The following is a 55,073-nucleotide window of genomic DNA, read 5'->3' as shown; positions in this document are numbered from 1 at the left end:
TCGGCACGCTCAGGTCGCTTCAAGCCGTGGCGGAATACGGCGCCGTCACCCGCGCGGCCGAGGGGTTGAACATGACGCAAAGCGCGCTCTCCATGCAGATGAAGCGGCTGGAGGATCTGTTCGGCGAGGCGATGCTGCAAAAGCAGGGGCGCGGCGTGGTGCTGACCGATTTCGCGGTGGAACTGCTGATCGAGGCGCGCAAGCTGGTCGCCCTGAACGACGCCATTGTGTCCCGCTTCACCGGCCAGCGCCCCGAGGCGCGGCTGCGCGTGGGCCTGACCAGCGACTGGCTGTTCACCAAGGTGGCGCAGGCGGTGCGCGCCTTCCGCCAGGCCAACCCGCGCATCGAACTGGTCATCAACGACGGCCGCAGCAAGGATCTGCGCCAGCAGATGAAGCGCGGCGAACATGACGTGATCCTGACCACGGAATTTGAAACACCCCCCGGCGCGATCCACCTGTCCAAGGTGGACCTGGCCTGGTTCGGCGCCATCGGCGGCACCGCCTGGGAACAGCGCCCGCTGCCCTTGGCGAACTCGCCGCATTGCGCCTATTACCCGGTCGGGCTGACGGCGCTGGACCGGGCGGGGATCGAATGGGTGCAGGCCGTGGCCGATGGCGGCAGCGACACCTGGCGGGTCAGCGCCGCCGCCGACCTGGGCATCACCATCCTGCCGCGCGGCATCGAACAAGCCGGGCTGGAGCCGGTGGAGCATGGCGGCGCCCTGCCGCCGCTGCCGCCCACCTGGCTGAACGTCTATGTGGCCGACGGCCCGGCCCGGCGCGAGGCGGCCGAGTTCGCGGGCTATCTTCGACGGGCCGTAAGCGAGGTGGCGGCGATGGCCGCGTGACGGAAGATTGACACCCCGCCCCGTCCGCTGCACTTAGGCAGCGGCAGAGCGGAGTGGCAGATGACCCGGATCGACGATACCTTTCAGCGCCTTCAGGCCCAGGGGCGCAAGGCCTTCGTGACCTATATCATGGCCTCGGACCCCGACGACGCCACCACGCTGGAGATCATGCGCGGCCTGCCGGGCGCCGGGGTGGACATCATCGAACTGGGGATGCCCTTCACCGACCCCATGGCCGACGGCCCCACGATCCAGGCCGCGGGCCAGCGGGCGCTGGCCGCAGGCGGCAGCGTCACGCGCACGCTGGAGATCCTGCGCGAATTCCGCAAATCCGACGACACGACTCCGGTCGTGCTGATGGGATACTACAACCCCATCTACGCCCGCGCGGGCGGGGTCGAGCGGTTCCTGTCCGAGGCGAAGGACGCTGGCGTTGACGGGTTGATCGTCGTGGACCTGCCGCCCGAGGAGGACGAGGAGCTGTGCATCCCCGCCGCCCGCGCGGGCCTGAACTTCATCCGCCTCGCCACGCCCACGACCGACGACCGCCGCCTGCCTGCGGTGGTGAAGAACACCTCGGGCTTTGTCTATTACGTCAGCGTGACCGGCATCACCGGCGGCCCCGCCGCCAACGCGGCCGAGGTGGCGCCCGAGGTCGCGCGCATCCGCGCCTCGGCCAGGCTGCCGGTGGTGGTGGGCTTCGGCATCTCGACCGCTGAGGCCGCCCAGCAGATCGCGGGCGTGGCCGACGGCTGCGTGGTGGGCAGCGCCATCGTCAAGAAGATCGGCGAGGGCCGCCCGGTCCCCGAGGTTCTGGATTTCGTCCGCGACCTTGCCGCCGGGGCGCATCGCGGCTGATGATCCGCGACGCCGCCCCCGGTGACGTGCCCGCCATCGCGGCGATCTGGAACCCGATCATCCGCGACACGGTCATCACCTTCTGGCCGACGGAGCGCAGCGAGGCCGAGATCGCCGCGCTGATCCGCGACCGGCAGGCCACGGGCCATCCTTTCCTGGTGGCCCAGGATGCGGACCGGGTGCAGGGCTTTGCGACCTATACCCAGTTCCGCCACGGCGGCGGCTATGCGCGCAGCATGGAACACACGATCTACCTGGCCCCCGATGCGCGCGGCAGCGGCATTGGCCGCCTGCTGCTGGCCGCCCTGGAAGATCATGCCCGCACCCAGGGACACCGGCTTTTGATCGGCGGCATCACCGCGTCCAACGAAGGCTCGTTGCGGTTTCACGCGCGGGCGGGTTACGCCGAATGGGGCCGCATCCCTTGCGCGGGCTGGAAATTCGGCCGGTTCCATGACCTTGTGCTGATGGGCAAGGATCTGGCGGCGGAAACGTAGGGCGCGACATCCCGCCCCTACACTTGCCGCGCGTTACCCGCTAACCTGCCCCCATGGACACGCGCGCGACCGATACCCCCTGCCCCAGCCTGCCAAAGCCCCGCAGCTTCTGGCAGCGCATTGGCGACCGCCTGGCCGCGATGCTGGGCAGCCACCGCGCGGCGATCCCGCCGGAACGGTCCGTCGCCTTCACCATCGCCGTGATCGCGCTTGGCGCGAAGCTGGCGAAATCCGACGGCACCGTTGGCCGGGCCGAGGTCGCGGCCTTCCGCCGTGTCTTCATCATCCCGCGCGCCGAGGAACGGAACGCCGCCCGCGTCTTTGATCTGGCCCGGCAGGACGTGGCGGGGTTTGATGCCTGGGCGCGCCGCATCGCCGCGATGTTTCCCCCGGGCGATCCGGTGCTGGCCGACGTGATCGAGGGGTTGTGCATCATCGCCGTGGCCGATGGCGGGATGCATGAAAACGAGATCATCTTCATCGACGAGGTCGGCCGCATCTTTGGCCTTCCCGCCGAACGCGTGGCCGCGATCCGCCTGCGCCACGACCGCCAGACCGACTGCCCGCCCTGCGACGTGCTGGGCATCCCGCTGGACACCCCCCTGCCCGAGGCGCGCAAGCGGTTCCGCGCCCTGATCCTGGAAGCCCATCCCGACCGCGCCATTGCCCGCGGCCTGCCGCCCGAGGCGGTGCGCCTGGCCGAGGCCCGCACCCGCCGCCTGAACGAGGCTTGGGACAAGTTCCGCCAGATGCGGCGTGGCACCACCGTCCCCGAACCCGCCGAATAGGCCCGGCCCTTGCCGCGCGGGGCCGCAGCGACTAGGTTCGCCATGACCCTGTGACGGACCCCACGATGCCCCAAGACGCAGCACCTGCCTATCAGGTTCTGGCCCGCAAATACCGGCCCGAGACCTTTGCCGACCTGGTCGGCCAGGACGCCATGGTGCGCACGCTGAAGAACGCCTTTGCCGCCGACCGCATCGCGCAGGCCTTCATCATGACGGGCATCCGGGGCACCGGCAAGACCACCACCGCCCGCATCATCGCCAAGGGCATGAACTGCATCGGCCCCGACGGCGGGGGCGGTCCCACGACCGAACCCTGCGGGGTTTGCGAACATTGCGTGGCGATCAGCGAAGGGCGCCATGTCGATGTGCTGGAAATGGACGCCGCGTCCCGCACCGGCGTGGGCGACATCCGCGAGATCATCGAATCGGTGCATTACCGGGCGGCATCCGCGCGCTACAAGATCTACATCATCGACGAAGTCCACATGCTGTCCACCAGCGCCTTCAACGCGCTTCTGAAGACGCTGGAGGAACCGCCCCCGCATGTGAAGTTCATCTTCGCCACCACGGAAATCCGCAAGGTGCCCGTCACGGTCCTCTCGCGCTGCCAGCGTTTCGACCTGCGCCGCATCGAGCCCGAGGTGATGATCGCGCTGCTGCGCCGCATCGCCTCGGCGGAAGGCGCGCAGATCACCGATGACGCCCTGGCCCTGATCACCCGCGCGGCGGAAGGATCGGCCCGGGATGCCACCAGCCTTCTGGACCAGGCGATCAGCCACGGCGCGGGGGAAACCACCGCCGAACAGGTCCGCGCCATGCTGGGCTTGGCCGACCGGGGCCGCGTCATCGACCTGTTCGAGATGATCCTGAGGGGCGACGCCGCGTCCGCCCTGACAGAACTGCAATCGCAATATGCCGACGGCGCCGATCCCGTGGCCGTGCTGCGCGACCTGGCGGAAATCACGCACTGGATTTCCGTCGTGAAGATCACGCCGGATGCGGGCGACGACCCGACCATCGCCCCCGACGAACGGGTGCGCGGACAGGAATTGGCGGGCAAGCTGGCGATGCGCGTGCTGACGCGTCTGTGGCAGATGCTGCTGAAGGCGCTGGAAGAGGTATCCGCCGCGCCGAACGCCATGATGGCGGCGGAAATGGCGGTGATCCGCCTGACCCATGTGGCCGACCTGCCCGACCCCGAGGCGCTGATCCGCCGCGTCCAGCAGGCCCAGGCGGCGGGCGATTTCGCACGGGCGGGCACGCCTTCCATGCCCTCGCAGGCGCCCCGCGCCGCCCGGCCCGCGCCGGTGATCGCGCAACGGTCGGGCGCGGCAACGGCGCTGGCGGTCAGCCCGGACGCTTTCGTGGCTTGGCCCGATTTCGCCTCGGTCCTGGATCTGATTCGGCGGATGGGCGACATGCTGCTGCTGGTGCAGGTGGAACGGCATGTGGGCCTTGTCCGCTACAGCCCCGGCCGGATCGAGTTCGAGCCGCGCGGCAATGCCCCCCGCGACCTGGCGCAGAAGCTGGCGGAACGGTTGCGCGGCTGGACCGGCGGGCAACGCTGGGCCGTCACCGTCACGAACGAGGGCGGCGCGCCCACGATTGCCGAACAGCAGGCCGCCGAACAGCGCGAGCGCGAGGAACGCGCCCTGCAACTGCCCATCGTGCAGCAGGTTCTGGCGACCTTTCCCGGCGCCACGCTGCGTCGCGTGACCCGCGCCGCCCCCGAGGCCGCCGCCGAGGATGTGGCGGAAGGCGCGGCCAACCCGCACGAGCTGACCCAGGGCCCCGTGGCCGAGGTCGAGGAATGGGATCCCTTCGAGGACGAGGACTGAGCGATGATCAAGGGTTTGGGCGGCTTCGGCGACATGGCCAAGATGATGAAGGCCGCGAAGGACATGCAGGACCGGATGCAGCAGATGCAGGCCGATCTCGACACCATCACCGTGACCGGCGAATCCGGCGCGGGGCTTGTGCGCGCGACTGCAACCGCCAAGGGCGAGCTGACCGCGCTGGAGATCGACCCCTCGATCTTCGTGCCGTCCGAAAAGGAGGTGGTCGAGGATCTGATCCTTGCCGCCATCAAGGACGCGCAGCGCAAGGCGCAGGAGAAGATGCAGTCCGAAATGGCCCGCATCACGCAGGAAATGGGCCTGCCTGCCGACATGAAGCTGCCCTTCTGAATGGCCGAGGGCAGCGACGACATCCAGGCGCTGGTCGGGCTGATGGCGCGGCTGCCGGGGCTTGGGCCGCGATCGGCGCGGCGCATCGTGCTGCACCTGATCCGCAAGCGGTCCGGGCAGATGTCGCAGCTTGCGGGCCTGCTGGACCGCGTGGCCGTCAACTCCCGCGAATGCGTGACCTGCGGCAACATCACCGACCGCGACGAATGCGCGATCTGCACCGATCCCGCCCGCGCGACGGGGGAGATCTGCGTAGTTCAGGACGTGGCCGACCTGTGGGCGATGGAGCGCGGCCGCGCCTTCGGCGGTCGCTATCACGTCCTGGGCGGCACGCTGTCGGCCCTGGATGAGGTCGGGCCGGACGATCTGGGCATCCCCGCCCTGATCGACCGGGTGGAGCGCGAGAAGATCCGCGAGGTGATCCTGGCGCTGAACGCCACCGTGGATGGCCAGACGACGGCGCATTACATCGCCGACGCCCTGGCGGATTCCGGCGCGACCGTGACGGGTCTGGCGCAGGGCGTGCCCATCGGCGGGGAACTGGATTACCTCGACGACGGCACGATCAGCGCGGCGCTGCGCGCGCGGCGGAAGCTTTAGCAGACCTGCTGCACTTGGCCGGGCGGGATCAGGAAACGCATGGCGTTTTCCCCGCCCGCTTCCCGACATCGCCACCAGAAACGGATCGAGCCTGTGATCACATGAGGCCGGCGCCCGACCTGGTGGGCGAGAAGCGCCAGCCGAGGGTGAGGAGCGCCCGCCGAGGGTGAGGAGCGCCCGGAAAAAGGTCCGGTGGACCTTTTTCAGCGACGAACGGGCGAAGCCCCGGGAGGGCGGGCGCTGGCCGGGCCTTTGAGGCCCGGCGGTTCCGGTGGTCAGGGATCGCGTGGCGAAGGCGATGGTTTTCGCCAATCAGCAAGACAGGATCGTCAAGCGTCCGCCAGTTCCCCCGCCAGCGCCTTTTCGATCAGGGCGCGCGTCTCATCAATGCCATAGAGGGCGATGAACCCGCCGAAACGCGGCCCCTGGTCCGCCCCCAGCAGCACCTGATACAGCGCCGCGAACCAGTCGCGCAGCGGCTCGAATCCATGATCCTTGCCGATGGCGAAGACCATGGATTGCAGCGCCTCGGGGTCGGCGGGCTGGTCCCAGGCGGCGAGGCGCCCGGCCAAGTCCTCCATGGCGCGGCGTTCGACCTCGGTCGGCGCGCGGAACTGGCGGGTGGGGGCCACGAAATCGGTGAAATAGCGCACCGCAAAGCCCGCCGCCTGGTCCAGGCCCGGATGCGTTTCGGGGCTGGCCTCGGGCGCATAGCGGCGGATGAAGCCCCAGAGACCATCCTTGTCCTTGGCCCCCGCCACGGATGCCAGGTTCAGCAGCATCTGGAACGGCACCACCATGTCGGACGCGGGCACCTCGCCGCCGTGGATATGCCAGACCGGGTTCGCCAGTTGCTGGTCCACCGTCTGGTCGGGATAGGCGCGCAACTGCTGGTGATATTCATCGACGGCCTTGGGGATCACGTCGAAATACATGCGCTTGGCCGTCTTCGGCTTCTGGTACATGAAGTACGACAGGCTTTCCGTCGCCGCATAGGTCAGCCATTCGTCGATGGACAGCCCATTGCCCTTGGACTTGCTGATCTTCTGGCCGTGCTGGTCCAGGAACAGCTCATAGGTGAAATGTTCCGGCTTCCGGCCGCCCAGGATCTCGCAGATGCCGTCATAGATGGGCGTGTTGGTGGAATGGTCCTTGCCATACATCTCGAAGTCGACGTCCAGCGCGGCCCAGCGGGCGCCGAAATCGGGCTTCCATTGCAGCTTCACCTGGCCCCCCGTGACCGGCAGGGTCAGTTCCTGCCCGTCCTCGTCGTCAAAGGTGATGGTGCCGTTCTTCGCATCCACATGCTTGATCGGCACATACAGGACCTTGCCGGTCTTGGGGCTGATCGGCAGGAAGCAGCTATAGGTCTGCTGGCGTTCCTCGCGCAGGGAAGCCAGCATCACCTCCATGATCGCGTCATAGCGTTCCGCCGCCAGTAGCAACGTGTCGTCGAACTGGCCGGACTTGTAGAACTCGGTCGCGCTGATGAATTCGTATTCGAAGCCAAAGGTGTCCAGGAAGCGGCGCAGCATGGCGTTGTTGTGGCCGCCGAAGCTGTCGTATTCGCCGAAGGGATCGGGCACCGTGGTCAGCGGTTCCTGCAAATGCTGGCGCAGCATCTCCTGGTTCGGGACATTCTCGGGCACCTTGCGCATCCCGTCCATGTCGTCGGAAAAGCAGAACAGCCGCGTGGGAATGTCGCTGATGATCTGAAACGCGCGGCGGATCATCGTGGTGCGCGCGACTTCCCCAAAGGTGCCGATATGGGGCAGGCCGGATGGGCCGTAGCCCGTCTCGAACAGGACGTATCCCTTTTCGGGATCCTTCTTCTCATAGCGTTTCAGCACCCGGCGCGCCTCCTCGAACGGCCAGGCCTTCGATTGCATTGCGGCGTCGCGCAGGGTTGTCATCGCATGGTTCTCCTGTTCCAAGGCTTGACGCCTTATTGAACGCGGGCTGAATCGTCAATAATTTGCGCCCGAAACCGATTGCCAAAGGACCAGCCATGACCATCGACCTGCCCTCGTTCTCGCCCTGCGATGCCCTGGTGGCGGTGATGGTGGCGGTGCTGGCGTCGGACCAGACCTATCGCACGTCCGAACTGGTGGCGATCCAGCGCAACGTGGACCACGCCCCGGTCTTTGCGGAATACGACGACGACCGGATCCGGGCCATCAGCCAGACCGTCCTGACCCTGTTCGAGGACGAGGACGGCATCGACGCCCTGTTCGGCCTGGTCCGCGATGCCCTGCCCGAAAAGCTGTATGAAACCGCCTATGCCCTAGCCTGCGACGTGGGCGCGGCGGACGGGCGGCTTTATGAAGGCGAGGTCGCCATGCTGGCCGAGATCCGGCACCAGCTGAACATCCCCCGCCTGCACGCCGCCGCCATCGAGCTGTCGGCCCAGGTCCGCCACCGCGTGTTGTAGTCAGGACCAGATCGCCAGCACGTCGCGCTGAAGCCGCTTGGCGTCGCGGGTCCAGGACAGCACGCCGGATGGCAGTTCCTGCCCCGCCGTCGCCGCCTGCCGCCGCGCATCCGTGCAAAGGATCGCAAAGGCTGATTGCGTCCCGTCCGGGCGTTGCAGATAGCCCGCAAGGTTCGACACGAAGTTGAGCGTCCCGGTCTTGGCGCGGACCTGCGCGGCCTGCGCCGGGTCGCGGCCCAGATCCTCGTCCAGCGGGTCCGTCTTCAGAAGGTCGGGCAGGCCCGCCGCCACACCCGGCCCCGCCAGCAGCCGCGCCATGCCAAGCGCCGTCACACGGCTGTCGGGCGAGAGGCCGGAATGATCGGCCAGCGTGAAGTCCTGCCCCTGCCCTTGTTCCGTCAGCCACGCCGCCATCGCACGGGCCGAGCCTGCCGGATCCGCCGCGCCGCTGGCGTGCAGGCCCACGACCTCGGCCGTCAGGTTGGTCGAGAAATGCAGCATCCCGCGCAGGATCTCCTCCAGCGGCGGGCTGGAATGGCTGACCAGGACTTCGCCCTGCGGCAGGTCGCGGACGACTTCGGGCGCTGGCAGGACCAGTCCCTTGGCGCGGCAGAGGGTCTGGAACACGTCGCCTGCATAAAGCTCGGGTCGACGGACGGGCAGCCAGCGGCTGCCGGGCTGGCGAGTGGCACGGCGAGAGACGGTCCAGCTTTCGCGGGCGCCATCTTCCTGCCACGAAAACAGGTCGTCCCCGTCGCCCGCCACCGCCGTGATGGTATAGGCGCGTGGAGAGTGGCTTGCCGCGCGGGCCTCCAGCGACATCTGCGCGCCGCCCTGCCGCCAGCCCAGATGCACGCGGTTGAAGTTCAGGATCATCCCCGATAGCGCCGGGTTATAGGCCAGGTGGTCGGCCTGCGGGGGCGCGATCTCGTGAACCTGCGGCAGCGCGCCGCCCCAGACGGCAAAGCGCGCGGGCACGGGCTGGCCGGTGGCGGCAAGATCGCCCGCCAGCCGGGCCAGATCGTCGGTGGACAGGACCGGATCGCCGCCGCCCGCCAGGATCAGGGTGTCGCCCGCGCGGATCACGCGGGTCGTAAAGGTGCGGCTGCGCCCCAGTTTCGCCAGCGCGTAAAGCGCCGTCACCGCCTTGAGCGTGCTGGCGGGCATCATCGGCGCGGCGGCCAGCGCGGCATCGGCCAGATTGTCGCCGGGCAGGTCCATGCGCGCATAGGCGACCATGCCCGCCAGCCCCGCCGTGGCGACGACCGGACCGGCGGTGAAGCGCGGCTTTGCGGGCGGACGCGCCCAGGATGCCGCAGGCAGCGCGGCAAGCCCGGCCAGAAGGACGCGCCGGTGCATCATCGCCCCGCCCTCAGCGCGGTCGAGGAGGCGCGCGACATCGGCAGGTTGACCAGCACCCAGGCGGGCGGCTTGCGCCCGGCCAGCGTCCCGGCCTGCGACAGCGGCAGGCGCGCGCGCGCCATGACCTGCGCGGCCTTCGTATGGCGGGCGGCGGTGCGCGATCCGGGCCGGGCCAGGACGCCGATGGGGACGGTGGCCGCGATGTCGCGCCAGCGGTCCCAGCGGTGGAACTGGACCAGGTTGTCCGATCCCATCAGCCAGACGAAGCGCACGCCGGGATAAAGGCGGCGCAGAGCAGCAAGGGTATCCGCAGTCATCCGCGTGCCGAGGCGCTGCTCGATATCCGCCACAATGACGCGCGGGTCGGCCAGAAGCCGCCGGGCATGGGCGATCCGCTGCGCCATGGGCGCAGGCCCCCGCGCCTTCAGCGGATTGCCGGGCGAGACAAGCCACCAGACGCGGTCCAGCCGGAACTGGCGCATGGCGGCCTCGGTGATCGCGACATGGCCTTCATGCGCGGGATCGAAGGACCCGCCCAACAAGCCGACGCGCATCCCCCGCGCGGCCACCGGAAGCCCCGCCCGGATCAAAGCGTGATGGCCGAGATCAGCCTGCCGTAATCGACCTGGCCTTCATGCGTGGCGCGGCGATAGCTGAAGAACCTGTCGGGGTCGGAATAGGTGCAGTGGCCGGACCATTCCGCATCCACCCCGGCTTCGCGCAGGTGCATCAGGCCGAATGACGGCAGGTCGAACATGGGCCGCCCGTTGGGCCCGCCGCTGAAGAAGCGGTCATAACCGGGATCCTCGGCCAGAAAGCTGTCCATGAAGTCAGGCCCGACCTCATAGGCGCGCTGACTGATGGTGGGGCCGATCACGGCGCGGATGTTTGTCGCGCCAAGGGCGCGCATGGCGTCCACCGTCGCCTCGATGATGCCGTCCAGCGCGCCGCGCCAGCCCGCGTGGCAGGCGCCGATCACGCCCGCCTGCGGGTCGGCCAGCAGGATCGGCTGGCAGTCGGCGGTCAGCACCGCCAGGGCCACGCCGCGGCGGGCGGTGACGATTCCGTCAGCCTCGGTATTCGCAACCGTAGGGATGTCGTGGGCATCGGTCAGCGTGACCACATCGGCGGAATGGACCTGCTTCACGGTCGCCAAGGCCTCGGCGGGGACGCCCATGGCGGTGGCGACGCGGGCGCGGTTCAGGGCCACCATCTCGGTCTGGTCGGTCGATCGGCGCCCGCAGTTCAGCCCGGAAAACAGCCCCGAAGACGCGCCGCCCTTGCGGGTGAAGAAGCCGTGCCTGACATCGCGCAGCAGGGGGTGGGTCAGGATCTCAAGCGTGGTCTGCATGAAGCCTCAGCGCGTCAAATCCGGGCACCGGGGGCGCCCCTTTCGGCCAGATGGCCATGGCCTTGAACAGGTGACCCATTTCGTCCGGGTGGGTCAAGCGCCGAAGCGCCGCCGTTGCGGTGGCATCCCCCGCCGCCGCCAGCCGGTCCGCCCGCTGCGCCGCGCCCAGGGACAGCAGCCAGTCGCCCTGGTGGATCGGGCGGGACGCCACGGCCCCTGCCCGGATCGCGGCGGCGGCAAGAGGTGCGAAATCGACATGGGCGGTCAGGTCGGCCTCGCCCGGATGGGCCAGCGGGTCTTCGGGTTGGTGGTTGCGAAGCGCCTGGAAAGTGTCGCCATAGCCGTTCCAGCCGCCGTAATCGACCAGGATCGCCGCCCCGCCATGCGCTGCGATGCGGCGGGCGATGGCCTCGACGATGGCGGGGGCGGCGGGGCATTCCTCGACCACGTCGCCCGGCTTGCCCTGGCGCGGCAGGTCCACCACGGGGCCAAGGCCAAGGCGCAGGCCGCTGTCCGACAGGCCGACCATGCGTTCACACCAACCCTCCGGGGTGCGCTGGTATTGCCGGATCGGCAGGGCATCGAAGAATTCGTTCGCCATCAGGAACAAGGACTTGTGTGGCAGTTCCTCGACGCTGTCGAGATGCGTGACCGCGCCCAGCCGGTCCCGCTGGATCCGGCGCAGGTGCGGGGATGCCTCGATCAGCGCGACCTGGGCCGCCGGGACCATGCCGGGAACCTTGCCGATCGCGCGCAGCATGTCGGCCATCAGGGTGCCGCGTCCCGGTCCCGGCTCGGCCAGGGTGAAGGGCGCGGGGCGGCCCTGGTCCATCCAGGCCTGCGCCAGCGCCAGCCCGCACAACTCTCCGAACATCTGGTGGATTTCCGGCGCGGTGGTGAAATCGCCCTGGACGCCGAAGGGATCGCGCGTGGAATAGTATCCGTATTGCGGATGCAGCAGGCAGATCTCCATATAGTCCGCCAGCGTGATCGGCCCCGTGGCCCGGATGCGCGTCGTGATGATTTCGGCCAGAGGCGTCATGCGGCGGGGCGCCGGATGGCGCGCAGGATCAGGACCAGCCCGATCAGCACCATGGGCAGCGACAAGACCTGCCCCATGGTCAGCCCGATCACCGGCCCGCCGATCACATGGCCTAGGGGGTTGTCCGGCGTGATGAACTGCGCATCGGCCACGCGGAACAGTTCCACGACCATGCGCGCCAGACCGTACCCGGCCAGGAAGACCCCGAAGGCCAGCCCCGGACGGCGCAGGCCGCCCGCGCGGACCAGGGCCAGCAGGATCAGGCCCAGAAGCAGCCCCTCCAACCCCGCCTCGTAAAGCTGGCTGGGATGGCGGGCACAAGGGCCGATGACTCCGGGGCAGGCTTGCGCGGCCTGACCGGGGAAGATCACGCCCCAAGGCAGGTCGGTGGGTCGGCCCCACAGTTCGGCGTTGATGAAGTTGGCGATGCGGCCGAAGAAGATGCCGATGGGCGCGACCACCGCCATGGCATCGGCCAGCCGCAGCGCCGGGATGCCGTTCGCGCGGCAGAAGGCCCAGGTCGCCACGATCACGCCCGCGAAACCGCCGTGAAAGCTCATGCCGCCCTGCCAGACCTTGATGATCTCGGCGGGGTTCGACAGGTAATAGCCCGGCTCGTAGAACAGCACGAAGCCCAGCCGCCCCCCCAGGATCACGCCCAGGATCACCCAGGTCAGCAGGTCGTCCACCCGGTCCGCCCTCATCGGCGCGCGGTCGCCCCACAGGCGGTCGCGGCGCATCATCGCCACGATGATCCGCCAGCCGATCAGCAGCCCCGCCAGATAGGCCAGCGCATACCAGCGCAGCGACAGGGTCAGCCCGCCCAGGTGGATGGTGAAGATCTCGGGGGCGATGTTCGGAAAGGGGATCATGGGGCCTCGGGCTTTTGCGCGGCGCACGCTAGTCGGCGGGGGCGCGGTGTCAACACACCGCCGGGCGGCGTTCCCGCGCATTCGCGGCATCGCCCGCATTGAACCCCGCCGCCGTCCGGCCCATATAGGCGGGCAAGCACGCATCAGGGGCAAAGGCCAAATGACCACGCAAAACAAGTTCTTTGACGACATCTCGAAGCTGATGACCAATGCCATGGGCGTGGCCCACGGCGCCAAGTCCGAGGCCGAAACCGCCATGAAGGGCTGGATCGACCGCTGGCTGGCCGATCGCGACTTCGTGACCCGCGAGGAGTTCGAGGCCGTGCGCGAGATGGCCATCAAGGCCCGGACCGAGAACGCCGAGCTGAAGGCCCGGCTGGACGCGATGGCCGCGGGCCGTCAGGGCTGAACCCGGTCGCGCAGCGCGCCGGAACGGTCATACAGCAGCACCTCGCCCGCGTCGGTGACGACCACGATCCAGTCGCGGGCGAAGGTCACGGCCTGAGGCCCCGCACCGGGGGGCAGCGTGATGGCCTCGGGCAGGTCGGGCAGCACCGGCTGGCCGAGGCGGATCCACAGCAGCGCGACGATGGCGATCATGCCAAGGCCCATCACCAGCGCCAGCCCCGTCACCAGCCAGCGCAGCAGCCGCAGTTCCGGCACCGCTTTCGCCGCCCGCTTCCAGTCGCTATCATCGTGATCCATGTCGAACCTTGTTGTCACCATTCCGCCCAATCCGCCCGACCGGCTTGATAAGGCGCTTGCCCTGGCGGTGCCAGAGGCGGCGGCCCTGTCCCGGTCGCGCCTGTCGCGATTGATCGCCGACGGCGCGGTCAGCGGCCCCGAGGGCGTGATCCGCGACGGCAAGGCCCGCGTGGCCGAGGGGCAGGATTACCGCATCGTCATCCCCGACCCCGAGGCGGTCGAAACCCGCCCCGAGGCGATCCCGCTGGTCATCGCTTATGAAGACGACGACCTGATCGTCATCGACAAGCCTGCCGGCATGGTCGTCCATCCCGCCCCCGGCAGCCCGAACGGCACGCTGGTCAACGCGCTGCTGGCCCATTGCGGCGACACGTTGTCGGGGATCGGCGGCGAAAAGCGGCCCGGCATCGTGCATCGGATCGACAAGGACACCTCGGGCCTGCTGGTGGTGGCGAAATCCGACCGCGCCCATCACGGCCTGGCCGCGCAGTTCGAATCGCATACGGCGCAGCGGAGATACCTGGCGCTGGCCCATGGGGTGATCGACAGCGCCGATCCGCGCCTGCGCGGCACGCCCGGCGTCAGCTTCGAGGACGGGGCGGTGCTGAAGATCACGTCCCGCCTGACGCGCCACGCGACGGACCGGCAGCGGCAGGCGGTCTATTTCGACAAGGGCCGCCATGCGGTGACGCGGGCGCGGATGCTGGAACGCTTTGGCACGCCGCCGGTCGCCATGCTGGTCGAATGCCGGCTGGAAACCGGGCGGACGCATCAGATCCGCGTCCACATGGCCCATGCCGGGTTGGGGCTGATCGGCGATCCGGTCTATGGCGGGGCGCGGCGCGCCTCTGTCAAGGCGCTTGGCGCGGCGGCCGAGGCGGTCACGGCCTTCCCCCGGCAGGCGCTTCACGCGGCGCATCTGGGCTTTGACCACCCCGTGACCGGCCAGCCCCTGGCCTTCGACAGCCCCCTGCCCCCCGACATGCAGGCGCTGCTGGATGCGCTGCGGGCCGCCCCATGACGGGATCGTGAAGACGCCGCGCCTGTCGCGTTCATGATTTCTAAACAGAATGTCACCATTACCCCCGTCAAGGATGCCGGAACCTTGCGCGCGCAGGTTGCGTTCCCCGGGCATATGCGAAAGGCCAGCACCATGGCGAATTATGGAAACCTTCCCGCCCCCAGTCCCGAACAGGGCCTGAACCGCTATCTGCAAGAGATCCGCAAATTCCCGCTGTTGCAGCCGGAAGAGGAATACATGCTGGCCAAGGCCTGGGCCGACCACCAGGATAGCGAGGCCGCGCACAGGCTGGTCACCTCGCACCTGCGGCTAGCCGCCAAGATCGCCATGGGCTATCGCGGCTATGGCCTGCCCCAAGCCGAGGTGATTTCCGAAGCCAACGTGGGCCTGATGCAGGCGGTCAAGCGGTTCGACCCGGAAAAGGGGTTCCGCCTGGCGACCTATGCGATGTGGTGGATCCGCGCATCCATTCAGGAATACATCCTGCGGTCCTGGTCGCTGGTGAAGATGGGCACCACCAGCGCGCAGAAGAAGCTGTTCTTCAATCTGCGCAAGGCCAAGTCCAAGATCGGCGCGCTTGAGGAAGGCGACCTGCGCCCCGAAAACGTCGCCCAGATCGCCATCGACCTGAACGTGACCGAGCAGGAGGTGATCGACATGAACCGCCGCCTGTCGGGCGGCGACGCGTCCCTGAACGCGACGGTCGGCTCGGGCGAGGGCGAATCGACCTCTCAATGGCAGGACTGGCTTGAGGACGAGGACGCCAACCAGGCCGAGGCATTCGCGGAATCCGAGGAACTGGACACTCGCCGCCAGATGCTGATGCAGGCGATGGACGTGCTGAACGACCGGGAAAAGGACATCCTGATCGAACGCCGCCTGCGCGACGATCCCCTGACGCTCGAGGATCTGTCGGCGCGCTATGACGTGTCGCGCGAACGGATCCGCCAGATCGAGGTGCGCGCCTTCGAGAAGTTGCAGGACCGGATGCGGGTGCTGGCGCGCGACAAGGGGATGCGGGTGCCCGAAGGGGCGGCCTGACGGCCTCGGGGTGCAATTGACCTGCCATTGCCGCACGCTATGGTCGGCGAAACGATGGCAGACCGGACCCGATGACCGCGCTTACCAAATTTCAACGGCTCGAAGCCCAGGGGTCGTGGCGCGCGTCCCCCGATGCGCCCTTGCGCGAGGTCATCGTGTCGCTGGGCGAGGCCACACTGGTCCTGTCGGATCCGGCGACCGATCGCCCGCTGTCCCACTGGTCGCTGCCTGCCGTGGTGCAGCTCAATCCGGGCGCCCTGCCCGCGCTCTATGCGCCGGGCGCCGAAGGGGCGGACGAAACGGTCGAGATTGACGATCCCCTGATGATCGAGGCGATTTCCAAGGTCCAGGGGGCGGTTGCCAGCCACCGCGCGCATTCCGGCCGGTTGCGCGGCGTGTTGGTGGTGCTGGCGATCCTTGCGGTGCTGGGCGGCCTGGCCTTCTGGCTGCCGGGGGCGCTGGTCGCCCATGCGGCGCGCATCGCCCCCCCGGCGCAGGCGCGCGACATCGGCATGGCGATCCTGGCCGATCTGGAAACGGGCGCGGGCCGGGTCTGCACGCGCGACTCCGGCCAGGCGGTGCTGGATCACCTGGCGCCGCACCTGCTGGATCCCGGGGCCATCATCCGCGTCGTTCCCGGCCCGCTGGGCGGCGCCCGCCGCCTGCCCGGCGATCTGTATGTCATCGGCAGCGACCTGCTGCGCGCCGCCCCGGGCCCCGAGGCCGCCGCCGCGCATCTGGTGTCAGCCCGGCTGGCAACCGCCGAGCCGGACCTGAAGGCGGCGGCCATGCGCCACGCGGGCCTCGGAGCCTCGCTGCGGCTGATGACGCTGGGCCACCTGCCGCGGGACGCGATGGCGGGCTTTGGCGCCGCGCTGCTGATGCAACCCGCCCCCCGCCCGGCCGACGCCGACCTGCTGGCGGCCCTGGGCGAACGCGGCATCCCGGCCGAGCCCTATGCCCGCTCCATCGACCCCACCGGCCAGACCGTCCTGCCCCTGATCGAGGGCGACCCGTTCCGCACCAACCCGCCTGCCCGTCCGCTGCTGACGGACGAACAATGGCTGGCGTTGCAACAGATCTGCGCGGGCTGACGTTTTCGCCGTTGCACGCCCGCACCGCTGCGGTTATTCACGGCCCCAGGCACCCGTAGCTCAGCTGGATAGAGCGCTGCCCTCCGAAGGCAGAGGCCAGGGGTTCGAATCCCTTCGGGTGCGCCATTCCTCACGACCCTCTGGACGCCGCGCCTTGTGTCAGGTCTTCTGACGCAAACAGGGGGTGACGCATGGACGATCTGGAACGGCGCATTGCGCAGGCGCGGGGCGATGAACCCGCCGACCTGGTGCTGCGGGGCGGGCAGGTCTTCGACCTGATCACCGGCGCGATGATCGCGGGCGACGTGGCGATCTGCGGCGACCGCATCGTCGGCGTGGGCGAGGATTACGAGGCCCGCCGCATTATCGACGTGACCGGCCTGACGCTGGTGCCGGGCTTCATCGACACCCACCTGCATGTCGAAAGCAGCCTGGTCACGCCCCTGGAATTCGACCGCTGCGTCACGCCGCGCGGCATCACCACCGCCATCTGCGACCCCCACGAGATCGCCAATGTCATCGGCCTGGACGGCATCCGCTGGTTCCAAGAGGCCAGCACCCGCACGCTGATGGACCTGCGGGTGCAGTTGTCCTCCTGCGTGCCTTCGACCGAGATGGAAACGTCGGGCGCGCGCATCGAGGCCGATGATCTGCGCGCCGTCATGGGCCATCCTTCGGTCATCGGACTGGCCGAATTCATGAACTATCCCGGCGTGATCCACCGCGACCCCGCCGCCATGGCCAAGCTGCGGCTGTTCGCGGGCGGCCATATCGACGGCCATTGCCCGCAACTGTCGGGCCGCGACCTGTCGGCCTATGTCGCGGCGGGCATCCGCACCGAACACGAGGCGACCACCGCCGCCGAGGCCTTGGAAAAGCTGCGCAAGGGAATGCGCGTGCTGATCCGCGAGGGGTCCGTCAGCAAGGACCTGGCGGCCTTGCAGCCGGTCCTGACCGACGTGACCGCGCCCTATATGTGCCTTTGCACCGACGACCGGAACCCGCTGGACATCGCCGAACAGGGCCACTTGGACCACATGATCCGCGACCTGATCCGGCGCGGCAGCCCGGTGCTGGCGGTCTATCGCGCGGCATCGCTGTCGGCGGCTGAGGCCTTCGGGCTGAAGGATCGCGGGTTGATCGCGCCGGGCCTGCGCGCCGATATCGTGGCGCTGGACAGCCTGGACAGCTGCCGGGCGCAACTGGTCCTGTGCGGGGGGCGCGTGGTCGATGATGCGGCCTTCGCCGCGCGGGGCGAGCAGGCCCCCATCGGCCGCCGCTCGGTCAAGGCGCCTGCGGTCAAGGCCCGGCACTTCCGCCACCCCGGCAATCGGCGCGACACGCCCGTGATCGGCATCATCGAGGGCAAGATCATCACCGCCCACCTGACCCAGGACATCGCCCCCGAGGACGGCGACAAGCGCCCTGATCCCGCGCGCGACCTGGCCCGCATCGCGGTGATCGAACGCCATGGCAAGAACGGCAACATCGCGACGGGCTTCGTGCAGGGCTTCGGGCTGATGCGCGGGGCCATCGCCTCGACCCTGTGCCACGACCACCACAACATTGCCGTGGTCGGCGTGGATTACGACGACATGGCCCTGGCCGTGAACCGCCTGTCAAACATCGAGGGGGGATTTGTCTTGGCCGATGGCGGCCGTGTGCTGGCCGAACTGCCCCTGCCCGTCGCGGGCCTGATGAGCCTGGAGCCGTTCGAGACCGTGCGCGACCGCCTGATCCTGCTGCGCGAGGCCGCCAAAAGCCTGGGCGTCACATTGGAGGAGCCGTTCCTGCAACTGGCCTTCCTGGCCCTGCCGGTCATCCCCGCCCTGAAGATCACCGACCGCGGCATGGTCGATGTCACCAGGTTCGAGATCATCGCGGGCTAAAAAGCCGTCAGATACAATGATCTAGAGGATTTTGGCTGGGGCGGTAGGATTCGAACCTACGGTACACGGTACCAAAAACCGATGCCTTACCACTTGGCCACGCCCCAACTGTGGGAGGGTGAATAGCCAAGGCCGCGCGGGGGTGCAAGCCGAAAAATCACAAAACTTGTCTGTCCGGCGACGGCGCTTTATGCGGCCTCCATGGAACAGGTCGATCTGCTGATATTGGGCGCCGGGGCGGCGGGATTGTTCTGCGCGGGCTCGGCCCTGCGGCAGGGGCGGCGCGTGGTGGTGCTGGATCATGCCCGTGACCCGGGCGAGAAGATCCGCATCTCGGGCGGGGGGCGGTGCAATTTCACCAATCTTGCCACGGCGCCGGATCGGTTCCTGTCGCGGAACCCGCGATTCGCGGCCAGCGCGCTGTCCCGCTATCCCGCCGCCGATTTCGTCCGGCTGGTGGATCGGGCGGGGATCGCCTGGCACGAAAAGACGCAAGGGCAACTGTTTTGCGACGGCAAGGCGACGCAGATCACCCGGATGCTGCTGGACCGGATGAAGGGTGCCGAGTTGCGGATGCAGACGGCGCTGCGGGCCTTGCGCCACGACGGAACGGGCTTTGTCGTCGAGACCTCGGGCGGAACCATCCGGGCCGGGCAGGTGGTGGTGGCCACCGGCGGCAAGTCGATCCCCAAGATCGGCGCGACGGGCATCGCCTATGACATTGCGGCCCAATTCGGCCTGCGCCTGGTCGAGACGCGCGCCGCCCTGGTGCCCCTGACCTTTGCCGAACAGGAACTGGCCTTGTGCCGCCCGCTGGCCGGGGTTTCGGTCGAGGCCGAGATTCGCCATGGCGGCGGGCGGTTCCGGGATGCGCTGCTGTTCACGCATCGCGGGCTCAGCGGGCCGGTGATCCTGCAGATTTCCAGCTATTGGCAACCCGGCGAGACGCTGCAGATCGACCTTGCGCCCGGTCGGGACGTCGCGGCGGATCTGAAGACCGCGCGGGGGCAGTCGGGGCGCGCGGCCGTGGCCTCGGTGCTTGGCCAGGCCCTGCCCGCGCGGCTGGCCGCAGCCATCTGCGAGGAGATGGGGCTGGCGCAGGCGCGTCTGGCCGACCAGCCCAACGCGCGGGTGGATGCCATCGGCGCGCGGGTCAATCACTGGCAGGTGCGCCCCGTTGGCACCGAGGGTTATCGCACGGCCGAGGTGACGCTGGGCGGCATCGACACGCGCGACCTGGATGCGCGGACCCTGCAGGCCCGCGCCGTGCCGGGGCTGTTCTTCATCGGCGAATGCGTCGATGTGACGGGCTGGCTGGGCGGCTACAACTTCCAGTGGGCCTGGGCGTCGGCGGACGCCGCAGGCCGTGCCGCCTAGCCCATCACGGGATCGGCCTTGGCCAGCCGGTCGAAAGCCATCAGCGAATCCACCAGCGCGGGCATCCGGTCAAGCGGGATCATGTTCGGCCCGTCCGAGGGGGCGCTGTCCGGATCCTCGTGCGTCTCGATGAACACCCCGGCCACGCCAAGCGCCACCGCCGCCCGGGCCATCACCGGCGCGAATTCGCGCTGCCCGCCCGAGGATCCGCCCTGCCCGCCCGGCTGCTGCACCGAATGGGTCGCGTCCATGATCACCGGATATCCGGTCCGCGCCATGATCGGCAGCGACCGCATGTCGGCGACCAGGGTGTTATAGCCGAAGCTCGCCCCGCGTTCGGTCAGCAGGATCCTGTCGTTCCCGGTCGAGGCGACTTTGTCCGCGACGTTCGGCATGTCCCAGGGCGCCAGGAACTGGCCCTTCTTGATGTTGACCACCGCGCCCGTCCGGCCCGCCGCCAGCAGAAGGTCGGTCTGGCGCGACAGGAAGGCCGGGATCTGGATCACGTCCACCGCCTGCGCGGCCATAACCGCCTGCTCGGCGTCGTGGACATCGGTCAGCACCGGGCAGCCAAGCCGTTCCCGGACCGTCGCCAGGATTTGCAGGCCTTCCTCGATCCCCACCCCCCGGCGGCCCTTCAGCGAGGTGCGGTTGGCCTTGTCGTAGCTGGCCTTGAAGACAAAGCCCGCCCCGGCCCTGGCGCAGGCTTCCGCCATCCGTTCCCCGATCATCAGCGCATGGTCCAGCGTTTCCAGCTGGCAGGGACCGGCGATGACCACCAGGGGCAGATCGTTGCCGCAGGAAAGGTCGCGGATGCGGACATGTTTGGGCGGGGTCATGTAGATACCTGTTCACGAAGGATGGACGCTGTCAGCGACAGCATCAGATAGATACCCGAAAAGATCAGGAAGGCCACCAGCGTATTCTGGAAGGCCTTGGGATAGGTCGCTTCGTCCGGGGACACGGGGGCGACGGACAGCGACAGATAGCGGACCTGCTTGTTGGCCTCGATCCGCGCGGATTCCATCTGCGCGGCGGCGCCGGCCAGCAGCTCCTGCCGGGTCAGAAGGTCGCTTTCGGCAATCCTCAGCTCGCCCGAGATCAGCGCCAGCGAACTGCGGCTGTCGTCGCCTTCGGTCAGCTGCGTCCGGGTCTCGGCGATCATCTCCTGCAACCGGGTGATGTCGCCGCGCAGCGCGGTGACGCGGCTTTGCTGGGGCTGAGGATTGGCCAGCAACTGCCCCAGTTCCAGCCGCTTCGTCGCAAGCTGCGTTTCCAGGGCCGAGATCTGGGTCATCACCACCGTCCCTTCCGCCGCCGGGTCCAGGACCCCCAGGCTTTGCTGCAGTTCCTGCACGCGGCGCTGCGCGGCAAGCACCTTGGCCTCCGCATCCTCATAGATTTCGATCGCGCCCTTCATCTGGTCGTCGCGCAGGCGCGAGGTCATCTGGTCCACCTGCTCCTCGGCATAGGCGATCAGGGCCAGCGAGAAATCCTGGCTTTGCTGGGGATCGGGGGCGATCACCTCCATGTCGATCATGCCCTCGGTCGGGTCATAGCCGATCTTGACCGACTTCCTGTAAAGGGCGAACGTTTCCTCGTTCGTGGCGTCGGGCGTCAGACGCTTGACCGGGTCGATGGCGGGATCCTGATAGGCCGCCCGGAAGCCCTTGTCCGCGTCCAGCCGCAGCATGGCGTCGCGCGATGTCAGATAGCTTTGCACCGCGACCGAATCGGTGTTGGTGGCAAGCTGCGATCCCGACAGCAACCCGCCCAAGCCGCTGCCCGACGATCCCTGCCCTTCCGCCGACTGGATGCGGAACTGCGACACCGTGGCGTAAAGCGGCGTGGCGACGCGGAAATAATACCAACCCGCCAAGGCGGTCGGCAGGATCACGAAGGCCAGCAGCCGCAACCCCAAAAGGAACATCCGCCGCCGCCTGCGCTTGGCGATGTCGCGCTGGATGCGGAAAATCTCGGCCGCGCGCTTTTCCTCGGTCAGAGCCTCGCGCGAGGGAAGGTCGGGCTTGACCGGCCCGACCTCGGTCCCCGGCCTTGCGGCAGGCATGGACGGCCTTTTCGGCATCACGGCAGGCGTGTTCGCCGCGGGCTTCGCCTGCGCGCGGCTGCCTTCGCTGGACAGGATCTGCCCAAGCGCCGCGCGGTGCGACGGGTCGATGCCGCGCTGGCGCAGGCGCAGCACCGCCTCCTCGTCCGAGGCGACCTCGATCTGGTGCAGGGCGGCAATCCGGCGGGCGATGCGCAACTGCCGTTCGGACAGGTTTTCGGCGCGGATCGCCTCCAGCTGGCTGTCCAGGTCTTCTTCGGACGTGGGCGCGGGCGCCTCGGGCGGCTTGACATGGGCCAGCAACCCGTCATCGACCGGGTCCGTGCGCATGAAGCGTTCGCGGTCATCATTTTGGGGCGGCACGTCCGGCGCTTCGGCCTTCTTGCGGACCGAAAGCCTGATATGGGTGTCCGAGAAGGGCCGTTCCGCCGAGGAGGCGGCTTCGCCCCCCAGGTCGGGCCGCACGGATTCGGCAGCCGAGGCGTGATAACGGCGGACCTTAGGCGGTGTAGTCATAATACTGTTTCGCCTCAGCAAGGGATTCGAAGGAATACAGCCGTCCGTCCCGCAGGATGGCGGCGGACCGGCAGAACTTCTCGATCGTGGCGGGCTGGTGGGACACGATCACCACCGTCGCCGTCTTCAGCCGGTCATACAGCACCGCGCCCGCCTTGCGGTTGAATTCGACATCGGTGGTCTGGGGCATCCCCTCGTCGATCAGGTAGATGTCGAATTCTAGCGCCAGCAGCAGCGAGAACGTGAACCGCTGCCGCATCCCCGCGGAATAGGTGCCGACGGGCATGTCGAAATATTCGTCGATATCGGTCAGCCAGCGCGTGAAGGCGGAAACGTAATCCGGGTCAAGACCATAGATGCGGGCAATGTATCGCGCATTCTCGTTCGCGGAATGCTTGGTGACGACCCCGCCCATGAAACCCAGGGGAAAGGAAATGCGGCAGGTGCGGCGGATGGTGCCTTCGTCGGGCTTTTCCAACCCGCACATCATGTTGATCAGCGTCGTCTTGCCGGTGCCGTTGGGCGCCAGGATTCCCAGGGAATTGCCAAGCTCGACCCGGAACGAGGCCTGGTCGAGGATCACCTTGCGGCGCGTTCCCGTCCAGAAGGACTTCGAAACGTTGTCGAATTCCAGCATCAATCATCCCTGCTGCCGCACGGCCCTGGGGCAGGATCGCCCGGCGCAGGCGACACTAGTATCGGGCGAGCGGAGTGTCCAGTTTTCCCGTGCCGGTATGCCCGCCCCGCGCCCGTTTGTCACCCTTCAAACACGGCGCATTTTCCCTATCTGTTCCCCATGAGCCCGCTTGAACAGTCGATCCGCGCCTGCCGCCTTTGCACGGGGCGCTTTGCCGCCACGGCCACCGCTCATGACCCCCGGCCCGTCGTCTGGTTCCGGCCAGCCGCGCGCATCCTTGTGGTGGGCCAGGCGCCCGGGATGCGGGTGCATCTCAGCGGGCGGCCCTTCACCGACCGATCCGGCGACCGGCTGCGCGACTGGATGGGGATCGGCGAGTCGATCTTCTATGACCAGGACCGCATCGCCATCGTGCCGATGGCCTTCTGCTTTCCGGGCTATGACGCGCGCGGGTCCGACCTGCCCCCGCCGCCGCTTTGCGCGAAGACATGGCGACAGCAGGTCATGGAGCAGTTGCAGCCCCGGCTGACGCTGCTGGTGGGCGGCCATGCGATCCGCTGGCACCTGGGCCTGCGCGACGTGACGGCGGCGGTGGCGTCCTGGCGCGACCATGCGCCGGCGGTCTTTCCCCTGCCCCACCCGTCCTGGCGCAACACCGGCTGGCTGAAGCGCAACCCGTGGTTCGCAACCGACCTGCTGCCCGAGTTGCGCGCCGCCGTCCGGGCCGAGCTGACGCGCAACGACTGACCCTTTGGTCCGGGCCGCGCATCCCCGTGTTGACAGGTTTCGCCCGCCGGGCCATGCCCTGTTTCATGACGACCGACATCCAGATCGCCCGCGCCGCCCGCAAGCTGCCCATCGCCGACATCGCCGCAAGGCTTGGCCTGGGCGAAAACGACATCCTGCGATACGGTCCCGACAAGGCCAAGATCGCGCATCACGCGGTGGCCGGGCTAGCCGACCGCCCGCGCGGCCATCTGGTGCTGGTAACGGCGATCAACCCCACCCCCGCGGGCGAGGGCAAGACGACCACCACCGTCGGCCTGGGCGATGCCTTGAACCGCATCGGCAAGCGCGCCACCGTCTGCATCCGCGAGGCCAGCTTGGGCCCCAACTTCGGCATGAAGGGCGGCGCGGCAGGCGGGGGCCACGCCCAGATCGTACCGATGGAGGAGATGAACCTTCACTTCACCGGCGATTTCCACGCGATCACGGCGGCCCACAACCTGCTGGCGGCGATGATCGACAACCACATCTACTGGGGCAACGCGCTGGACATCGACACGCGCCGCATCACCTGGCGGCGCGTGATGGACATGAACGACCGCGCGCTGCGCGACATCGTGGTTGGGCTTGGCGGGGTTGCGAACGGCTTTTCCCGCCAGACCGGGTTCGACATCACGGTCGCGTCCGAGGTGATGGCGATCCTGTGCCTGGCCCGCGACCTGGACGACCTGCACGCGCGCCTTGGCCGGATCGTCGTGGCCTATACCCGCGACCGCCGCCCCGTCACGGCCCGCGACCTCAAGGCCGACGGGGCGATGACGGTGCTGCTGCGCGACGCCTTGCAGCCGAACCTGGTGCAGACGCTGGAAAACAACCCCGCCCTGGTCCATGGCGGTCCCTTCGCCAACATCGCCCATGGCTGCAACAGCGTCATCGCCACCGATACCGCGCTGCGCCTGTCCGATTACGTCGTGACCGAGGCGGGCTTCGGCGCCGATCTGGGGGCCGAGAAGTTCCTGGACATCAAGTGCCGCCTGGCGGGCCTGTCACCCGCCGCCGTGGTGCTGGTGGCGACGGTGCGCGCGCTGAAGATGAACGGCGGCGTCGCCAAAGAGGATCTGGGGGCCGAGAATGTGGCCGCCGTGACGCGCGGCTGCGCGAACCTGGGCCGCCATGTCGAGAACCTGCGCGGCTTCGGCCTGCCCCTGGTCGTCGCCGTCAACCACTTCGCAGGCGACACCCCGGCCGAGATCGCGGCCCTGCAGGACTATTGCACCCGCCATGGCACCACGGCGATCCTGTGCCAACACTGGGCCAAGGGCGGCGCGGGGGCCGAGGATCTGGCCCGCCGCGTGGTGGAGCTGGTGGAAAACGGCAAGGCCGATTTCCACACCCTGTATCCCGATTCGATGCCCCTGTGGCAGAAGATCGAGACGATCTGCACCCGCATCCACCGCGCCGCCCATGTCGAGGCCCTGCCCGGCGTTCGCGCCCAGCTGGACCTGTGGGAGGAGGAAGGCCATGGCCGCCTGCCGGTCTGCATCGCCAAGACGCAATATTCCTTCTCGACCGACCCGGACCTGCGCGGCGCGCCGGAAGGCCATGTGATCCCCGTCCGCGAGGTCCGGCTGAACGCGGGCGCGGGCTTTGTCGTCGCCATCTGCGGCCAGATCATGACCATGCCCGGCCTGCCCCGCCACCCAGCGGCCGAGACGATCGGCCTGAACGACCTGGGCCAGATCGAGGGGCTGTTCTAGGCCGCCATCGGCAGGCTTGGCCGCGGGTGGTGCCAGCGCCGGTGAACCGCCATGTGCAGCGCCACAAGCGCGGCCAGCGTCGGGCGCATCGCCGTCTGGTCCTGGTCGGCGGTGCCAAAGCCGATTCGGGCCGGAAACGACCCGTCCGGGCGCTGGCTTGCGATCAGGTCGGCCAGCAGCGGGGCCACGTCGTGATCGGGGTCGATCAGGCACAGGCAATAGCACATCTGCGCCAAGGGCGTCAGCCTGCCCTTCCGCTCGGCCCAGGCGGCAAAGCGCAGGCAGTTCGCGAAGGCATCGCCATAGGTCCGGGCATTGGCAAAGCGGGCGCGCTCTGCACCGAAGCGATAGCACAGCATCAGCAGATGGGCGTAATGGTCGATATCCTCCTCGGCCAGCCGCTCGTCGGGGATGGGGCTGCGCAGCGCCGCCTCTGCCTCGGCAAGCAGGCCCGCGTCCGAAGGACCGGAAAGCGCCAGACGCTCGATCAGCGAGGCTTCGGGCAAGTGGACCCGCGCCAGTTCGGCCTGCGGCAACAGCCGCAGGAATGCCGCGCCGGACCCGCTGCCCCTTCCCGGCTGGCTGTCGAGGAAATCCCTTGTGAATTCAGGCGTAAATCGGCTGCGGATAAAGGTTTGAAGCGGTGCCGGGCTGCCGCGCAATCCGCTGCATATATGCGCGGCGACCGTGATTTCGGCCAGGTCGGCCAAATGGGGATCACCGGGCGCGGACAGCAGGGGCCAAAGCTCGATCCGGTTGCGAAGCCATTGCTGGCTGCGGGCATTGATCAGGGTCAGCAACTGCTTATAGGCAAGGTCATGAGGCATGAGCTTTTTCCCTCCGAGACATATTCACCGATTAAAACCCGGTTCAGGATTCTGGCAATTATTCCGCTGCACGGGCAACAGCGACAATGCTGAATATGAATTGAAAACTTTCATATATTCCCGGATAGAGACGGCGGGATCAGGCGACGGGCACCACCCTTGGGGCGGGGTCCAAGATGCCGAACCATGGCAACGCGTAACCACGACCGCCCGGACAGGTTCCCGTCTTGCATGGAAAAACGGTCGCCGGGCAACGAAAACAAGATTGCCTGCGTGTCCCGGCCCGGTCAAGGGAACAATCTGGCTTCCCCTGCCTGCCGGGAAAGGCAGCGTCTGCCCGGTTCGTGGTCCGCAAGGTGCATCCGGACCGCCTGAAGTCGGGGCATTGCCGTCGGTCCAAACTCATGAACTGCGGCGCCACTAAACAAGCGATCTATCTGCGGCAGGATGATTATGTCCTTCCGGTGAACGCCGGTCTTCCCGGGAACGGCAGTTTCGCTGTGGCCAGGATACTTAATTCACTTAGAAGTTGAATCATGACAAGTTTTCCTGAAAACCTTTTTCAAACATCACGCGGATTATTAAATAAAAAATTTATATCATTTTTATGATTTCGGATTTTTACCTCTCCCGCCTCATGGTCACGCTTCGCCAGCAGGTAGAATTACGATCCGCATTGCCGGTCCTGGCCGCCTGATTGCGGGCCCTGGACCTGGCTCACCTGTCCCCGACAGGGCCATGGCCGTCGCCTTGCCCGGATGCCGCAACGACGGCCCGGGCCAGCGTCCGATCAACAGGATGAAATGGCGGAGTGGAAGGGATTCGAACCCTCGAGACGGTTTCCCGCCTGCACCCTTAGCAGGGGTGTGCCTTCGACCACTCGGCCACCACTCCGCCGGCGGGTATAGGGGCGGGCACGGGCGGAGACAAGGGGTTTTTGGGGCGATTTCAACCGAAAACGCCGCCTCAGCCCTTGCGCCGGAAGGTCGCGTAATGCGGCGCCCGCCCCTCGCGCAGGGCCTTTTGTTCATAGCGCGTGCTGAGCCAGTCGTCCCAGGCCACAGGCGTATCCTCCACCAGATCAAAGCCCGCAGGCGGCACTTCCTCCAGCGTCTGGCGCATGTAGTCGGGGATGTCGGTCGCCACCCGGAACTCGGCCCCGGGCTTCATCACGCGGGCCAGCGGGATCAGGTGTTCGGGCGTGACAAAGCGGCGGCGATGGTGGCGCGCCTTGGGCCAAGGGTCGGGATAGTTGAGGAAGGCGCGGCTGATCGAGGCAGGGGGCAGCACGTCCATCAGGTCGCGCGCATCGCCAGGATGAACGCTGACATTGGAAACGCCTGCCGCGCGGATCTTGCCCAGCAGCATGGCGACGCCGTTGATGAAGGGCTCGCAGCCGATGATGCCGATGTCGGGATAGCGGGCGGCCATGTGGACCATATGCTCGCCCCCGCCAAAGCCCACCTCCAGCCAGATCGGGCGGTCGTCGCCAAAGATCGCCGCCGGGTCGATGGGACGGCGGTCCGGGTTGTCCTGCACGGTGATGCCGCGCGGGCGCAGATCGCCCAGATCCTCGGACAGATAGCCCTTCTGGCTTTGGCGCAGGGTCTTGCCGTGCCGCCGGCCATAGAAGTTGCGGCGCGGCGGGTTCGGATCGAAGGCGGATTTGGGTGCGTCGGACATGAGGCGGGCATTGCACCGGCGGGCAGGCCGGGTCAAGCCCCCTGCCCTATTCCCCCATCAACCGGCTGATGATCACCGTCACCTCGGGCTTCTTGCCGATCTCCTCCATGGCGACCTGGCGGGTGATGCGGCGGATCGCCTCGTCCATCTTGGCGTCGTCGCGGACCACGCGGGGATTGGCGCCTTCCAGGAACTCGGACAGCTCGCCCTCGATATGCGCGCCCAGATCCTCGCCGCTGCGGGTGCGTCCGGGAAGGCCCATCAGTTCGACCCAGGCGTCGGGCAGGACATTGTCATCCTCGTCCACGATCACGCTGACCAGGGCATGGCCGTTCAGCGCCATGCGGATGCGGTCGCGCACCACGCCGTCCATCGCGCCGATCAGCACCGTGCCGTCCAGATACAGCCGCCCGGTTTCCACCTGGTCCACGATGCGCGGCACGTCGCCGGTCAGATCCAGCATGGTGCCGTTGGTCGCGATCTCGGCGGCAAGGCCCTTGCCGCGCGCCAGCATCACATGCTCTCGCAGGTGCAGGTGTTCGCCATGCATGGGGATCACGATCCGGGGCTTCAGCAGTTCGTGCAGGGCCTCGATGTCGGGGCGGTTCGCGTGGCCCGAGACGTGGTAAAGGCCATCGTCGGCGTCATAAACCTCGACGCCCATCTCGCTCAGCGCGTTCATGATCCGGCCGACGGACCGTTCGTTGCCCGGAATGGTCTTCGAGCTGAACAGGAAGCTGTCGCCTTCCTTCAGCATCAGCCCCAGATAGCGCCCGCGCGACAGCTGCGCGCTGGCCGCGCGGCGTTCGCCCTGGCTTCCGGTCGCCAGCAGCATCACCTGGTTGCGCGGCAGGCTGGCGGCTTCCTCGGGGCCGATGGTGTCGGGGAAATCGGTCAGCACGCCGGTTTCCAGGCCGACCGCCACCATCTTGCGCATGGCGCGGCCCAGCAGGCAGACCTTGCGGCCCCCGGCAATGGCGGCCTCGGACAGGGTCTTCAGGCGCGCGATGTTGCTGGCAAAGGTCGTGGCGACGACCATGTTCTTTTGCGCCATCACCCAGTCGAGGATGGGGTTGGCCAGCATCGCCTCGGACCGGCCGGGATTGGGGGAAAAGATGTTGGTGCTGTCGCAGGCCAGCACCTTGATGCCCTTGCCCTCGGCCGCGATGTGGTGCCAGGCGATCGGATCGAAGGGATCGCCCACGACCGGGGTGCCGTCCAGCTTGAAATCGCCCGTATGCACCACCCGGCCCGCCGGCGTGTCGATGATCAGCGCGGCGCTTTCGGGGATCGAGTGGCTGACCGGCACGAACTGCACGGTGAAGGGGCCGACGCGCGTCACCTCGGGGCGCGGGCCCACGATATTGACCACGGACGGGGAATGGCCCTGATCCTCCAGCTTCAGGCGGACCAGGGCGCCGGTGAACTGGCGGGCATAGATGGGCACGTTCAGGCGGCCATAAAGGTGGCCCAGGGCGCCCAGGTGATCCTCGTGCCCGTGGGTGATGAAGATCGCCTCCAGCCGGTCGCGGTTCTGTTCCAGCCAGGTCAGGTCGGGCATGATCAGGTCGATGCCGGGACTGCTGTCCATATCGCCGAAGCTGACGCCCAGATCGACCAGGATCAGGCGTTCGCGTCCGGGCTGGCCATAGCCATAGACATAGGCGTTCATGCCGATTTCGCCCGCGCCGCCCAGCGGCAGATAGATCAGGCGCTCAGCCATTGCCCATCTCCTTGTTGTAATCGTGAATGAGCCGCAGCCCGTGCATCGTCAGATCGTCTTCGATTGCGTCAAAGAGGTCAAACCCTTGATCGAACAGCGGCGCAAGCCCCCCGGTTGCAATCACCTTCATCGGGCGCGCGCGTTCGGCCCGGATCTGCCGGACCACGCCATCGACAAGCCCGATATAGCCCCAGAAGATCCCCGACTGGATGCAGGCGACCGTGTTGGTGCCGATCACGCGCGCGGGCATGGTCACATCGACATGCGGCAGGCTGGCCGCACCCATGTGCAGCGCCTCCAGCGACAGGTTCACGCCCGGCGCGATCACGCCGCCGATATAGGCGCCGTCCACGTCCACCACGTCGAAGGTCGTGGCAGTGCCGAAATCCACCACGATCAGGTCCGGCCCGTGGCGGGCAAAGGCCGCGACCGTGTTGACCAGCCGGTCGGGGCCGACCACGGTGCCTTCGTCCACGCGGGGGGCGACGGGCAGCAGGCAGTCGGGCTTGCCCACCACCAGGGGCCGCGTGTCGAAATAGCGGCTGCACAACACGCGCAGGTTGAAGACCACGCGCGGCGCGGTGGAACTGATGATGCAGGTGTCGATGTCCAGGTCGAACTTCTGGCCCGCGATCAGCGTGGACAGCCAGACGAAATATTCGTCCGCCGTGCGCCGGTGATCGGTGGCGATGCGCCAATGTGCCAGGAAACGCTCGCCGTTCCAGATGGAAAAGACGGTGTTCGTGTTGCCGGTGTCGATGCACAGAAGCATGGGTCAGGGCCTGGCGAAATAGACATCGGCGGCGGGGATCGCCTGGCGCCCACGCGGCCCGGTCAGGATCAGCGCGCCGGTCTCGTCGATGCCGTCGAAGCGGCCGGTCGTCTCGGTCGTGCCGGTGCGGGCGGTGATCACCTCGCCCAGCATGGCGGCGCGGGCCAGCCAGGCCGCGCGGATCGGGGCAAAGCCGAAATCGCGCATCTGCCGGTGCCAGGCATCGAAGGCCACGGCCAGCGCGGGCAGGAAATCGTCGGGGGTGATGGTCAGGCCGGTTTCGCCCTGCAGGCTGACCGGGCGCATCGCGCCGGGTTCAACGGCATCGGGCGCCGCGGCCAGGTTGACGCCGATGCCGATGACCAGCGCCTGGATCGCCCCGCCGGACCCCACGCTTTCCAGCAGGATCCCCGACAGCTTTCCGCCGTTCAGCAGCACGTCGTTCGGCCATTTCAGCGCGACGTTCAACTGCGGTCCGCATAGCTGGCGCAGCGCGTCGTAAACGGCAAGGGCCGCGACAAAGGACAACCGCGCGGCATCCGCCGGGCCGCCTTCGGGGCGCAGGACCAGCGAGGCCGCGAAGTTGCCGGGCGGATCGGACCATGCCCTGCCCCGGCGGCCGCGGCCCGCCGTCTGGCGGCGGGCCATGATCCAGGTCGGGCCGGACAGGCCGGGCGCCAGGCGCATCGCCTCGGCATTGGTGCTGTCAACATGGTCCAGGACGTGGCGCGCCACGCCCCGGGGCCAGGGTGCCAGCAGGCCGCCGTTACTCAACGGCCGGGGCCTCGCCGGGGACATCGGGAAGCAGCGCGGCCTCGGCGGGCACGACGGTGCTGACCAGCGATTCAGCCGCCCGCGCCGCCGCGCCGTCCACGCCCCACATCGACACCGCGCCGACCACCAGCAGCGCCGCCGGAACGATCAGCGCCAGGTATTGCACCGCGCCCATGCGGCTTTCGACGCCTTCGTTCTCGGCCCCGAACCACATGTAATAGACGATGCGCAGATAGTAGAAGGCGCCGATGACGGACGCGATCACGCCCAGCACCGCCAGCCAGGACATGCCCGCCTGCACCGCCGCCGTCAGCACGCCGTATTTGGCGAAGAATCCCAGGAAGGGCGGCACGCCCGCCAGGCTGAACATCAGGAACAGCACGGCAAAGCCCTTGACGGGTTCCGCTTGGGCAAAGCGGTTCAGGCTGTCCAGGTCGGTGATCGGGCGGCCATCACGCTCCATCGACAGGATGAAGGCGAAGGAACCCACGTTCATCACCGCATAGATCGCCATGTAGAGCAGCATCGACTGCACGCCGAAGGCCGTTCCCGCCGCCAGCCCGACCAGGGCAAAGCCCATGTGGGCGATCGAGGAATAGGCCATCAGCCGCTTGATGTTGCGCTGCCCGATCCCGGCGACCGAGCCGAGGAACATCGACATGGCCGCAAGCGCCGCGATGATCTGGCCCCAATCGCCCGGCACGTTGCCGAAGGCGTCGAACATCAGCCGCGCGATCAGCGCCATGGCCGCGACCTTGGGCGCGGTGGCGAAGAAGGCCGTCACCGGCGTCGGCGCGCCTTCGTAAACGTCGGGCGTCCACATGTGGAAGGGCACGGCCGAGACCTTGAAGGCCAGCCCCACCAGCAGGAACACCAGCCCGAACAGCAGGCCTACGGACAGTTGCCCGCCCACGACCGTCTGCACGATCCCCGCAAAGCTGGTCGTGCCCGAGAAGCCATAGACCAGGGACGCGCCGTAAAGCAGCATCCCGGACGACAGCGACCCAAGGACGAAATACTTCAGCCCCGCCTCGGACGACTTCACGCTGTCGCGGCGCATGGCGGCGGCGACATAGAGCGCCAGCGATTGCAGTTCCAGCCCCATGTACAGCATCAGCAGGTCGCTGGCCGAGACCATCAGCATCATGCCGATGGAGGCCAGGGCGATCAGGATCGGAAACTCGAACCGCATCAGCTTGTGGCGGTCCATGTATTCCGCACTCATCGCCAGGACGGCGGCGGCGGAAACCAGGATCGTGACCTTGGCGAAGCGGGCGAAGGCGTCGTCGGTGAACATGCCGAAGAACGCGATCTGCTGCGGGCGGTCCGCAAAGCCCACGTAAAGGCCCACCACCAGCAGCGCGGCGACCGTGGCCCACAGGATCGGACGCGCGATGGCGTCCTTGCCGAAATAGGCCCCGGCCATCAGCGCCACCAGGGCATAGATCGCCAGCACAAGTTCCGGCAGGATGGTCGAGAAATCGAGCGCGGTCATCGTGCGTCCCTCAATGGCTGGCAGGGGCCGTGTCCGCCTGGGCGGTCACGGCCAGCCCGTCGCGCGCCTCGTGCGGCAGGGCCTCGTGATAGTTGACCAGCAGCGCCTGGACGGCGGGGCCGGTGATGTCGGTGACGGCGCGCGGATAAACGCCCAGATACAGCGTCATGGCGATCAGCGGCACGAAGACCCATTTTTCGCGCGGGGTCATGTCGGTGATGGTGCGCAGGCTTTCCCGGACCAGCGCGCCCAGCGTCACGCGGCGGTACAGCCACAGCGCATAGCCCGCCGACAGGATCACCCCGGTCGCCGCCACGAAGGCCACCCAGGTGTTGGCCTTGAAGGTGCCCATCAGCGTCAGGAACTCGCCCACGAAGCCCGAGGTGCCGGGCAGGCCGACGTTCGCCATGGTAAAGAACAGGAACACCAGCGCATAGACCGGCATCCGGTTCACCAGCCCGCCATAGGCGTCGATCTCGCGCGTGTGCATTCGGTCATAGATCACGCCCACCAGCAAAAACAGCGCGCCCGAAATGAAGCCGTGCGACAGCATCTGGAAGATCGCCCCGTCCAGCCCCTGCTGGTTCGCGGCAAAGACGCCCATCGTGACGTAACCCATGTGCGCGACCGAAGAATAGGCGATCAGCTTCTTCATGTCGGTCTGCGCCAGCGCCACCAGGGACGTATAGACGATGGCGATGGCCGACATCCAGAAGACCAGCGGTTGCAGCATGTCGCTGGCGACCGGGAACATCGGCAGGCTGAAGCGCAGGAAGCCGTATCCGCCCATCTTCAGCAGCACGGCGGCCAGCACCACGGATCCGGCGGTCGGCGCCTGGACGTGCGCGTCGGGCAGCCAGGTATGGACCGGCCACATCGGCATCTTGACCGCGAAGCTGGCGAAGAAGGCCAGGAACAGCAGCGTCTGCATCCCGCCCACGACGGTGATGCCCAGCACCCGCATGGTGTCCGACGGAAAGTCGAATTGCAGCATCTGCGCGATGTCGGTGGTCCCGGAGATGCGGATCATCGCGATCATCGCGACCAGCATCAGGACCGACCCCAAGAAGGTGTAAAGGAAGAACTTGAACGTCGCATAGATGCGGTTCGCGCCGCCCCAGATGCCGATGATCAGGAACATCGGGATCAGCCCTGCCTCGAAGAACAGGTAGAACAGGATCAGGTCCAGCGCCGTGAAGACGCCGATCATCAGCCCCTCCAGCACCAGGAAGGCGATCATGTATTCCTTGACGCGGGTCTTCACGTCCCAGGTGGACAGGATCGTCAGCGGCATCAGGAAGGTCGTCAGCATCACGAACAGGACCGAGATGCCGTCCACGCCCATCTTGTAGCGCAGGCCCATGATCCAGGGGTGATCCTCGACGAACTGGAAGCCGGTATCGGCCGGATCGAAGCCCGCCAGCACGAAAAGCGAGATCAGGAAGGTGGCGCTGGTCGCGATCAGCGCCAGCCACTTGGCATTGCGCTGCGCGGCCTCGTCCTCGCCCCGCAGGAACAGCGCGAGGATCCCCGCCGCCACGATGGGCAGGAAGGTGATGATCGAAAGAAGGTTCGTCATGTCAGTGCGCGCCCCGCATCATCACCCAGATCAGCAAGCCCACGATGCCCAGGACCATCGCAAAGGCGTAGTGGAACAGATAGCCCGACTGCACGCGACCGGCGAAGCGCGTCAGGCGCGGGATGATTCCCATGGCCACCCCGTTGATGGCGCCGTCGATAACCGCTCCGTCACCGCCCGTCCACAGGGTGCGGCCGATCCACAGCGCGGGACGCACGAAGATGAAGTGATAGATCTCGTCGAAATACCACTTGTTCAGCAGGAACTGGTACAGCGCCGGCTGCTGCGCGGCCAGCTTCGCGGGCGCGTTGGGATAGCGGATATACATCAGCCAGGACAGGCCAAGCCCGATCAGCATCGCGACGAAGGGCGACAGCTTGACCCAGGTCGGGACCGAATGGGCGTCGTGCATGACATGGTTGTCGCTGCGCATGAAGATCGCGCCCTGTTCGAACCCGGCAGGCGTGGCGTGGCCCTCGGCTTCCTCGGCCGGGTCGCTGGCGGCACCGGCTGCGGCATGGGTCGCGGCGCCCGCAGGCCCGCCATGCGGCGCCTCGGCCACCGCGCCGTCCAGCGCCTCGCCATGGCCGCCCTCGGCCTGCTCATGGGCTACTTCGGGCAGCCCGAAGAACCGCTGCACGTTGTCGCCGAAGAAGCTTCCATACCAGATCATGCCCGCGAAGATCGCGCCCAGGGCCAGGACGGCCAGCGGCACGGTCATCACCGGCGGGCTTTCATGGGCATGGTGATGCGCGTGCAAGGGGTCGTGGTGCCCATGATCGTCATGGCCGTGGCCGTGGCCGGGAACGGGCTGGACCTCCTCCTCGGCCTTGATCCCGGCGTCCCAGACCTTTTGCGGACGCGGCGCGCCCCAGAAGGTCAGGAACATCAGCCGCCAGCTGTAGAAGCTGGTCATCAGCGCCGCGATCACCAGCAGCCAGAAGGCATAGCCCACGCCCGAGGCATAGGCGCTTTCGATCACGGCGTCCTTGGACAGGAAGCCCGCAAAGCCGATATGCGTCCCCGGGATGCCGACGCCAGTGATGGCCAGCGTGCCGATCAGCATGGCGGCAAAGGTATAGGGCACCTTCTTGCGCAAGCCCCCATAGTTCCGCATGTCCTGTTCGTGGTGCATCGCGTGGATCACGGACCCGGCGCCCAGGAACAGCATGGCCTTGAAGAAGGCGTGCGTGAACAGGTGGAACATGGCGACCGAATAGACGCCCACGCCCGCCGCCACGAACATGTAGCCCAGCTGCGAACAGGTCGAATAGGCGATCACGCGCTTGATGTCGTTCTGCACCAGGCCCACGGTCGCGGCGAAGAACGCGGTCGAGGCGCCGATGATCGTCACGAACATCTTGGCCTCGGGCGCGAACTCGAACAGTGGCGACATGCGGCAGACCAGGAAGACGCCCGCCGTCACCATGGTCGCGGCGTGAATCAGCGCCGACACGGGGGTCGGGCCTTCCATCGCGTCGGGCAGCCAGGTGTGCAGGAACAGCTGCGCCGACTTGCCCATGGCGCCAATGAACAGCAGCACCGCCAGCAGGTTCGCGGCGTTCCAGCCGGTCCACAGGAAATGGACCTGCGCATTCGCCAGTTCGTCCACCTGGGCGAAGATCGCGTCGAACTGGATGGACCCCGTCATCCACCACAGCCCGAAGATCCCCAGCAGGAAGCCGAAGTCGCCGACCCGGTTGACGATGAAGGCCTTCATCGCGGCGGCGTTGGCCGAGGGCTTGCGGTAATAAAAGCCGATCAGCAGGTAGGAGGCGACGCCCACGCCCTCCCATCCGAAGAACATTTGCAGCAGGTTGTCCGCCGTCACCAGCATCAGCATGGCGAAGGTGAAGAACGAGAGATAGGCGAAGAAGCGCGCCTTGTAATGTTCGTGATGCGTCCAGTTGTCGTCATGGGCCATGTAGCCCATCGAATACAGGTGGACGAGCGCCGACACCGTGGTCACGACGATCAGCATGATCGCCGTCAGGCGGTCCAGGCGGATGGCCCACTGGCTGCTGAAATCGCCCGACACGATCCAGTCCATGACCGGGATGTGCTGCGTCTGGCCGTCAAAGCCCAGGAAGACGATCCAGGAAAACAGCGCGGCCGCGAACAGGATGCCCGTGGTCAGCAGCATCGCGGCCCTTTCGCCGATGATGCGCCAGCCGAAGCCCGCGATCAGGGCGCCCAGAAGGGGCGCGAACAGGATGAATTGCGCCATGGCCCCTTACCCCTTCATCACGTTGACGTCTTCGACCTGGATGGTGCCGCGGTTGCGGAAGAACACCACCAGGATCGCCAGGCCGATGGCGGCCTCGGCCGCGGCGACGGTCAGGATGAACATGGTGAACACCTGCCCCGCCAGGTCGCCCAGATGGGCCGAGAAGGCGACGAAGTTGATGTTGACCGACAAGAGGATCAGTTCGATCGACATCAGGATGACGATGACGTTCTTGCGGTTCACGAAGATGCCGAAAACCCCGGCGACGAACAGGATCGCCCCCACGACAAGGTAATGTGTCAATCCGATCATCGTCTTTCGTCCCTCCGGGTCGTTTGCCCGTTCAATATCCGTCGGCGGTTCAGGGGGCTTACAGGCCCTGCCCCGGCTTCACGTCGCGCAGTTCCATGGTCTTGGCGGGGTCGCGCCACATCTGTTCCAGCACGTCCTGGCGCTTGATGTCGCGGCGGTGGCGCATGGTCAGGGTGATGGCGCCGATCATCGCGACCAGCAGGATCAGGCCCGCGACCTGGAACGGCAGCAGATAGCGGTCATAGAGCACCGTGCCGATCAGGTTCGTGTTCTGCGCCTCGTGCGTGAAGGGCGCGGTCCGCAGCCCTTCGGCCGCGATGCTGCTTTCCCAACCCCCGAAGGCAATGGCCAGTTGCGCCAGCAGCACGATGGCGATCAGCCCCGCCAGCGGCAGGTAACGCGCGAATTCACCCTTGAGCTGGGCGAAATCCACGTCCAGCATCATCACCACGAACAGGAACAGCACCGCCACCGCGCCGACATAGACGATCACCAGCAGCATCGCCACGAACTCGGCCCCTTGCAGGACGAACAGCCCGGCCGAGGCGATGAAGGCCAGAATCAGCCACAGCACCGAATGGACGGGGTTCCTGGACAGCACCACCATGAAGCCCGCCAGGCAGACCGAGATGGCGAACAGATAAAAGGCGAAGGTGATCATTCGGCCTGTTTCCCTTCATGTTCGGTAAAGACGCCCTGGGCGATTTCCAGCGCCTTCTGCATGGCCGGGATGCCGCCGAACATCCCCATCTGATAGATAACCTCGGCCACCTCGCGGGCGGTGGCGCCCGCCTCGATGGCGTGGCGGATGGTCAGGCGCAGTTGCGGTTCCGCGTGCGCCCCCTGAACAGTCAGCGCGGCGACCGTCACCAAGAGCCGGGTCTTGGCGTCCAGCCCGTCGCGGTTGAACGTGCGCCCGAACCACATTTCCAGCATGTCCGCCGGCATGGTCGGGATCATCTTTTCAAAGGCGCGCGGATCGAATGTTTCCAGCGCAGGGTTGAAGGCCCGGGCCATTTCCTGCCCGGACTGCATCATCTGCTGGAACAGCTTGGTGAAGGCGTCGCTCATCTGTAGGGCGCGTCGATGGACAGGTTGCGGGCGATCTCGGCCTCCCAGCGGGCGCCGTTGTCCAGAAGCTTCTGCTTGTCGTAGAACAATTCCTCGCGCGTTTCGGTCGAGAACTCGAAGTTCGGCCCCTCGACGATGGCATCGACCGGGCAGGCTTCCTGGCAGAAGCCGCAATAGATGCACTTGGTCATGTCGATGTCATAGCGCGTCGTGCGGCGGCTGCCGTCCTCGCGCGGCTCGGAATCGATGGTGATCGCCTGGGCGGGGCAGATCGCCTCGCACAGCTTGCAGGCGATGCAGCGTTCCTCGCCGTTGGGATAGCGGCGCAAGGCGTGTTCGCCCCGGAAGCGCGGCGAGATCGGCCCCTTTTCATGGGGATAGTTGATCGTCGGCTTGGGCGCGAAGAAGTATTTCATCGCCACGCCGAAGCCCTTCAGGAAATCGACCATCAGGAAATACTTGGTGGCGCGGGTGATGTCGAAGGCCATCAGATTTCTTCCCCTTGCTTGGGCGCGGCGAAGCGGTCGAAGGCCGCCACGTATTCGCGCACCCTGGCGCCGTCACGAGACTGTTCGGCACTATCCAGATTGTTGGCCAGGAAATGCGCGAACTCGGCCTTGTCGGTCTCGGACGCATTCGCCAGCACTTCGGCGATCTTGTTGGAATAAGCCATGGATTACGCTCCTGCCCAGCGGGCCCAGAAGGAACCGAACACCTCGTAGCGCGCCAGGAAGGCGATCAGCACGACCCACCCCAGCGACAGCGGCAGGAACACCTTCCAGCCGATCCGCATCAGCTGGTCATAGCGGTACCGCGGCACCATGGCCTTGACCATGGCGAACATGAAGAACCAGAAGACCATCTTCAGGAACATCCAGATCGCGCCGTCGGGGATGCCGGGGATGGGCGACAGCCAGCCGCCGAAGAACAGCAGGCTGATCAGCGCGCACATCAGCCAGATGGCGATGTATTCGCCCGCCATGAACAGCAGATAAGGCGTGGACGAATATTCGACCATGAAGCCCGCGACCAGTTCCGACTCCGCCTCGGCCAGGTCGAAGGGCGGGCGGTTGGTCTCGGCCAGGGCCGACACGAAGAACAGCACCAGCATCGGGAAATGCGGCAGCCAGTACCAGGACAGAAGGCCCGCGCCCGACTGCGCGTGAACGATGGCCGAGATGTTCATCGAGCCGGTCGAGATGATGACGCCGATGATGATCAGGCCCAAGCTGACCTCGTAGCTGATCATCTGCGCCGCCGCCCGCAGCGAGGACAGGAACGGGTATTTCGAGTTCGAGGCCCAGCCACCCATGATCACGCCATACACCTCGAGCGAGGAGACGGCGAAGATGAACAGGATGCCCACGTTGATGTCGGCCATCACCCAGCCGGGCGCGAAGGGGATCGCGACAAAGGCCAGCAGCGCCAGGGTCATCGACAGGAAGGGCGCTAGGAAGAAGACGAACTTGTCCGACCCGGCGGGAATGACGATTTCCTTCAGAACGTATTTCAGCGCGTCGGCGAAGGTCTGCAGCAGGCCCCAGGGACCGACCACGTTCGGGCCGCGCCGCATCTGCACGGCAGCCCAGATCTTGCGGTCGCCATAGACCAGAAAGATCAGCGACAGCATCACGAAGGCGATCACCGCCAGGCCCTGCGCCAGAAGCAGGACCGTCATGCCCAGAGAGGATGCCCAGAAATCAGCCATGCCCGTCCCTATCCTGTTACGCGGCGGGAATGCCGCGCGCCTTGCATTCGCGCAAGGTGTCTTCCGTTTCCATCACCCGCAGACCCATCGGCTTTTCATCCGACAGCGTGAATGCGGCACCGATCATCAGCTTGCCGTCGCGCGTATCCTGCAGCGTGCGCACATGGCGGCCGTAGGGCCCGCCATTCTGCTTGGCCCAGCCTGCCAGCGCGCAGGTGGCATACGAGAAGGCGATGTCGGCGTCCACCCCCTCGCGCAAGTTCGCCGTCACCTCGACCAGATCGGACGACCTGCCCGGCGCCAGGGAAACGACCCGGGCCCCCAGGAAGTCCCGGGGGTCCACCTCGGTCCCCGCGGCCCAGGTGGGCAGCGCAGGCTGGGTGCGGGCGGCGAATTCCTCCAGCGCCTTGTCCTGCGCGGTCTGGCGCGGCGGCAGACCGGGGGCCACGCCTGCCCCCAGGTTCAGATCCAGGTTGGCGTTCAGCGCCATCAGGTCAGCCTCGGAGACCGCAAAGGCGTCCTGCCCCTCGGGGCTGTCCAGCGCCATGGTGGTGACGCTGCCGTCGGGCTCCAGGATCAGGATCTCGCCTGACTTGGTGGAAATGCGGGCCAGCGTCAGCGGCGCCTTTCCCTTGGCCGCGCCCGGGGTGGCGACCTTGGCGGTCATCGTCTCGGGCTTGGGCTTGGGCCGGCCTTCGCCCGCATCGTCCGCGCAGCCGGCCAGCATCGCAACCCCCGCAAGGGCTGCGATCAGGTGGCGGGGCTGGCAGGATGCGGGCCACATGTCCGTCACTCGGCCGCCAGCGAGGTTGCGTTGCGCGCGGCGGCCATCCGGGACAATTCGCCCATCAAGGGCGAGGACCGGGCGATCGGGTTCGTCAGGTAGAAATCCTTGACCGCATAGCGGAAGGACGCGCGGCCCAGATCCAGCCGGTCCAGCGGACGCCATTCGTTTTCCGGCACCTGGTCGATCATCGCCAGATGCGGCACGGCCTGAACCAGCGCGCGGCGCAGTTGCGTCAGGCTGTCCCAAGGCAGCGTCTGGCCCAGTTCGGCCGACAGCGCGCGCAGGATCGCCCAGTTCTCCTTGGCCTCGCCCGGCGCGAAGTTCGCACGCAGGGCGATCTGCGGACGGCCCTCGGTGTTCACGAACAGCCCGTTTTCCTCGGTATAGCAGGCGGCGGGCAGGATGATGTCGGCCCGATGCGCCCCGCGATCCCCGTGGCTGCCCTGATAGATCACGAAGGCGCCGGGGGCCACATCCACCTCGTCCGCGCCCAGGTTGTAGATCACCTCGGCCCCGTCGATGGCCGCAGCTAGACCTCCCTCGGTCACAGCGCCCACGTCCATCGCGCCCACGCGCGAGGCGGCGGTGTGCAGGACCAGCAGCTTGCAGTCGTCCAGTTCGCAGATGCGCATGGCGTTGGCCAGCACGGCTTCGCCATCCGCTTCGGTCAGGGCGCCCTGTCCCACGATCACGATGCCGGGCGTGCCCGCGGTGGATTTCAGGTCGTCCTTGGCCAGATGGGCCAGCGCCGCGCGGTCGCTGCCGTGGTGGTGATAGTCATAGGTCAGATCGACCGGATCCCCGATCAGCGCAATCTGCGCGCCATGCGCCCAGGCCTTGCGGATGCGGGCGTTCAGAACCGGCGCTTCGTCACGCGGGTTGGTGCCGATCAGCAAGATGCGTTTCGCGTGGTCGATATCGGCAATCGTCGCGTTGCCCACATAGGCGCCCCGATTGCCCGCAGGCAGGCGCGCGCCATCGGTGCGGCATTCGACATGGCCGCCCAGGCCTTCGACCAGTTGCTTCAGGCTGAAGGCCGCCTCGACCGGGGCCAGGTCGCCCACCAGCCCGGCGACCTTGCGGCCCTTCATCGCGGCGGCAGCGGCAGCCAGCGCCTCGGGCCAGGTCGCGGGGCGCAGCTTGCTGTTCTCGCGGAGATAGGGCTTGTCCAGCCGCTGGCGGCGCAACCCGTCCCAGACATAGCGGGTCTTGTCGCTGATCCACTCCTCGTTCACGTCGTCATGGTTGCGCGGCAGGATGCGCATGACCTCGCGGCCCTTCACGTCGATGCGGATGTTGCTGCCAAGCGCGTCCATCACGTCGACGCTTTCGGTCTTGCGCAATTCCCAAGGACGCGCCCGGAAGGCATAGGGGCGGCTGACCAGCGCGCCCACCGGGCACAGGTCCACGATGTTGCCCTGAAGGTTCGAGGCCAGCGTCTCGTTGAGATAGCTGGTGATCTCGCTGTCCTCGCCACGGCCGGTCTGGCCCATCTGGCTGATGCCCGCGACCTCGGTGGTGAAGCGCACGCAGCGGGTGCAGGAAATACAGCGGGTCATGTGGGTTTCGACCAGCGGGCCCAGGTTCAGCTCCTCGGCGGCGCGCTTCGGCTCTCGATAACGGCTGAAGTCCACGCCGTAAGCCATTGCCTGGTCTTGCAAATCGCACTCGCCGCCCTGGTCGCAGATCGGGCAGTCCAGCGGATGGTTGATCAGCAGGAACTCCATCACGCCCTCGCGGGCCTTCTTGACCATGGGGCTGTTGGTGCGAATTTCCGAGGGTGCGCCGTCCGGGCCGGGGCGCAGGTCTTTCACCTGCATCGCGCAGCTTGCCGCGGGCTTCGGGGGACCGCCCACAACCTCGACCAGGCACATCCGGCAGTTGCCCGCGATGGACAGCCGTTCATGATAGCAGAAGCGCGGGATCTCGATCCCGGCCAGTTCGCAGGCCTGGATCAGGGTCAGGTTGGGATCGACCGCGATTTCGGTCCCGTCGATCTTGATCGTGCGCAAATCGGCCATCGGTTTCTTCCTTACCTGGCAACCAGAAGCGATCCGGCGATCGTCTTCCGTTCTATCTCTTGCCGCCCCAGGCGGCAGAATGTCTCGGGCTGTCCGCTGACAACCCCGTTGGCGGTCATGTAGCGGTCGGCCTCGGCATAGATGCGACGGCGTTCTTCCTTGCTGTCCAGGAAGGCGTCGATCTGCGCCTCGCTATAGCCTTGGTCCAGCGCATAGCGTTTCAGCTTGCGCGCTTCGCCAAAGGCCCTGATGATCCGCGCGTCGAGCGTGGGACACCCCTTGCGCAGCACATCCGCCACCCGCGCCTGGACCAGGCTGTCGTTGATGTGCCGTTCCTGCGAAAGGGGCGGCAGGGCAAGGGCAGGCGCAGCCGCAAGGGACAGCGCCAGAAGCGCCGCCCTTGCCAAGCCGCGATATGCCGCCCCTGCCCTCATTCCGCGGCCATCGCCCCCATGCGTCCGGTGCGCTTGGCCTTGATGCGGTCCTCGATCTCCTCGCGGAAGTTGCGGATCAGGCCCTGGATCGGCCAGGCGGCGGCGTCGCCCAGGGCGCAGATGGTGTGGCCCTCGACCTGCTTGGTCACGTCGAACAGCATGTCGATTTCCTGGACCTCGGCATCGCCGCGCACCAGGCGTTCCATCACGCGCATCATCCAGCCGGTGCCTTCGCGGCAGGGCGTGCATTGCCCGCAGCTTTCGTGCTTGAAGAACTTGGACAGCCGCCAGATCGCCTTGATGATGTCGGTCTGCTGGTCCATCACGATCATGCAGGCGGTGCCGAAGGACGACCGCAACTCGCGCATCCCGTCATAGTCCATGACGGCGTTTTCGCACTGTTCCGCCGTCAGCACCGGACAGGACGCCCCGCCGGGGATCACCGCCTTGAGGTTCTTCCAGCCGCCGCGCACGCCGCCGCCATGCTTTTCGATCAGCTCGCGCATGGGGATCGACATGGCTTCCTCGACCACGCAGGGCGTGTTGAGGTGGCCGGTCAGGCCGAACAGCTTGACGCCCGCGTTGTTCGGGCGGCCAAAGCCCGCGAACCATTCCGGACCGCGCCGCAGGATGGTGGGCGTCACGGCGATGGATTCGACGTTGTTCACGGTGGTCGGGCAGCCGTAAAGACCCGCGCCCGCCGGGAAGGGCGGCTTCATGCGGGGCATGCCCTTCTTGCCTTCCAGCGATTCCAGCAGCGCCGTTTCCTCGCCGCAGATATAGGCCCCGCCGCCGTGGTGGACATAGATGTCGAAGTCCCAGCCGGACCCGGCGGCGTTCGCGCCCAGCAGCCCCGCGTCATAGCATTCGTCGATGGCGGCCTGCAGGGCTTCCTTCTCGCGGATGAACTCGCCCCGGATATAGATGTATGCCGCGTGCGCGCCCATGGCGAAGCTGGCGATCAGCGCGCCCTCGATCAGCGTGTGCGGATCGTGGCGCATGATCTCGCGGTCCTTGCAGGTCGCGGGTTCGGATTCGTCGGCGTTGATCACCAGATAGGACGGGCGGCCGTCGGATTCCTTGGGCATGAAGGACCACTTGAGGCCGGTCGGAAAGCCCGCGCCCCCGCGACCCCGCAGGCCCGATGCCTTGATCTGTTCCACGATCTTGTCGCGCCCGCGGGCGATGATCTCGGCCGTGCCGTCCCAATGGCCGCGCTTGCGCGCGCCGGCCAGGCTACGGTCGCCCATCCCGTAGAGGTTGGTAAAAATGCGATCCTGATCTTTCAGCATCCTGTCCTCAATCCTCTCATCCGGGCGTCAGGCCTTCCTGCGCCGCCAGATACGCCAGGTCACGATCAGCGACCAGACAAAAGCTCCGATGGCGGCCAGATCCGCCAGAAAGGCCCATTTCCCGGCCCAATCGTAATAGCCGCCAAGCGCCTGGACCAGCAGCCACAGGCACATGGCGACGGCGATCACCAGGGCCGCCAGGCGCATCTGGCCCGCGTCGCGATCCTTGCCCGTTCCGCGCATCGCCTGGGCCCCCTGCCTATCGGTCCGTCGTCTCGTCCTTCTGCTCCGCCTCCTCAAGGGCGCGGATGCCCGCAGGATTGCGGTCCGACACCGGGCGCGCAGCCGATCCGGCCTGGGCCTCCTGCTCGGTGATGCCGGAGGCATCCGCAGGCACGCCTTCCGAGGGGCGTGGTTCGCGCTCGGGCGCGGTATCGACCCCGCTGCGGTCGTCCACGGCGGCCGGGGGGGTGCGCAGCCACTTGGCGAGGATCGGAACCTCGGTCCCGTCAATGCGCTTCACGGTCTCGCCGATGTCGCGCGCAAGCGCCGCGCTGGCGTTCAGGCTGTCGCCCTGCCCCTTGAGGTCGGCCAGCGCGATGGGCCCGCCCAGCGGTTCGGACGAAAAGCGTCCGTTCTGCGGACCGGGCAGCGGCACCTGCCCGGCGGAAAAGGCGTCGATCAGGGCTTCCAGCTTTTCGGGCGTCAGATCCTCGTAGTAATCCTTGCCGATCTGGGCCATGGGCGCGTTGGTGCAGGCGCCCAGGCACTCGACCTCTTCCCAGCTGAACTTGCCGTCGGCGGACAGGGTGTGCGGCGTGGGCGCGATCTTGCGCTTGCAGACGGCGATCAGATCCTCGGCCCCGCAGATCATGCAGGTGGTGGTGCCGCAAATCTGGATATTCGCCACCGAACCAACGGGTTGCAACTGGAACATGAAGTAGAATGTCGCCACTTCCAGCGCCCGGATATAGGGCATTCCCAGCAGTTCGGCGCAGTATTCGATGGCGGGCCGCGACAGCCAGCCTTCCTGTTCCTGGGCGCGCCACAGGACCGGGATGATCGCCGATTGCTGGCGGCCTTCCGGGTACTTGGTCATCTGGACATGGGCCCAGTCCAGGTTGGCGGGCGTGAATGCGAAGCTGTCCGGCTGGACGGGCGAAAGACGGCGGAGCATCAGCGGTCAACCTCTCCGAACACGATGTCGAGCGTGGCGATCAGGGCGGGCACGTCGGCAAGCAGGTGCCCCTTGGCCAGCCAGTCCATGGATTGAAGATGCCCGAAGCCCGGCGCGCGCAGCTTTGCGCGATAAGGCTTGTTCGTCCCGTCGCTGACCAGATAGACGCCGAACTCGCCCTTTGGGGCCTCGACGGCGGCATAAACCTCGCCCGCGGGGACGCGGAAGCCTTCGGTGTAAAGCTTGAAGTGGTGGATCAGGCTTTCCATGTCGCGCTTCATGTCGCCGCGCCGGGGGGGCGTCAGCTTGCCGCGCGCCAGCACGTCGCCCGCAGGCTCGGCCCGCAGCTTCTGGACGGCCTGCTTCATGATGTGGGTCGATTCGCGCATTTCCTGCATGCGGATCAGGAAACGGTCATAGCTGTCGCCATTGCGGCCGACCGGGATCTTGAAGTCGAATTCGTCATAGCATTCATAGGGCTGCGACCGGCGCAAGTCCCAGGCCAGGCCCGAGGCGCGGGCCATCACGCCCGAATAGCCCCAGTCCAGCGCGCCCTGTTCATCGACGATGCCGATGCCGACCAGGCGCTGCTTGAAGATCCGGTTTTCGGTCAGCAGGGTGTCCAGGTCGTCCAGAACCTTGGGGAACTGTTCGCACCAGGCCTCGATGTCGTCCAGCAGCTCGGGGGGCAGATCCTGATGCACCCCGCCCGGGCGGAAATAGGCCGCATGGAGCCGCGCGCCCGAGGCCCGTTCATAGAAGATCATCAGCTGCTCGCGCGCCTCGAACCCCCACAGCGGCGGGGTCAGGGCGCCCACGTCCATGGCCCCCGTGGTGACGCCCAGCAGGTGGTTCAGGATGCGGCCGATTTCCGAATACAGGACGCGGATCAGGCTGGCCCGGCGCGGCACCACGGTGCCCGTCAGACGCTCGATCGCCAGGCACCAGACATGTTCCTGGTTCATGGGCGAGACATAGTCCAGCCGGTCGAAATACGGCAGGTTCTGCAGGTAGGTCCGGCTTTCCATCAGCTTTTCGGTGCCGCGGTGCAGCAGGCCGATATGGGGGTCGGCGCGTTCCACGACCTCGCCGTCCAGTTCCAGCACCATGCGCAGGACGCCATGCGCCGCCGGGTGCTGGGGACCGAAGTTGATGTTGAAGTTGCGGATCTTCTGCTCGCCCACCAGGGTGTCAGCCGATCCGTCGTCATAGGCATTGATGCGGATATCGCCGTCCATGGCCTTACCCCTTGGTCTTTTCGTCGCCGGGCAGCACGTATTTCGCGCCTTCCCACGGCGAAAGGAAGTCGAACTGGCGGTATTCCTGCGTCAGGCGCACGGGTTCATAGACCACGCGCTTGTCGGATTCGTCATAGCGGACCTCGACATAGCCGGTGGTCGGGAAGTCCTTGCGCAGGGGAAAGCCGCTGAAGCCGTAATCGGTCAGGATGCGCCGCAGGTCCGGGTGCCCCGAGAACAGGATCCCGAACATGTCGAAGACCTCGCGTTCCAGCCAGTTGGCGCAGGGATAGATGGACACGATCGAGGGCGCGATCTCGTCCTCGCGCAGCGCGACCTTGATGCGGATGCGGTGGTTCTGGTGCATCGACAGCAGGTGCCAGACCAGGTCGAACCGCTGCGGGCGTTCGGGATGATCGACGGCGGTGATGTCGATCAGCGTCGAAAAGCGGCAGGAACTGTCGCTGCGCAGGAACTCGATCAGGTCCACGATGCCGGACAGCGTCGAGGTCACGGTCAGCTCGCCAAAGGCGACGGTCGCGTCCAGCACCTGGTCGGCGCAGCGCAGCTTGAGGTGTTCGGCCAGTTGGTCCAGCGCGTCGATGTCGGGATAGACAGCCATGGCTTACCTCACCAGCGTGCCGGTGCGCCGGATCCGGCGCTGGAGTTGCAGGATGCCATAGAGCAGCGCCTCGGCCGTGGGGGGGCAGCCGGGGACATAGATGTCCACGGGCACGATCCGGTCCACGCCGCGCACCACGGAATAGCTGTAGTGGTAATAGCCGCCCCCGTTGGCGCAGCTGCCCATGCTGATGACATAGCGCGGTTCGGGCATCTGGTCGTAAACCTTGCGCACCGCCGGGGCCATCTTGTTGGTCACGGTGCCCGCCACGATCATCAGGTCCGACTGGCGCGGGGAGGCGCGCGGCGCGGTGCCAAAGCGTTCCACGTCATAGCGCGGCATCGAGGTATGCATCATCTCGACCGCGCAGCAGGCCAGGCCGAAGGTCATCCAGTGCAGGCTGCCGTTGCGCGCCCAGTTGATGATGTCCTCGGTCGTGGTCAGCAGGAAGCCCTTGTCCTGCAACTCGCGGTTCAGGGTGGCGGTCGCGACCTCGCGGTCGGGACCGGCGGTATTCGCTCCGGTCATCACGCCCATTCAAGCGCCCCTTTCTTCCATTCATAGGCAAAGCCCACGGTCAGCACGCCCAGGAACACCATCATCGACCAGAAGGCCACGTCCGACAGGCCCGCGAAGCTGACCGCCCAGGGAAACAGGAAGGCCACTTCCAGGTCGAAGATGATGAACAGGATCGACACCAGATAGAAGCGCACGTCGAACTTCATCCGCGCGTCGTCGAAGGCGTTGAAGCCGCACTCGTAGGCGCTGACCTTTTCAGGATCGGGGTTGCGCACGGCAACCACCACGGCGGCGAGGATCAGGACCAGCGCCAATGCAGATGCCATCCCCGCGAAGACGAGGATCGGCAGATAGTCCTGCAGCAGAGTTTCCACGGGCAAGTTCCCCTTGTCGGCCGCGGAAAAGCTGTGGCTGCCCGCGACGGGTTAGCTAGCCGCCCGTTTAGACCTGCGGGCCAGCGGGGTCAACGGGCGGCTGATGGCGGATGGCAGGCACATCGTGCGCGTTGCCTTTGCGCCCATATGTCCATCCGGGGCCCCGTCTTCCAGATGCGCTTGCCGGTTTGCCGGAATGACTGCCGTAACGTCACGATCCCTGCGGCAGGACGGGGTGACGCCCCCCCCAAATGCAAGGAAGGCAGCCCGGGGGCTGCCTTCGATCGCTGCACCTGGCCGGTGGATTACATCCCGGCCGCCTGGCAATCGGCCAGGGTGATGATCTCCATGTTGATCCTGCCCGAGAACTGGTCGGCATCCTGGTTGCCTTCCAGGCCGGTCGTGGCGGTCGCCGAGTTGTCGCTGGCGGTCGCCGCCGCAGCGGGGTTGGGCGAGTCGTCGTCCTGGTTGCCCTCGTTGCCGGTGGTCGGCTGGGCTGCGTCCATGGTGCCGGCATCGGCCACAGGGCCCCCCGCCTCGGACACCGAGTCGTCATCGGCATTGCCCGAATTGCCGGCATCCCCGCCCGAGGCGGTCGCGCCCGGGGCCTGGTCATTCGACCCCATGGCCAGGGTCCGGCAATGTTCGGCCACGGCAGCCATGTCCGCCTCGGTAATCTCCTGCGTGCCGACCATGGTCTGGGCAAAGGCTGCCGGAGCAAGGCCAAGAACGGCGGCCAGGGCAAGCGGGGCGGTAAGGGTCTTGATCTTCATCGCAATCCTCCATTTGTGGCGTTCAGGCATTGAATTACCGGACCAACACCCAGACGGCAGGCTTGTTCCGTGGCCTGGTCACACAAGAATGTTGCGCAAGGCGCGGGAACCGCCTGCCGGGCCATGGCATTGCATGGCCCCCATGCGTTGCGCTTGGCCCCGGGACGGGTTATTTCTGGCCGAACCGCGACCGAAAGGACATGGCCTTGCGCGATCTTCGGATTCCCGACCAGCGACACCCGGAAAAGGCCCACCGGCCCGACCAGGCCCAACCCAAGAAGCCCGCCTGGATCCGCGTGAAGGCCCCCACATCGGACGGCTACAAGCGCACCCGCGACATCATGAAGGACAACCGCCTGTCCACGGTGTGCGAGGAAGCGGGCTGCCCCAACGTGGGCGAATGCTGGTCCCAGGGCCACGCCACCATGATGATCATGGGCGAGATCTGCACGCGCGGCTGCACCTTCTGCAACGTCGCCACCGGCAAGCCCAATGCGCTTGACGTGTTCGAGCCGGGCCGCGTCGCCCATGCGGTCCAGAAGCTGGGGCTGAAGCATGTCGTCATCACATCCGTCGACCGCGACGACCTGGACGACGGCGGGGCGGATCACTTCGCCCAGACGATCCGCGCCATCCGCCACCGCAGCCCCGATTCGACCATCGAGGTGCTGGTCCCCGATTTCCTGAAGTCGAAGCCCGGCTCGGTCGAGATCGTGGTCGAGGCGCGGCCCGATGTCTTCAACCACAACCTGGAAACGGTGCCCGCGCTGTATCCGACCGTCCGCCCCGGCGCGCGCTATTTCCATTCGCTGCGGCTGTTGCAGAAGGTCAAGGAACTGGACCCGGCGATGTTCACCAAGTCCGGCATCATGGTGGGGTTGGGCGAGGATCGGGGCAGCGTGTTGCAGGTGATGGACGACATGCGCGCCGCCGACATCGACTTCATGACCATCGGCCAATACCTGCAACCGACGCCCAAGCATCACCGCGTGGACCGCTTCGTCACGCCCGAGGAATTCGCGGGCTATGAAAAGGCCGCCTATGGCAAGGGCTTCCTGATGGTGTCCGCCACGCCGCTGACGCGGTCGTCCTATCACGCGGGCGACGACTTTGCCCGGCTGCGCGCCGCGCGCTTGCAGAAACTGGGCCGCGCCTGACCTCTTGCAAAAGCCCGCGTCCCGGCATAATCGGAACGCGGAAGGCCCGAGTGACGGAATGGTAGACGTAGCGGATTCAAAATCCGCCGCCGCAAGGCATGTCGGTTCGAGTCCGACCTCGGGTACCAGCCTTTTCCCAAAGACCGAAAGGACAAGGGCCGCGTAACGCGGCCCCTTTCGTTTTAACGCAGCGCGCCCTGCTTGCGCAGCCGGGCATTGCGCGCCCACATGTTCAGCCCCTCGACAATGGCGGAAAAGGCCATCGCGGCATAGACATAGCCCTTGGGCACATGGACGCCGAAGCCCTCGGCGATCAGGGTGGTGCCGATCAGCAGCAGGAAGGACAGCGCCAGCATCACGATGGTGGGGTTCTTGCCGATGAAGGCCGCCAGCGGGTTCGCCGCCAGCAGCATCACCGTGACGGCGGTCACGACGGCGACCACCATGATTTCCACATGCGGGGTCATGCCCACGGCGGTGATGATGCTGTCGATGGAAAACACCAGGTCCAGGATCAGGATCTGCACGATGGCGCTGCCGAAGCTGACGCCCGCGACGCCCACGATCGTGTCCTCGTGGTCGGTCGGATCGACGTGGTGGTGGATTTCCTTGGTGGCCTTCCAGACCAGGAACAGGCCCCCCGCGATCAGGATCATGTCCTTCCAGGACAGCTCGTTCCCCAGGATCGTCAAGACCGGCTGCGTCAGCTGCACGATCCAGGCGATGGTGGCCAGCAGGCCAAGCCTCAGGATCAGCGCCAGGCCGATGCCCACCCGGCGCGCCTTTTCCCGCTGCCCTTCCGGCAGCTTGTTCGACAGGATCGAGATGAACAGCAGGTTGTCGATGCCCAGCACGACCTCCATCACGACAAGGGTGCCAAGGGCGACCCATGCCTCGGGTTGCTGCATAAGGGCGATGATGTCCTGCATGGAGATATCCTGTCAAAAGGGCTGTCGGCCAGAAAAGTCATTCTGCCCCTGCCGGTTCCGTTCTTTCCGCAATGCGTCATCAGCGCCCGGATGAGAAGACGAAAAAGCCACAGGGACCGGCCCGGGCGCCTGGTCGCTATCCGGCCATGACCCGTTCCCCCGCCTCGGCCAGCACCGCCGCCAGGTCGTCGAACCACCCCCCGGCGGGGGTCGAGGCGCGGCGCAGCAGCAGCACGTCGCGGCAGGGTTGGGGGTCGGGAAACTCGACCACCGACAGGCCGGGCGCCGCCGCGCGTTCAAGGCGCAGGGCAAGCTGCGGCAGGAAGGTCAGGCCCATGCCCTGTGCGGCCAGGCGGCACAGGGTGGACAGCGAGGCCGCCCCCAGGTCCAGCCGCGCGCCACGGCGGCCCAGGCCGCAAACCTCCAGCGCCTGGTCGCCCAGGCAATGCCCCTCGTCCAGCAGCAGCAGCTGGCCAGGGTCAAGGTCGCGCGGCTCGGGGCGCGACCGGCCCAGGCGGGCGATGCGGTCCTGGCTGCCCGCCAGCAGGAAGCGGTCGGTGAACAGCGGCACCGCCACCAGGTCGGCGCTGTCGGGGGGCGTCGCCACGACCGCCACGTCCAGCCGCCCCAGGGAAAGCTCCTCGACCAGGCGGTCGGTCTGCGCCTCGCGCAGGTGCAGGTCGCGCGTCAGGTCGCGGGCGCGCAGGATCGGCAGCGCCTCGGGCAGAAGATAGGGCGCGACCGTGGGGATCATCCCCAGCATCAGCCGCCCGCCCTGCCCCGGCAAGCGCATCCCCTGTTCCAGCCCGGCCATCGCGGCCATGACCTGCCGGGCATGGGCCTCGAAGGCGCGGCCCTGCGGCGTCAGCATCACGCCCGAGGGCGTGCGTTCCACCAGCTGGCTGCCCACCTCGTCCTCCAGCGCGCGGATCTGCATGGACAGGGCCGGTTGGGTCACATGCATCACCTCGGCCGCGCGGGTGAAATGCCCCTGCTGCGCCAGGGCCAGGAAATAGCGCAACTGCCGCAGGGTGATGTTCATAAGCGAGCCTTATCGAAGCAATCGAAATTTCCGATTTCTTTTTATTCATCCGCTCTGCCAGAAGCAACCCAACCACCGACAAGGAGAGCCGGACATGAGCCAGGACACCCCCCGTCCCCGGATGACCACCACGGCAGGCGCGCCCATCGCCTCGAACCAGCACAGCGAGACGGCGGGCGACCGCGGCCCGGTGCTGATGCAGGACTACCAGCTTCTGGAAAAGCTGGCCCACCAGAACCGCGAGCGGATCCCGGAACGCGTGGTTCACGCCAAAGGCTGGGGCGCCTTCGGCACCTTCACCGTGACCCATGACATCACGCAGTATAGCTGCGCATCCATCTTTGGCGCGGTGGGCAAGACCACCCCGATGCTGGCGCGGTTTTCCACCGTGGCGGGCGAGATGGGCGCGGCCGATCACGAACGCGACGTGCGGGGATTCGCGCTGAAGTTCTATACCGACGAAGGCAACTGGGATCTGGTGGGCAACAACACGCCCGTGTTCTTTGTCCGCGACCCGCTGAAGTTCCCGGACTTCATCCACACGCAGAAACGCCACCCGCGCACCAACCTGCGCAGCGCCACCGCCATGTGGGATTTCTGGGGCCAGGTGCCCGAATCGCTGCACCAGGTGACGATCCTGATGTCCGACCGGGGCCTGCCGCAGGATCCGACCTTCATGGACGGCTTCGGCAGCCACACCTATTCCTTCTGGAACAAGGACGGCGAACGCTTCTGGGTCAAGTTCCATTTCAAGACGCAGCAGGGCCACCGTTACTACACCAACGGCGAGGCCGCCGAGATCATCGGCCACACCCGCGAGGGCTATCAGGAGGCGCTGTTCGGCAAGATCGAACGCGGCGAGTTCCCGCGCTGGACCATGTATGTCCAGATCATGCCCGAACTGGACGCGGAAAAGACGCCCTATGACCCGTTCGACCTGACCAAGGTCTGGCCGCATGGGGATTACCCGCTGATCGAGGTCGGCGAGTTCGAGCTGAACCGCAACGCCGACAACTATTTCGCGCAGATCGAGCAGGCGGCCTTCAGCCCGTCGAACAAGGTGCGCGGCATCGGCTACAGCCCCGACAAGATGCTGCAGGCCCGCGTCTTCAGCTATGCCGACGCGCATCGTTACCGGCTGGGGACGCATTACGAACACCTGCCGGTGAACGCGCCGAAATGCCCGGTCCATCATTACCACAAGGACGGGCAGATGAACTTCTTCGGGCAGGTGACGGGCAGCACGGACGCCTATTACGAGCCGAACAGCCGGGGCGGCGCGGCCGAGGATCCCTCCTTTGCCGAACCGCCGCTGCGCCTGTCGGGCGTGGCCGCGCGCCAGCCGCACCGCCAGTTGATCGACGATTACGAACAGCCCCGCGCGCTGCATGACCGCGTGCTGAACGACGAAGAACGCGCGCGGCTTTACAAGAACATCGCCGCCGCCATGGAAGGCGCGGACGAGGACGTGATCGAACGCGCGCTGGTCCATTTCGACCGGATCAGCCCGGCCTATGGCGCGGGGATCCGGGCGGCGCGGGCGGAAAAGGCGGGCCGGGCCATCGCGGCCGAGTGATCTGTTTGTCGCGTAACCAGTTCCCTGTCACCCGGTAACCAGTGACCTGTTGCGGAAAGGGGCGCCCCAAGGCGCCCCTTTTTCCTTACCCGATCAGGCGCGATCCGCTGCCATAGGTTTCCTGGTAATGGCGTTCCAGCCGCATCAGGGCCAGGCGCAGCACGATCTTGCCCGACCGGGCCGACCAGCCCAGGCGGCGTTCGGTCAGCTCGATCCCCTCCAGGAAGCAGCAGACGCGCAGCACGATGTCGCCCATGCCCGGCCCCAGGTCGCGCAGCGCCATCGCCACCCGGTCGCGCGCCGATTCCGATCCGCCGCGATACCCCCCGCCGCTGCGGGACACGTCGATGCCCGAGGTCATGAAGCCCGCCCAGTTCTGCGTGACGCGCGGCCCCATCTGCGCCAGCTCGAAATCCTCGCGCAGGCGTTCGCCCGCCGCGACCATGCCGGGCGACAGGAAGGGCTTGCCTGCCCCGTCGCGCCGCCGCGCCAGCAGCAGCAGCGGGCTTTCGGCGATGTTGACGCGGACACGGCGGCGGCGGCGATCCTCGGGGTCTTCAAGGACGCGGCTTTCCCAGACGCGGTGCTGGTCGGCATGGTCGAAACCGGCGGGCGCCTCGGCCATGCCCATCGTGTCGTCGGGCACGGGGCTTGCGTCGGTGAACTCGGCCGGCCCGGGCACCGCCTGGCGCTGGCGCGGCGATTGCAGCATGTCGCGCAGCGCGTCGCGCCCGGCGGGGGCGATGGCGTAACGCTGCACCCGCCCCGGCAGCCCTGCGGGCACGACCCAGCCCTTCAGCGCCATCAGTTCGGCGATCCAGCGTTCCAGGACGGCGGTGCGGATGTCGTCGCGGCTGATGATGGCCTTGTCCATGCCCTCGGCCGTGACCAGCACCGCGCCCGGTTCGGCCAGGCGGCGCAGCAGCCGCATGGCCTGGCGGTTGTCCAGCTTGCGGGGGCGGTCCGCGCTCTCGGCCAGGGCGCCATCGACCAGGGGATCGTCGCGCCGCGCCTCGAACCGGCGGATGCGGCGCAGGATGGTCGAGGCGTGGCAGCCCTCGGACCGGGCCAGGGCGCGGATCGACTGCCCTTCCTCGACATGGCGCAGGTAAAGGCGCGCATCGTCGGGCAGGTCGTCAGGGGGGGTGGGGGCGGTCCCGGTCGGCGAACGGTGCTCCGCGGCAAGGCTGGGGAAGGCGAAATCTGGAGTGAACCCCTTGGGCTGGACCACAGGACCCTGAAAAACTGATACGCTGGACGGGCCTTGATCGGAGAAGGCCCATGACATCACG

At 67.0% G+C, this 55,073-nt stretch carries 56 protein-coding genes and 4 tRNA genes (1 of these 60 running past the window's edge); 20 read left to right on the top strand and 40 right to left on the bottom strand.

Features of this window, described 5'->3' with window-relative positions; translation table 11 throughout:
* From JX613_RS06460 to recR, 7 genes are all read left to right on the top strand, one after another.
* On the top strand, positions 1–851 hold the 3' portion of the coding sequence (locus JX613_RS06460) for a LysR family transcriptional regulator (RefSeq protein ID WP_207100643.1). 16 nt of this gene lie to the left of the window's left edge; 851 of the gene's 867 nt are visible here — the last part of the coding sequence; its start codon lies beyond the left edge, outside the window; its stop codon occupies positions 849–851.
* Positions 852–911: 60 nt separating this feature from the next.
* Complete coding sequence (trpA, locus tag JX613_RS06455) at positions 912–1,709, top strand: tryptophan synthase subunit alpha (RefSeq protein WP_207100642.1); 798 nt, start codon at positions 912–914, stop codon at positions 1,707–1,709.
* Positions 1,709–2,206 (top strand): GNAT family N-acetyltransferase, encoded by a 498-nt coding sequence (locus JX613_RS06450; RefSeq protein ID WP_207100641.1) that lies wholly within the window; start codon positions 1,709–1,711, stop codon positions 2,204–2,206. Before trpA ends, JX613_RS06450 begins: the two co-directional genes overlap by 1 nt.
* 53 nt (positions 2,207–2,259) lie before the next feature.
* Positions 2,260–2,994: a TerB family tellurite resistance protein gene (locus JX613_RS06445; protein ID WP_207100640.1), complete on the top strand. Its 735-nt coding sequence runs from the start codon at positions 2,260–2,262 to the stop codon at positions 2,992–2,994.
* A gap of 65 nt (positions 2,995–3,059) precedes the next feature.
* Positions 3,060–4,832: a DNA polymerase III subunit gamma/tau gene (locus JX613_RS06440; RefSeq protein WP_207100639.1), complete on the top strand. Its 1,773-nt coding sequence runs from the start codon at positions 3,060–3,062 to the stop codon at positions 4,830–4,832.
* Positions 4,833–4,835: 3 nt separating this feature from the next.
* Positions 4,836–5,180 (top strand): YbaB/EbfC family nucleoid-associated protein, encoded by a 345-nt coding sequence (locus tag JX613_RS06435; RefSeq protein WP_207100638.1) that lies wholly within the window; start codon positions 4,836–4,838, stop codon positions 5,178–5,180.
* The gene (gene recR, locus JX613_RS06430) at positions 5,181–5,780 is read left to right on the top strand and encodes a recombination mediator RecR (protein ID WP_207100637.1); all 600 of its coding nucleotides are present in this window, start codon (positions 5,181–5,183) and stop codon (positions 5,778–5,780) included.
* A 329-nt stretch (positions 5,781–6,109) separates the two neighbouring features.
* Here the strand turns inward: recR and JX613_RS06425 are convergent, their stop codons facing one another.
* Complete coding sequence (locus JX613_RS06425; RefSeq protein WP_207100636.1) at positions 6,110–7,693, bottom strand: lysine--tRNA ligase; 1,584 nt, start codon at positions 7,691–7,693, stop codon at positions 6,110–6,112.
* A 95-nt stretch (positions 7,694–7,788) separates the two neighbouring features.
* Here JX613_RS06425 and JX613_RS06420 point away from each other — a divergent pair, with 95 nt between their 5' ends.
* Positions 7,789–8,211, top strand: a complete 423-nt coding sequence (locus JX613_RS06420) for a tellurite resistance TerB family protein (protein WP_207100635.1) — start codon at positions 7,789–7,791, stop codon at positions 8,209–8,211.
* Here the strand turns inward: JX613_RS06420 and dacB are convergent, their stop codons facing one another.
* From dacB to lgt, 5 genes are read right to left on the bottom strand one after another with little or no spacing between them, the layout of a single operon-like run.
* Positions 8,212–9,573 carry a D-alanyl-D-alanine carboxypeptidase/D-alanyl-D-alanine endopeptidase gene (gene dacB / locus JX613_RS06415; RefSeq protein WP_207100634.1) on the bottom strand — a complete coding sequence of 454 codons (1,362 nt, stop codon included), beginning with the start codon at positions 9,571–9,573 and terminating at the stop codon, positions 8,212–8,214. It abuts the gene before it with no gap.
* On the bottom strand, positions 9,570–10,160 hold the full coding sequence (locus tag JX613_RS06410; RefSeq protein ID WP_207100717.1) for a nicotinate-nucleotide adenylyltransferase: 591 nt from the start codon (positions 10,158–10,160) through the stop codon (positions 9,570–9,572). Before JX613_RS06410 ends, dacB begins: the two co-directional genes overlap by 4 nt.
* Positions 10,160–10,924, bottom strand: a complete 765-nt coding sequence (gene pgeF, locus JX613_RS06405) for a peptidoglycan editing factor PgeF (protein WP_207100633.1) — start codon at positions 10,922–10,924, stop codon at positions 10,160–10,162. The genes JX613_RS06410 and pgeF overlap by 1 nt, the downstream gene beginning before the upstream one ends.
* Positions 10,908–11,966: a class I SAM-dependent methyltransferase gene (locus JX613_RS06400; protein ID WP_207100632.1), complete on the bottom strand. Its 1,059-nt coding sequence runs from the start codon at positions 11,964–11,966 to the stop codon at positions 10,908–10,910. The genes pgeF and JX613_RS06400 overlap by 17 nt, the downstream gene beginning before the upstream one ends.
* The gene (lgt, locus tag JX613_RS06395; RefSeq protein WP_207100631.1) at positions 11,963–12,838 is read right to left on the bottom strand and encodes a prolipoprotein diacylglyceryl transferase; all 876 of its coding nucleotides are present in this window, start codon (positions 12,836–12,838) and stop codon (positions 11,963–11,965) included. Before lgt ends, JX613_RS06400 begins: the two co-directional genes overlap by 4 nt.
* 160 nt (positions 12,839–12,998) lie before the next feature.
* Here lgt and JX613_RS06390 point away from each other — a divergent pair, with 160 nt between their 5' ends.
* A complete protein-coding gene (locus tag JX613_RS06390; protein ID WP_207100630.1) occupies positions 12,999–13,247 on the top strand; it encodes an accessory factor UbiK family protein in 249 nt (82 codons plus the stop codon).
* On the opposite strand, the gene JX613_RS06385 is transcribed toward JX613_RS06390, so the two are convergent.
* Positions 13,238–13,543: a DUF6476 family protein gene (locus tag JX613_RS06385; RefSeq protein WP_207100629.1), complete on the bottom strand. Its 306-nt coding sequence runs from the start codon at positions 13,541–13,543 to the stop codon at positions 13,238–13,240. The genes JX613_RS06390 and JX613_RS06385 overlap by 10 nt on opposite strands.
* Between JX613_RS06385 and JX613_RS06380 the strand changes: the two genes are divergently transcribed.
* The 5 genes from JX613_RS06380 (at position 13,542) to ade (ending at position 18,588) form a co-directional block, all read left to right on the top strand.
* Positions 13,542–14,564 carry an RluA family pseudouridine synthase gene (locus JX613_RS06380; protein ID WP_207100628.1) on the top strand — a complete coding sequence of 341 codons (1,023 nt, stop codon included), beginning with the start codon at positions 13,542–13,544 and terminating at the stop codon, positions 14,562–14,564. The two genes, JX613_RS06385 and JX613_RS06380, sit on opposite strands and share 2 nt — an antisense overlap.
* Positions 14,565–14,696: 132 nt before the next feature.
* Positions 14,697–15,605, top strand: a complete 909-nt coding sequence (rpoH, locus tag JX613_RS06375) for an RNA polymerase sigma factor RpoH (protein WP_207100627.1) — start codon at positions 14,697–14,699, stop codon at positions 15,603–15,605.
* A gap of 71 nt (positions 15,606–15,676) precedes the next feature.
* On the top strand, positions 15,677–16,699 hold the full coding sequence (locus JX613_RS06370; RefSeq protein WP_207100626.1) for a hypothetical protein: 1,023 nt from the start codon (positions 15,677–15,679) through the stop codon (positions 16,697–16,699).
* A gap of 49 nt (positions 16,700–16,748) precedes the next feature.
* Positions 16,749–16,825, top strand: a tRNA-Arg gene (locus JX613_RS06365).
* A 65-nt stretch (positions 16,826–16,890) separates the two neighbouring features.
* Complete coding sequence (gene ade, locus JX613_RS06360) at positions 16,891–18,588, top strand: adenine deaminase (protein ID WP_207100625.1); 1,698 nt, start codon at positions 16,891–16,893, stop codon at positions 18,586–18,588.
* Positions 18,589–18,620: 32 nt separating this feature from the next.
* Here the strand turns inward: ade and JX613_RS06355 are convergent.
* Positions 18,621–18,695 (bottom strand) — tRNA-Gln (locus JX613_RS06355).
* A gap of 94 nt (positions 18,696–18,789) precedes the next feature.
* On the opposite strand from JX613_RS06355, the gene JX613_RS06350 reads away from it, so the two are divergent.
* Positions 18,790–19,965, top strand: coding sequence for a BaiN/RdsA family NAD(P)/FAD-dependent oxidoreductase (locus JX613_RS06350; protein ID WP_207100624.1), 1,176 nt, complete (start codon positions 18,790–18,792; stop codon positions 19,963–19,965).
* On the opposite strand, the gene kdsA is transcribed toward JX613_RS06350, so the two are convergent.
* The 3 genes from kdsA to JX613_RS06335 are packed head-to-tail and all read right to left on the bottom strand — an operon-like array spanning position 19,962 to position 23,186.
* Positions 19,962–20,804, bottom strand: coding sequence for a 3-deoxy-8-phosphooctulonate synthase (gene kdsA, locus JX613_RS06345; RefSeq protein ID WP_207100623.1), 843 nt, complete (start codon positions 20,802–20,804; stop codon positions 19,962–19,964). The genes JX613_RS06350 and kdsA overlap by 4 nt on opposite strands.
* Positions 20,801–22,549, bottom strand: a complete 1,749-nt coding sequence (locus JX613_RS06340; RefSeq protein WP_207100622.1) for a KpsE/RkpR family capsule polysaccharide export protein — start codon at positions 22,547–22,549, stop codon at positions 20,801–20,803. Before JX613_RS06340 ends, kdsA begins: the two co-directional genes overlap by 4 nt.
* The gene (locus JX613_RS06335; protein ID WP_154762902.1) at positions 22,533–23,186 is read right to left on the bottom strand and encodes an ABC transporter ATP-binding protein; all 654 of its coding nucleotides are present in this window, start codon (positions 23,184–23,186) and stop codon (positions 22,533–22,535) included. The genes JX613_RS06340 and JX613_RS06335 overlap by 17 nt, the downstream gene beginning before the upstream one ends.
* 159 nt (positions 23,187–23,345) lie before the next feature.
* Between JX613_RS06335 and JX613_RS06330 the strand changes: the two genes are divergently transcribed.
* Both JX613_RS06330 and JX613_RS06325 read left to right on the top strand, forming a co-directional pair.
* Positions 23,346–23,933, top strand: a complete 588-nt coding sequence (locus tag JX613_RS06330; RefSeq protein WP_207100621.1) for a uracil-DNA glycosylase family protein — start codon at positions 23,346–23,348, stop codon at positions 23,931–23,933.
* A 65-nt stretch (positions 23,934–23,998) separates the two neighbouring features.
* The gene (locus JX613_RS06325) at positions 23,999–25,669 is read left to right on the top strand and encodes a formate--tetrahydrofolate ligase (protein ID WP_207100620.1); all 1,671 of its coding nucleotides are present in this window, start codon (positions 23,999–24,001) and stop codon (positions 25,667–25,669) included.
* Here the strand turns inward: JX613_RS06325 and JX613_RS06320 are convergent.
* The 26 genes from JX613_RS06320 to JX613_RS06195 form a co-directional block, all read right to left on the bottom strand.
* Positions 25,666–26,496, bottom strand: coding sequence for a hypothetical protein (locus JX613_RS06320; protein ID WP_207100619.1), 831 nt, complete (start codon positions 26,494–26,496; stop codon positions 25,666–25,668). The genes JX613_RS06325 and JX613_RS06320 overlap by 4 nt on opposite strands.
* A gap of 804 nt (positions 26,497–27,300) precedes the next feature.
* Positions 27,301–27,390 (bottom strand) — tRNA-Ser (locus JX613_RS06315).
* Positions 27,391–27,462: 72 nt separating this feature from the next.
* Positions 27,463–28,179: a tRNA (guanosine(46)-N7)-methyltransferase TrmB gene (gene trmB / locus JX613_RS06310; protein ID WP_207100618.1), complete on the bottom strand. Its 717-nt coding sequence runs from the start codon at positions 28,177–28,179 to the stop codon at positions 27,463–27,465.
* A gap of 46 nt (positions 28,180–28,225) precedes the next feature.
* Entirely contained in the window at positions 28,226–29,902 is a 1,677-nt protein-coding gene (locus JX613_RS06305; RefSeq protein WP_207100617.1) for a ribonuclease J, read from the bottom strand.
* Entirely contained in the window at positions 29,895–30,674 is a 780-nt protein-coding gene (locus JX613_RS06300; RefSeq protein WP_207100616.1) for a type III pantothenate kinase, read from the bottom strand. The genes JX613_RS06305 and JX613_RS06300 overlap by 8 nt, the downstream gene beginning before the upstream one ends.
* Before the next feature lie 3 nt (positions 30,675–30,677).
* Positions 30,678–31,430, bottom strand: a complete 753-nt coding sequence (locus JX613_RS06295) for a biotin--[acetyl-CoA-carboxylase] ligase (protein ID WP_207100716.1) — start codon at positions 31,428–31,430, stop codon at positions 30,678–30,680.
* 10 nt (positions 31,431–31,440) lie between these two features.
* On the bottom strand, positions 31,441–32,943 hold the full coding sequence (nuoN, locus tag JX613_RS06290; protein ID WP_207100615.1) for an NADH-quinone oxidoreductase subunit NuoN: 1,503 nt from the start codon (positions 32,941–32,943) through the stop codon (positions 31,441–31,443).
* 10 nt (positions 32,944–32,953) lie between these two features.
* A complete protein-coding gene (locus JX613_RS06285) occupies positions 32,954–34,522 on the bottom strand; it encodes an NADH-quinone oxidoreductase subunit M (RefSeq protein ID WP_207100614.1) in 1,569 nt (522 codons plus the stop codon).
* A gap of 1 nt (position 34,523) precedes the next feature.
* Positions 34,524–36,749, bottom strand: a complete 2,226-nt coding sequence (nuoL, locus tag JX613_RS06280; protein WP_207100613.1) for an NADH-quinone oxidoreductase subunit L — start codon at positions 36,747–36,749, stop codon at positions 34,524–34,526.
* Positions 36,750–36,755: 6 nt separating this feature from the next.
* A complete protein-coding gene (gene nuoK, locus JX613_RS06275) occupies positions 36,756–37,061 on the bottom strand; it encodes an NADH-quinone oxidoreductase subunit NuoK (protein ID WP_207100612.1) in 306 nt (101 codons plus the stop codon).
* A 58-nt stretch (positions 37,062–37,119) separates the two neighbouring features.
* Positions 37,120–37,722, bottom strand: coding sequence for an NADH-quinone oxidoreductase subunit J (locus tag JX613_RS06270; protein ID WP_207100611.1), 603 nt, complete (start codon positions 37,720–37,722; stop codon positions 37,120–37,122).
* Positions 37,719–38,132 (bottom strand): carboxymuconolactone decarboxylase family protein, encoded by a 414-nt coding sequence (locus tag JX613_RS06265; RefSeq protein ID WP_207100610.1) that lies wholly within the window; start codon positions 38,130–38,132, stop codon positions 37,719–37,721. The genes JX613_RS06270 and JX613_RS06265 overlap by 4 nt, the downstream gene beginning before the upstream one ends.
* Positions 38,129–38,620: an NADH-quinone oxidoreductase subunit NuoI gene (gene nuoI / locus JX613_RS06260; RefSeq protein ID WP_207100609.1), complete on the bottom strand. Its 492-nt coding sequence runs from the start codon at positions 38,618–38,620 to the stop codon at positions 38,129–38,131. The genes JX613_RS06265 and nuoI overlap by 4 nt, the downstream gene beginning before the upstream one ends.
* Positions 38,620–38,805 (bottom strand): hypothetical protein, encoded by a 186-nt coding sequence (locus tag JX613_RS06255; protein ID WP_207100608.1) that lies wholly within the window; start codon positions 38,803–38,805, stop codon positions 38,620–38,622. The genes nuoI and JX613_RS06255 overlap by 1 nt, the downstream gene beginning before the upstream one ends.
* A gap of 3 nt (positions 38,806–38,808) precedes the next feature.
* Positions 38,809–39,840, bottom strand: coding sequence for an NADH-quinone oxidoreductase subunit NuoH (gene nuoH / locus JX613_RS06250; protein WP_207100607.1), 1,032 nt, complete (start codon positions 39,838–39,840; stop codon positions 38,809–38,811).
* A 16-nt stretch (positions 39,841–39,856) separates the two neighbouring features.
* Complete coding sequence (locus tag JX613_RS06245; protein WP_207100606.1) at positions 39,857–40,624, bottom strand: hypothetical protein; 768 nt, start codon at positions 40,622–40,624, stop codon at positions 39,857–39,859.
* A gap of 5 nt (positions 40,625–40,629) precedes the next feature.
* Positions 40,630–42,648 carry an NADH-quinone oxidoreductase subunit NuoG gene (nuoG, locus tag JX613_RS06240; protein WP_207100605.1) on the bottom strand — a complete coding sequence of 673 codons (2,019 nt, stop codon included), beginning with the start codon at positions 42,646–42,648 and terminating at the stop codon, positions 40,630–40,632.
* Between the two features lie 11 nt (positions 42,649–42,659).
* Positions 42,660–43,082 (bottom strand): DUF5333 domain-containing protein, encoded by a 423-nt coding sequence (locus JX613_RS06235; RefSeq protein WP_207100604.1) that lies wholly within the window; start codon positions 43,080–43,082, stop codon positions 42,660–42,662.
* The gene (gene nuoF, locus JX613_RS06230; protein WP_207100603.1) at positions 43,079–44,374 is read right to left on the bottom strand and encodes an NADH-quinone oxidoreductase subunit NuoF; all 1,296 of its coding nucleotides are present in this window, start codon (positions 44,372–44,374) and stop codon (positions 43,079–43,081) included. The genes JX613_RS06235 and nuoF overlap by 4 nt, the downstream gene beginning before the upstream one ends.
* Before the next feature lie 27 nt (positions 44,375–44,401).
* Positions 44,402–44,617, bottom strand: a complete 216-nt coding sequence (locus JX613_RS06225; protein WP_207100602.1) for a DUF5337 domain-containing protein — start codon at positions 44,615–44,617, stop codon at positions 44,402–44,404.
* Between the two features lie 16 nt (positions 44,618–44,633).
* On the bottom strand, positions 44,634–45,551 hold the full coding sequence (gene nuoE / locus JX613_RS06220) for an NADH-quinone oxidoreductase subunit NuoE (RefSeq protein ID WP_207100601.1): 918 nt from the start codon (positions 45,549–45,551) through the stop codon (positions 44,634–44,636).
* Positions 45,551–46,789 carry an NADH-quinone oxidoreductase subunit D gene (locus tag JX613_RS06215; RefSeq protein WP_207100600.1) on the bottom strand — a complete coding sequence of 413 codons (1,239 nt, stop codon included), beginning with the start codon at positions 46,787–46,789 and terminating at the stop codon, positions 45,551–45,553. The genes nuoE and JX613_RS06215 overlap by 1 nt, the downstream gene beginning before the upstream one ends.
* Before the next feature lie 4 nt (positions 46,790–46,793).
* A complete protein-coding gene (locus tag JX613_RS06210; protein WP_207100599.1) occupies positions 46,794–47,411 on the bottom strand; it encodes an NADH-quinone oxidoreductase subunit C in 618 nt (205 codons plus the stop codon).
* A gap of 3 nt (positions 47,412–47,414) precedes the next feature.
* Positions 47,415–47,948: a NuoB/complex I 20 kDa subunit family protein gene (locus tag JX613_RS06205; RefSeq protein ID WP_154763566.1), complete on the bottom strand. Its 534-nt coding sequence runs from the start codon at positions 47,946–47,948 to the stop codon at positions 47,415–47,417.
* Positions 47,939–48,304, bottom strand: a complete 366-nt coding sequence (locus JX613_RS06200) for an NADH-quinone oxidoreductase subunit A (RefSeq protein ID WP_207100598.1) — start codon at positions 48,302–48,304, stop codon at positions 47,939–47,941. Before JX613_RS06200 ends, JX613_RS06205 begins: the two co-directional genes overlap by 10 nt.
* A 305-nt stretch (positions 48,305–48,609) precedes the next feature.
* A complete protein-coding gene (locus tag JX613_RS06195; protein WP_207100597.1) occupies positions 48,610–49,077 on the bottom strand; it encodes a hypothetical protein in 468 nt (155 codons plus the stop codon).
* 200 nt (positions 49,078–49,277) lie between these two features.
* Here JX613_RS06195 and lipA point away from each other — a divergent pair, with 200 nt between their 5' ends.
* Both lipA and JX613_RS06185 read left to right on the top strand, forming a co-directional pair.
* The gene (gene lipA / locus JX613_RS06190) at positions 49,278–50,234 is read left to right on the top strand and encodes a lipoyl synthase (protein WP_207100596.1); all 957 of its coding nucleotides are present in this window, start codon (positions 49,278–49,280) and stop codon (positions 50,232–50,234) included.
* A gap of 44 nt (positions 50,235–50,278) precedes the next feature.
* Positions 50,279–50,362: transfer RNA gene (locus JX613_RS06185), tRNA-Leu, on the top strand.
* Positions 50,363–50,416: 54 nt separating this feature from the next.
* On the opposite strand, the gene JX613_RS06180 is transcribed toward JX613_RS06185, so the two are convergent.
* Entirely contained in the window at positions 50,417–51,163 is a 747-nt protein-coding gene (locus JX613_RS06180; RefSeq protein WP_207100595.1) for a TerC family protein, read from the bottom strand.
* 136 nt (positions 51,164–51,299) lie between these two features.
* Entirely contained in the window at positions 51,300–52,205 is a 906-nt protein-coding gene (locus JX613_RS06175) for a hydrogen peroxide-inducible genes activator (protein ID WP_207100594.1), read from the bottom strand.
* Between the two features lie 94 nt (positions 52,206–52,299).
* On the opposite strand from JX613_RS06175, the gene JX613_RS06170 reads away from it, so the two are divergent.
* Positions 52,300–53,781 (top strand): catalase, encoded by a 1,482-nt coding sequence (locus tag JX613_RS06170; protein ID WP_207100593.1) that lies wholly within the window; start codon positions 52,300–52,302, stop codon positions 53,779–53,781.
* Between the two features lie 85 nt (positions 53,782–53,866).
* Here JX613_RS06170 and JX613_RS06165 read toward each other — a convergent pair whose 3' ends face one another.
* A complete protein-coding gene (locus JX613_RS06165) occupies positions 53,867–55,012 on the bottom strand; it encodes a DUF6456 domain-containing protein (RefSeq protein WP_419538816.1) in 1,146 nt (381 codons plus the stop codon).
* Between the last annotated feature and the right edge of the window lie 61 nt (positions 55,013–55,073).

Origin of the sequence: Paracoccus shandongensis (genome assembly GCF_017315735.1) — a bacterium.
In the GTDB taxonomy this organism is placed as follows: Bacteria; Pseudomonadota; Alphaproteobacteria; order Rhodobacterales; family Rhodobacteraceae; genus Paracoccus; species Paracoccus shandongensis.
Note: the sequence above shows the minus strand (reverse complement) of the source record. Positions and strands in the feature narration are given on the sequence as shown.

Coding starts and splice junctions, on each gene's coding strand:
- JX613_RS06325 (WP_207100620.1), top strand. CDS start 23,999: ATGACGACCGACATCCAGATCGCCCGCGCCGCCCGCAAGCTGCCCATC.
- trmB (WP_207100618.1), bottom strand. CDS start 28,179: ATGTCCGACGCACCCAAATCCGCCTTCGATCCGAACCCGCCGCGCCGC.
- JX613_RS06175 (WP_207100594.1), bottom strand. CDS start 52,205: ATGAACATCACCCTGCGGCAGTTGCGCTATTTCCTGGCCCTGGCGCAG.
- JX613_RS06300 (WP_207100616.1), bottom strand. CDS start 30,674: ATGCTTCTGTGCATCGACACCGGCAACACGAACACCGTCTTTTCCATC.
- JX613_RS06440 (WP_207100639.1), top strand. CDS start 3,060: ATGCCCCAAGACGCAGCACCTGCCTATCAGGTTCTGGCCCGCAAATAC.
- nuoL (WP_207100613.1), bottom strand. CDS start 36,749: ATGGCGCAATTCATCCTGTTCGCGCCCCTTCTGGGCGCCCTGATCGCG.
- JX613_RS06340 (WP_207100622.1), bottom strand. CDS start 22,549: ATGACTACACCGCCTAAGGTCCGCCGTTATCACGCCTCGGCTGCCGAA.
- JX613_RS06370 (WP_207100626.1), top strand. CDS start 15,677: ATGACCGCGCTTACCAAATTTCAACGGCTCGAAGCCCAGGGGTCGTGG.
- nuoF (WP_207100603.1), bottom strand. CDS start 44,374: ATGCTGAAAGATCAGGATCGCATTTTTACCAACCTCTACGGGATGGGC.
- JX613_RS06255 (WP_207100608.1), bottom strand. CDS start 38,805: ATGGCTTATTCCAACAAGATCGCCGAAGTGCTGGCGAATGCGTCCGAG.
- JX613_RS06435 (WP_207100638.1), top strand. CDS start 4,836: ATGATCAAGGGTTTGGGCGGCTTCGGCGACATGGCCAAGATGATGAAG.
- JX613_RS06265 (WP_207100610.1), bottom strand. CDS start 38,132: ATGAGCGACGCCTTCACCAAGCTGTTCCAGCAGATGATGCAGTCCGGG.
- JX613_RS06285 (WP_207100614.1), bottom strand. CDS start 34,522: ATGACGAACCTTCTTTCGATCATCACCTTCCTGCCCATCGTGGCGGCG.
- JX613_RS06195 (WP_207100597.1), bottom strand. CDS start 49,077: ATGAAGATCAAGACCCTTACCGCCCCGCTTGCCCTGGCCGCCGTTCTT.
- JX613_RS06270 (WP_207100611.1), bottom strand. CDS start 37,722: ATGATCACCTTCGCCTTTTATCTGTTCGCCATCTCGGTCTGCCTGGCG.
- JX613_RS06385 (WP_207100629.1), bottom strand. CDS start 13,543: ATGGATCACGATGATAGCGACTGGAAGCGGGCGGCGAAAGCGGTGCCG.
- JX613_RS06225 (WP_207100602.1), bottom strand. CDS start 44,617: ATGCGCGGAACGGGCAAGGATCGCGACGCGGGCCAGATGCGCCTGGCG.
- JX613_RS06320 (WP_207100619.1), bottom strand. CDS start 26,496: ATGCCTCATGACCTTGCCTATAAGCAGTTGCTGACCCTGATCAATGCC.
- nuoI (WP_207100609.1), bottom strand. CDS start 38,620: ATGGCCTTCGACATCACCCGCGCCACCAAGTATTTCCTGATGGTCGAT.
- nuoG (WP_207100605.1), bottom strand. CDS start 42,648: ATGGCCGATTTGCGCACGATCAAGATCGACGGGACCGAAATCGCGGTC.
- JX613_RS06425 (WP_207100636.1), bottom strand. CDS start 7,693: ATGACAACCCTGCGCGACGCCGCAATGCAATCGAAGGCCTGGCCGTTC.
- pgeF (WP_207100633.1), bottom strand. CDS start 10,924: ATGCAGACCACGCTTGAGATCCTGACCCACCCCCTGCTGCGCGATGTC.
- JX613_RS06445 (WP_207100640.1), top strand. CDS start 2,260: ATGGACACGCGCGCGACCGATACCCCCTGCCCCAGCCTGCCAAAGCCC.
- JX613_RS06210 (WP_207100599.1), bottom strand. CDS start 47,411: ATGGCTGTCTATCCCGACATCGACGCGCTGGACCAACTGGCCGAACAC.
- nuoE (WP_207100601.1), bottom strand. CDS start 45,551: ATGCTCCGCCGTCTTTCGCCCGTCCAGCCGGACAGCTTCGCATTCACG.
- JX613_RS06330 (WP_207100621.1), top strand. CDS start 23,346: ATGAGCCCGCTTGAACAGTCGATCCGCGCCTGCCGCCTTTGCACGGGG.
- JX613_RS06245 (WP_207100606.1), bottom strand. CDS start 40,624: ATGTGGCCCGCATCCTGCCAGCCCCGCCACCTGATCGCAGCCCTTGCG.
- nuoN (WP_207100615.1), bottom strand. CDS start 32,943: ATGACCGCGCTCGATTTCTCGACCATCCTGCCGGAACTTGTGCTGGCG.
- trpA (WP_207100642.1), top strand. CDS start 912: ATGACCCGGATCGACGATACCTTTCAGCGCCTTCAGGCCCAGGGGCGC.
- JX613_RS06180 (WP_207100595.1), bottom strand. CDS start 51,163: ATGCAGGACATCATCGCCCTTATGCAGCAACCCGAGGCATGGGTCGCC.
- JX613_RS06305 (WP_207100617.1), bottom strand. CDS start 29,902: ATGGCTGAGCGCCTGATCTATCTGCCGCTGGGCGGCGCGGGCGAAATC.
- recR (WP_207100637.1), top strand. CDS start 5,181: ATGGCCGAGGGCAGCGACGACATCCAGGCGCTGGTCGGGCTGATGGCG.
- JX613_RS06170 (WP_207100593.1), top strand. CDS start 52,300: ATGAGCCAGGACACCCCCCGTCCCCGGATGACCACCACGGCAGGCGCG.
- kdsA (WP_207100623.1), bottom strand. CDS start 20,804: ATGACCCCGCCCAAACATGTCCGCATCCGCGACCTTTCCTGCGGCAAC.
- JX613_RS06400 (WP_207100632.1), bottom strand. CDS start 11,966: ATGACGCCTCTGGCCGAAATCATCACGACGCGCATCCGGGCCACGGGG.
- lgt (WP_207100631.1), bottom strand. CDS start 12,838: ATGATCCCCTTTCCGAACATCGCCCCCGAGATCTTCACCATCCACCTG.
- JX613_RS06380 (WP_207100628.1), top strand. CDS start 13,542: ATGTCGAACCTTGTTGTCACCATTCCGCCCAATCCGCCCGACCGGCTT.
- dacB (WP_207100634.1), bottom strand. CDS start 9,573: ATGATGCACCGGCGCGTCCTTCTGGCCGGGCTTGCCGCGCTGCCTGCG.
- rpoH (WP_207100627.1), top strand. CDS start 14,697: ATGGCGAATTATGGAAACCTTCCCGCCCCCAGTCCCGAACAGGGCCTG.
- ade (WP_207100625.1), top strand. CDS start 16,891: ATGGACGATCTGGAACGGCGCATTGCGCAGGCGCGGGGCGATGAACCC.
- nuoK (WP_207100612.1), bottom strand. CDS start 37,061: ATGATCGGATTGACACATTACCTTGTCGTGGGGGCGATCCTGTTCGTC.
- JX613_RS06335 (WP_154762902.1), bottom strand. CDS start 23,186: ATGCTGGAATTCGACAACGTTTCGAAGTCCTTCTGGACGGGAACGCGC.
- JX613_RS06235 (WP_207100604.1), bottom strand. CDS start 43,082: ATGAGGGCAGGGGCGGCATATCGCGGCTTGGCAAGGGCGGCGCTTCTG.
- lipA (WP_207100596.1), top strand. CDS start 49,278: ATGGCCTTGCGCGATCTTCGGATTCCCGACCAGCGACACCCGGAAAAG.
- JX613_RS06350 (WP_207100624.1), top strand. CDS start 18,790: ATGGAACAGGTCGATCTGCTGATATTGGGCGCCGGGGCGGCGGGATTG.
- JX613_RS06390 (WP_207100630.1), top strand. CDS start 12,999: ATGACCACGCAAAACAAGTTCTTTGACGACATCTCGAAGCTGATGACC.
- JX613_RS06420 (WP_207100635.1), top strand. CDS start 7,789: ATGACCATCGACCTGCCCTCGTTCTCGCCCTGCGATGCCCTGGTGGCG.
- nuoH (WP_207100607.1), bottom strand. CDS start 39,840: ATGGCTGATTTCTGGGCATCCTCTCTGGGCATGACGGTCCTGCTTCTG.
- JX613_RS06215 (WP_207100600.1), bottom strand. CDS start 46,789: ATGGACGGCGATATCCGCATCAATGCCTATGACGACGGATCGGCTGAC.
- JX613_RS06450 (WP_207100641.1), top strand. CDS start 1,709: ATGATCCGCGACGCCGCCCCCGGTGACGTGCCCGCCATCGCGGCGATC.
- JX613_RS06205 (WP_154763566.1), bottom strand. CDS start 47,948: ATGGGCGTGATGACCGGAGCGAATACCGCCGGTCCCGACCGCGAGGTC.